This is a genomic window from Streptococcus vulneris (genome assembly GCF_019218685.1).
Classification (GTDB): Bacteria; Bacillota; Bacilli; order Lactobacillales; family Streptococcaceae; genus Streptococcus; species Streptococcus vulneris.
This window is the reverse complement of sequence record NZ_JAHUZC010000006.1, coordinates 57,672-112,630: the sequence shown is the minus strand read 5'-3', so window position 1 is coordinate 112,630 and position 54,959 is coordinate 57,672. Positions and strand designations below refer to the sequence as shown.

Here is a 54,959-nt window from a genome sequence, read left to right as displayed (position 1 = left end):
TTACACAGCGGATAAATCAGAAATCCCAGCTGTAAGTGGAGTTCAAGCGAAAGACCAAGACCGTGTTGAAACAGTTACTTACCGTAAGGATGCTCAAAAAGCTATTATCCGTTACGTAAGCACTAACGGTAACCGTGTTCTCACAACAGATGAAGTGACAGGTAAGTCAGGTGAAGCCATTGCCTACAGCACAACAAGTCAAATCACAGAATTCAAGAAACAAGGCTATAAGCTTGTTAGCGATGAATTCACAGCGGGTGGTGCGAAGGTTTATGACTACGATACAGCACGTGACCAAGTCTACACTGTAACCCTTTCAGAACGTGTTGAACGTGTAACACCGAAAGATCCTAAACCACAACCAAACACCCCAGTCAATCCAGGACAACCAAATACACCAAATTGGCCACGTACTGTCGAGAGAATGGAGAAATTGACTCAAACAATAACTCGTCGTATCAACTTCCGTTACCTTAAAAATGGAAAAGCTGCATATGGAACGATTGATCAACATATCAGCTATGAAAGAAATGCTCTTGTGAATTTGGTTTCTGGTGATATCAATTATGAACAATGGAAGATTACTGGTATTAAAAACCAAGATGTTGTAGCTCCAGTAGCATCTCAACCATCAGCTACAACTCCTACAGTAGCAAATAATAGTGTAACAAGAGTTGTAAGATCATCTAGTGTAAGACTAGCTTTAGCTCCACAAGTTACTAATTCTCAAGAGTCTCCATTAGGCTTAACTGTGACAGAAAATGGTGAGCGTTCAGTACGTCGTTCATCAAGAGGTAAACGTGCCACTGTAGCAGATCCAGATAGTTCAACTAATTCAGAAGCTGATTCATCTGTTAATGCAGTGTTCAAAGCAGTACGAACTCCTATTACACCAAAATTCTATGCTACTGTGAATAAAGTAGGAACGATGGAGGTTAACCCAAATTCTCCTCAAGATACAGAAGTTAATGTCGACTTGAAAGAAATGGGACGTATTGTAGCAGTCAATAATAAAGGACAATATATCAATGAACAAGGAGAGGTTGTACAAAACATTGAAGACGCTCTCTATAAGTACTATGATAATGATCCAAACGATGCAACAAAAGCAGCGGAAACAAAAATTCCTGCGGCTCCAAAATTCCATGTATTAAATAATACGCAACCAACTGTTTGGGGATATAATATTGTTGACAAGACAATCGAACCAAATGATGAATCTGATCCTGATCGTATCGGAAAAGATACCTTTGTAACATATAATGAAATTATTGATCCAGTATCTAAGGAAACAGAGCAAACTGTGAGCTTTACTGGTGCAGATTCTGCAACTCCTAAAGATAATGTGCAAAATGATTTTGTCTTCAAGGGATCATATAATGAAGCGACTAAAGAAACAACTTGGGAAAACAAGAACCATACCTATGGCATAGTTAAAGTCCCAGTTGTGGCAGGATATTTTGCTGATAAATCAGAAGCTGGTGCTAAGACAGTTACGCCAGATTCACCAAAAGCAACAGATACAGTTACATATAAAGCTTTGGGTAAAATCATTCCAGTAGATGCTTCTGGAAATGTGATTGTAAATGCTCCTCAACCACAATACATGAATGATGCAAATGATCCTCGTAAAGCTGGAGAAACTGCAGTACCTGAAATTGTAGGCTACAAACCAGAGCGTACAAGTGTCACACCTGAAAATCCAGGTGAAGATACAAAGGTAATTTACGTCAAGAAAGATCAAGTTGCAGTGGTTCGTTATATAGATGTTGATAATAAGGATGAGGTCGTTCATACAGACAATGTTACTGGTAAATCTGGAGAAAAGATTGCTTATACGACAGAAACTGTTTTGAAATCATTGATAGAAAAAGGGTACTTATTACAGAAAGATGGTTTCCCTACAGATGCAACTTTTGATACAGATGAAACTAAAGTTCAAGACTATACAGTTCTATTGAAACATAAGATCACTGTTAAAAAAGATGTTCCTAAAGTAGTAGAGAGAACGATCCATTATGTATTTGCAGATGGTACAAAAGCAAGTGAAGATCACCATGATCAAGTAAGTTTTTCACGTATGTTAAGTATCGATAATGTAACAGGTAAAACTACAAGTACATCTTGGGTTTCTGAAGATGGAGTAACAAGTTTTGACGAAGTGGTGTCTCCAACCATTGCAGGATACAATCCTGATCTTGCTAAGGTAGATTCGGTTCAAGGAATTACAGCAGAAACTGGAAATCAAGTTGTAACTGTAACTTATAGAAATGTTCAACCAATTCCACAAGTTACACCAACTCCGGTTCCAACGCCAGCTCCAGCTCCAAAAGAGGGAGAAAAAGACCTTCCAAAAACTGCAGGTCACTCTTCTGGTATGGCTCAAGCTCTAGGAGTGCTTGGTCTAATTGCTGGATTCAGTTTAGTTGGAAAAGCAAAACGAGATGAATAAAATCAAAACAAAACTCTAGACAACAAAATATTGGAAGTGTAGTGTTTTAGGGAGTGAGAATGTATGTCAATACAGCATCAATTCCACTCCCTTTTTTATCATAAAAAGTTAGAGAGAAAATATATGTATTCAAGAGTAAAACGGAATCAAATGAATAAGGTAAACAAGTATTCCATTAGAAAATCAAGTTTTGGTGCAGTATCTGTTGCTGTAGCTGCCTTGATGGTTTTTGGTACTTATTCAAATGTGAGTGCAGATGAACAGAAAGTAGATTCACATCGCACTGAAAAAGAAGAACAAAAAGTCTCTGAAAAACCAGAAGAGACCAAGCAAGAGAAATCTGAGGAAAAAATAGCAGAATTACCTTCAACTCTTCAAGCTCCAGTTTTGGAAAAAGAAGAATTAGATATCAATGCCCTTCTAAAGAAGGAAGCAGAGTCTAAAGTGGCAGCTGAGACAAAAAATTCTGACTCAAAAGAATTCACTTCTAAAGAAGTTAAGTCTAGTGAAGAAAAAACTACCTCACCTGCTTCAAGTGAGAAGGTAAAAGAAGAAAAATCAGTCGAAAAAACTACCTTGGAACAGGTTGTATCAGAAGCAGAAGTTTTAAATCAAGTTGCTGTTCGTTATGCTCAAGAAGCAGATCGTAAAGTTGAAGAAAAAGCCTTGGTTCAAGAAGCTGTTAAGGCAGCAACAATTCAGATTTCACAATCAAAATCCTTGTTGAAAGATTCATCTGTTAGTGCAGAAAATCTTAAGACTCAATTAAATCAACTGTATTCAGCTATTGAAACAGTATATACTGAGTTGCAACGTGCAGGACACGGCAAGAAAATTAGCGCTAATCTATCGCCAACTCAAATACAGGATGTAGCTATCGATAATGGAAATATTATTGCCAGTGGTACAATCGACATGGCCGACCGTGTAACTTCAACAGGTATTGCTGATTATCGCTTCCAATTAAAATTTAAAAATGGTACCTATCATAAGGGGGATATCTTTACAATTGGTTTGAAGGAATTGCCACAAGATAATAATCTTCCTCAAAAATTGGTTGCTGAAGGTAAAGTATTTGCAGAACGAGTGAGTCTGGTTCAGAAAAATGATAATACCAAAGCTGGAAGCCTTTCATACTGGGCTTCACGTGGAGACCGTGACGTTGCTTTGGACACAAAAGAATCATGGGATTTAGTTGACAAAGGGAGTCATATTGAAGCAACATACCGTTTTACTGACGAAATTGAACGCTTAGATGATGTTACTTTTGAACTTCAATACAGAGGTGGAATTCGTTATCCTCGAGTGAACGTGGATAAGTCTGTAACTGGTGTTATTTCAGTTAATGGTCAAAATGTAGTCACTAAGAATTACACTGTGATTAAAACAGATATAGGAGCACCTAAAGTTTATGATACACCAGCTACAGCTAACTTCACAGGTGATGTTATGTTGGATGATGATGGTAGTATCAAAACATATAACAGCACTCTTCGTATCGGAACATGGAAATCAAACTTTAGTGCAGGGACCCGTTTCACCGTTCGTATCAATGATACAGAATTCAATAAGTTTGCTACTGTCGGTGAATTTGTTGAACGTGGTGCCCACAATGTCGAAATGATAAATACTAGCCCTGATACATCAAGAACAAGGGTAAATCGCCATAATGTTATTTTGGAGGCACCTCGTGAAGAGCCTGGTCAACATGCCAAATTCAAGATTCTTAAGGCAGCAGATAATGAATTAACCTTTGAATTGGTATCTGGAAAGATGTTGGCTGGAAGAACTTATGTATTACGTACAAAAGACTTTGGAGTTGACCGTGTTCCGACAAGTCACACAGTTAATTATCTGAATGAAGCTAGAAATGGTTTTAAATCAAATGTTCCAGGGACATTGACAGTTGTTGATGCCAAAGGTAAAAATCTTACAGACCAATACGAACAAGCTGCTGATTCTGATTGGAAAATTGCCAATCCAGATATGGTAAGAACAGATGGACGCCTTGTATATGGAGATGTAGCCGTTCGCTTCGTTGATACTCAAGGGAAAATGCTTCTTCCTGCCATTGCAGCGGTGGAAAATGGAGGTATCCTTCAAGACAAATTCACTACTGTAAGACCATCTACCAAAATTGATACTAGCTATGTAGCTACTTTAGAGAGAAATACAACTGAGACAGAAGTTCAAGAAAACAAAGGAATTCAAACAACATCTATCACAGCACCTTATTTATTGCATTCACCAAATGGTAAATATTATGTCTTTAAAGAATATGCACAGAATGATCGTTTCTATAGCAATACGAAGACATCTGGTACGATTACACGAGCTCAAGCTAACGTGGTAGCTGTGTACGAAGAAGCTAAATTTGGTAAAGTTGATATTCAGTATCGTGATAAAACAAGTCAAGCTATTTTAGAAACATTCAATACACCACATGATAAGAGTTCAAATCTCATTAACTTGTTGGGAAATAACTATGATGTGACTGCTAAAGTTCCTGAACGTTTCGAAAAAGATGGTGTAGTATATGTCTTGTCACAAACACCTGCTAATAGTAAGGGATATTTGACACAGGCTGATATCCATGTTGTTTATGATTATCTTGCTCAACAAAAAGCACAGGTTAAATACCTCAATCAAACAGAAACAAGTCCTAAAGTTTTAGGAAATGTGGATAGTGTAGTTGGTCTTCCAGGTGAAACAATTGTTTATAATTCAAAAACTCGTATTAATCAGTACCTAAAACAAGGATATGAATTAGTACATGATGGTTTTGCAAATGCTAATGATAAACGTTTCGACAGTGAAAAACAAACTGATCAAGTATTCTCAGTTCAATTAATCGAAAAAGTTGTGACTGTTACAGCAGATGATCCAAAACCAATTGCTGGAAATCCATTAGTAGCAGGAGATGCATTGTCACCTGTTTGGCCTAAATCGGTTGAAAATTTAGATACACTGAGAAAAATGACCAAGCAGACGATTCACTACAAATATCAAAAAGATGGCAAACAAGCTTTCAAAGATGTAGTTCGATCTGTAGTTTTTGAAAGAGTGGCGAGAGTTAACCTCGTTACTGGTGCAGTTATTTATGATAATTGGAAAATCACAAGAATTGATGATAAACCAGTAGCGTCAGTGGATACGACTGTTCATAAACCAAATGTCACTCCACAAGGAGTAACAACTATTGCAGCAACTCCTTCTAGTCTAGGGAATGGAATTTCTATCAAACCAGTTTTGACTGTTCCGAATCCAGTTGTTGCATCATCACCAATTGTTGCAAAACCCGTCGTATCGGTAAAACCAGTAACACCGGTTAAACCAGCAGTGTCAACTCCGGCTAAGCCAGCACCTGTAGTTAAACCAAAACCGGTAGCACCATCAACACCAGTCAAACCAGTAATTTCGACACCAGTAACTCCAGCGCCTGTTGCCACACCACAACCAGTTGCTCCAGTGAAACCAGTAGCCCCTGCACCGGTAACACCTGTTAAACCAGTAGTATCTACTCCAGCTACACCAACACCAGCTGTGCAACCAAAACCGGTAGCGACTACTGATTCAAAACCTAGCTTAACTCAAGCTGAAGCCTTGGCTGCAATTAAACCAACAGATTTTTCTTCACAAACATCTGTTAATAAGAAAACAGAGACAAAACCTGTTCCTGGTGGAACGGCTACGACTACAACTACAACGACAACCACTGTTACCTCAAATGCGGCAACAGCGGGTCCAACAACACCGATTGTCACTATTACAACAAATGAAACTGAAACTCATTCAGAGGTGACAAGTGTCATTCATACTGGCACCACTAGCCACACGCATGTGGTCGGAGTTGTTACAAAACCAAACGTAGTTGTTACTCATCCAAAACCAAGTGTTCAGCCTAAACCGCATTTAACGAGACCTCATCATGGACCAGTACACCATGTTCCTTCACGTCCAGGTAAACAAGTTAAACCAATTAGAACTGGACCAGGAACTCGTGGTCATGCTAGAAGACATCGCTAAATATAAAGTGTTAATACTGATTTAACTAGTAGTATAGTATTAAATAGCACAAAAAATGAGCAACTTTAAATTTAAAGTGGCTCATTTTTATATTAAGGACTTCTTAAAATTTTCTATTTTTTATTGAATTGCTACGAACAAGTCTTGAGCTTGTTTTTCAAGTGAGTTTAGGACTGTTTCTTCAAGAACCAATTTTCCGTCTGCCCAGGCAGAGTCATTGACACGTGCAGCAGTAAAGTCACCAACGACTTGTGTACGGATGAATGGCAAAAGGTCCTTGTAAATAGCGAAGAGTTGATCGTGACCTGCATTGGCTACAGATGATACGGTAACAAACTTGTCTTGAAGGGCAGAAGCGCCACGTGTATCAGATAAGTCAAGAGCGCGAGATAGCCAGTCAAGTAAGTTTTTCACCATACCAGGGATAGAGAAGTTATAGACTGGAGAGAAAATCCAGATGGCATCCGCAGCGAGAACTGCTTCACGAGCAGCAGCTACAGCTGGATGTGTTGGAACTTCCAAATCTTGGCTGAAGAGAGGAAGGGTTGAATAATCAAGGTAGCTAACCTCTGCTTTACCAGCAAGTGCTTTCTCAGCTTCGAGAGCCATTTGGTGGTTGAAAGAACCTTGACGTAGTGATCCGACGATAAATAATACTTTTTTAGACATGATGTGTCTCCTTTTTCTTAAATTTCCGAGAAGTCTCTCGTTGTTATAAAATATATTACAACAAAACAAAAGGACTTGCAAGAAATTTGCTCAGAGTTTATTTGAAAATTATAAAATTGCTGAAACTCTAGTCAGTTGCCACTGGAAAAGTAAGAACTGTTTTTTGGATTTTAGTTTTCTTTGATTTTATAGGAGTATTCCAATATTCTCTTGTAATATAATGACATAAGTGCTAAAATAAACAAGAAAACTAGCAATAGAAACCGCAGAACAGCTATTTTCCGGTATCATTTCATAAATCATTAAAGGAACAATAATGGCATTGAAGAATGCTTCTAAAAGGGGTGGAGATCATGTAAGGCAAAGATTAACAAGTGACGGACAAAAGAAATAATAATACACTTGTTAAGGAGAAAAGATGTTAATAAGAAATTATCGGAAAAATATTGGCCTGATGGCCGGAGTTGAGTTTTTTGCATTTCTAGGGATTACCAGTTTTTGGATTCTCTTTCTCAGTCAAAACGGAATGTCTCTTTGGCAGATTGGACTTCTGGAGAGTATTTTTCATACGACCAGTCTTCTCTGTGAAATTCCATCTGGTATGTTAGCTGACCGCTATTCCTATAAGACCAACCTTTATTTAAGTCGTATAGCAGGGATTGTGTCTTCTATTCTTATGTTGGCTGGGCAGGGAAATTTTTGGATTTATGCGCTAGCTATGGCGATAAGTGCCTTGTCTTATAATTTTGATTCAGGAACAAGTGCAGCAATGGTCTATGACTCGGCTGTAGAGGCTGGGCTAAAGGAGCGCTATCTATCCATTTCAAGTTTCATGTCAGGAGTAGCAGAAGGAACTCGTTCTTTGGGGACAGTGTTGGCGGGATTTTTTGTCCATGGTCAATTGCACCTGACCTACTATATCATGATTGCCACTTCTATCATAGTTCTTGTCTTGATTTTGATGCTGAAAGAGCCCAGTGTCAAGCTAGAAAAAACTGATAGTGTGACCATGAAACAGATTATGTGGACTGTTAAGGAAGAGTTGGAGCGAAATCCCATGCTCTTCAACTGGATGATTTTGTCTCAGATTGTTGGTACACTCATGTGCATGTTTTATTTTTACTATCAAAATCAGTTACCAGATTTAAGTAGTTGGCAAATTTCAGCAGTTATGCTACTTGGAAGTCTCTTGAATATCGTCGCAGTCTATCTAGCGAGTAAGATTGGAAAGAGATATGCCGCCTTGAAGCTTTTCCCTGTCCTCGTCCTGCTGACTGGAGTTACCTACCTGCTGTCCTACTTTGGAACACCTCTAATCTATATTTTGGTTTATTTGATTAGTAATGCTCTATATGCTCTTTTTCAGCCGATTTTTGATAATGATTTGCAAGAGCGGCTCCCAAGTGAAGTAAGGGCAACCATGCTGAGTGTCTACTCTATGATGTTTAGTCTAAGTATGATTGTCTTCTTCCCACTGACAGGCTGGTTGATTGACAATTTAGGCTTTGTAGTAACATTTCTTTATCTAGGATCCTTTTTAGTCATGATTAGCCTTCTACTGACTATCTTTTTAGGAAAAATGGCTAAAAGAATAGATGATAAAATGATTCCATAGATTAAAAGAATTTCTGAAAACTTGAGTGCAAGCTCAGGTTTTTTAATACGGTGATTTCGCTTGTGTCTATGCTTTTCTCTCTCGGTTTTAAACAAGAAAAATCGGTTTACTTTGAAGGAAGAAATAAAATACAATTGTTCTTGCATTCACTTGTAATAAAGCCCAATAGATGGTAAAATAGACGAGTGAAAACAAGACAAAATAAAGCAAAAAATAATCTACTGTGGCAGTATGGTCTAGGGATGACGATTTTGTTTGTGGTTATCAGTGCTTCCTTTCTGTATCTGGTTTCTCTTAGTATGAAACCTTATCAAACAGCTAAAAGTGAAGGAGAAAAATTAGCTCAGCAGTATGCAGGATTAGAGCAGGCTGATCAGGTTGATTTATACAATGGCTTGGAATCTTATTACAGCGTTCTTGGTCGTAATAAACAGCAAGAAGCACTTGCTGTCCTGATCGGAAAAGATGACCATAAGATTTACGTTTATCAGCTAAATCAGGGTATTTCACAAGAAAAAGCAGAAGCGGTTTCTAAGGAAAAAGGAGCTGGCGAGATTGACACGATAACCTTTGGCCGTTATCAAGACAAGCCAATCTGGGAAGTCAAGTCAGGAACTAATTTTTATCTAGTAGATTTTGAAACAGGAGCATTGGTCAATAAGGAGGGCCTATGAAACTATCCAACCGTGTTTTAGAAATGGAAGAAAGTGTGACCTTGGCTGCTGGAGCCCGTGCCAAAGCACTGAAGGCTGAGGGAAGAGATATCTTGTCTCTAACCTTGGGTGAGCCAGATTTCACTACTCCAAAAAATATCCAAGATGCCGCCATTGCATCGATTCAAGAGGGGCGTGCTTCTTTTTATACAGTAACCTCAGGCCTGCCAGAGCTCAAGGCAGCAGTCAATACCTACTTTGAGCGCTTTTATGGCTATTCTGTAGCGCCAAATCAAGTGACAGTAGCTGCAGGAGCAAAATATTCTCTCTATACCTTCTTTATGGCTGTGGTCAATCCAGGTGATGAAGTTATCATCCCAACCCCCTACTGGGTCAGCTATGGAGATCAGGTTAAGATGGCAGAGGGTGTGCCAGTCTTTGTTCCTGCTAAGGAAGACAATCACTTTAAGGTGACTGTAGAGCAGTTAGAAGCAGCTCGCACAGACAAGACCAAGGTTTTGCTGCTGAATTCACCATCTAATCCGACAGGTATGATTTACACCCGTGAGGAACTCTTAGCAATCGGGAACTGGGCTGTAGAAAAGGATATTCTCATCCTAGCAGACGATATCTATGGGCGCTTGGTCTATAATGGCCATGAGTTCACACCTATTTCTAGTCTATCAGAAGCGATTCGCAAGCAAACAGTGGTTATCAATGGTGTGTCTAAAACCTATGCTATGACTGGCTGGCGTATTGGCTATGCCGTTGGAGAAGCAGACATTATCGCTGCCATGTCCAAGATTGCAGGTCAAACAACTTCAAACCCGTCAGCAGTAGCCCAGTATGCAGCAGTTGAGGCTCTATCAGGCGAGCAAGATACGGTGGAAAGCATGCGTCAGGCTTTTGAGGAACGTCTCAATACCATCTATCCCCTTCTTGCTGAGGTGCCAGGATTTGAAGTGGTCAAACCGCAAGGAGCCTTCTACCTCTTCCCAAATGTCAAAAAGGCAATGGAGATGAAAGGCTATACGGATGTGACAGAATTTACAACCGCTATCCTAGAAGAAGCTGAAGTAGCCTTGGTCACAGGAGCTGGATTTGGAGCGCCAGAAAATGTCCGCCTCAGCTATGCGACAGACCTAGACACGCTTAAAGAAGCAGTTAACCGCTTGAAAGCATTTATGGAAAAATAAAAGAAAAGGAAAAATAATGACAAAACGTGTAACGATTATCGATGTAAAAGACTATGTTGGTCAAGAAGTGACGATTGGCGCTTGGGTTGCCAACAAATCAGGAAAAGGGAAAATCGCCTTCTTGCAATTGCGTGACGGGACAGCCTTCTTCCAAGGTGTGGCCTTTAAACCAAACTTTTTAGAAAAATTTGGTGAAGAAGTGGGACTTGAGAAGTTTGATGTCATCAAACGCTTGAGCCAAGAAACGTCTGTTTATGTGACAGGTATTGTCAAAGAAGACGAACGTTCTAAGTTTGGCTATGAGTTGGATATTACAGACATCGAAGTGATTGGTGAATCTCAAGACTACCCAATCACACCAAAAGAACACGGAACAGATTTCTTGATGGATAACCGTCACTTGTGGCTCCGTTCTCGTAAGCAAGTAGCTGTTATGCAAATCCGTAACGCTATCATCTATGCAACTTATGAATTCTTTGACAAGAACGGCTTCATGAAATTTGATAGCCCAATTTTATCAGGAAATGCGGCTGAAGATTCAACTGAACTCTTTGAAACAGACTACTTCGGAACGCCAGCTTACTTGAGCCAATCAGGTCAGCTTTACCTAGAGGCAGGTGCTATGGCTCTTGGCCGTGTATTTGACTTTGGTCCAGTATTCCGTGCTGAAAAATCAAAAACACGTCGTCACTTGACTGAGTTCTGGATGATGGACGCAGAGTACTCATACTTGACACATGATGAGTCGCTTGACTTGCAAGAAGCTTATGTGAAAGCTCTTCTTCAAGGTGTTCTTGACCGTGCGCCTCAAGCCCTGGAAACCTTGGAACGTGATACAGAGCTCTTGAAACGCTACATTGCAGAGCCCTTCAAACGTATCACTTACGATCAAGCCATTGACCTCTTGCAAGAGCATGAGAATGATGAAGACGCTGACTACGAGCATCTTGAGCATGGAGATGACTTTGGTTCACCACATGAAACTTGGATTTCAAACCACTTTGGTGTACCAACATTTGTCATGAACTATCCAGCAGCCATCAAGGCGTTTTACATGAAACCAGTTCCTGGAAATCCAGAGCGCGTGCTTTGTGCAGACTTGCTTGCTCCAGAAGGCTATGGAGAAATCATTGGTGGATCTTTGCGTGAGGAAGACTACGATGCCCTTGTTGCTAAGATGGATGAACTTGGTATGGATCGTACAGAGTATGAATTCTACCTTGACCTTCGTAAATACGGTACAGTTCCACACGGTGGATTTGGTATCGGTATCGAACGTATGGTGACCTTTGCAGCAGGAACAAAACACATCCGTGAAGCTATCCCATTCCCACGTATGTTGCACCGTATTAAACCGTAAATAAAAAAGTTATTATAATAAAAAGAAGGGTAATTCCTTCTTTTTGTATTTTGGGTACAAAAATATTATACAAAAAGCGAGAATATATAGATCTTTTTGGTTGACTAGTGTTAAAAATATATGATAAAATTGAATAATGAGTATTGTGTTGTAGTTTCGTTAAAGAAGGCTTTCTTTATCAGGAGAGGCAGGGGATATGAAGGACTTCAACCGTATTCTAAATCAACATATATATAAATAAGGAGAAAACATGTATTCAAGAATGGAAAAATACCATGGTAGAAGAGCCCAGCGCTTTTCTATTCGTAAGTATAGTTTTGGTGCCGCTAGTGTTCTATTGGGAACTGCTCTTCTTTTAGGAGCAAATGCTGTTAAAGCTGATGAGACAAGTACTGCTTCTACAAAAACTCCAGAAGTTACAAATTCTGATAAACAGAAACCTGATTCAGCCATAACAACACCAGTTGTTGAGGAACTTCCAGAATTAAAGATTGATGCTGTAAAAGCAGATGAAAAACCTGAAGTAAAAGAAGAAGTTAAAACTGAAGCTAAACCTGTAGCAGAAAAAGAAGTTACCGATAAAGCTGCAACAGAAAAATCTGATAAAGAGCAAGCTGATAAAAAAGAAGTAGCTAAAGAAAAAACTAACAAAGAAACATCTGAAAAAGCTGCAACAGAAAAAGCACAAGATGAAGTGAAGACAGTTCTTACTCAATTGACTTCAGAAGCTGATGTTATGGCATCTGTAGCCTCAAACTTCTCAGATAAAGAAGTCAAAGATGAATCGGCTAAAAAAGAACTTGCGGTTAAGATTGAGGCAGTGAAACTTGAAGCAGCGAAGTCTAATGATTTGCTTTCATCCGATGCATCTAAAGATCAAATGGTAGCTCAAGTGAATCGTCTTTCTGCTGCCATTGAAGCAGTTTATACGGAAATGAAACGTGCTGGCCATGCAGGTAAAGTAGAATCGGTATTAGCTGCTACTGCATCAAAAATTACAGGTAAAGATGTTTTTAAAGATGGAGAAACAGTTAAAGCTGTAACAAACGCTTATGTTGATATGAATGCAGATAATACGGCTCCTACAGGATGGGGATTTGATACTACTATTAGTACATCAACTCTTAAAGCGGGTTCTATTACAAAAATTGAACTTACTAACTTAGCTGAGTTAGGTGCTGGTTTGGCAGTAAATACGGAAATCAGAGCGACTGATGGAACAGTAGTTGGTAAAGTTAAATCTATCGACTTTAAAACAACTACAGGAAACAACAATAATAAATCTGTACCATATTGGGCACAACGTACACAACGTGGTATGACTTATGACCAACGTGTTGCTGAGCAACCAGCGGTAGCTAACGAAACTGGAACATATACTTACAACATCGAGTGGAACGATAAAGTAAAAGACTATCCGAATGTGTCGTTTGGAGCGAGTAATTTATCGGGTGATGGATATTTAGCTCCACAAATTTCAAAAGACACTCCGTATACAGCGACTATTAAAATTGATGGGCGTACAGTTCTGGAACATACTTATACAAGAAAAGGTCAACAACCTAGCTATCAAAAACAAGGTACGAGTGCATCACTAAGTGAAAACAATGGATTGACATACCTTAACAATGAGCAAATAGGTAGAAGTGATTCAATCGTATTAAAAACTGATTCAGATGTTCGTTATGGAGTAGGATCTAAATTTACAATCAAACTTCCAAATGCAGATTTTACTGAATTTAAAGAACTTGAAGGAAATTCTAGCTTTGTAAATGGATTAAATACAGCGTCTACTATTAACCCTAATAAAGGAGATAGTATTACTTATCGCCCGCAAAACCGTTGGTCTAATGCTAGAGCTAATGAAAACAATGTATGGATTTTACAAGATGGTCGAGATACTGGTTTTACATTAACACCTAGATTAATTTCACCAACGGAATTAGAACTTACTGTTACAGAAGGAACTATTCAAGAAGATTCTATAGTCTCTATGCCTCTTCAATCTTTAGGTATTGAAAAAGTAATAAAAGACAAAACTCTAACAAGTGAATATTCTAATATTACTTATGAAAATGGATTAATTAAACAAGGTTATGTAGGAAACGATAAAACTGCAGCAACTCTTACTGTATCAGGTGGAGAATCTATTAACGGTGAGAAAGAAGATGTTATAACTACAGTGCCAAACGGTTGGAGTGTTAAAGGTGATGGTAAAGTTCAAGGTGAGCCACCAACAGGTGCTGTTGTTAGAACATTCAAAGATTTAGTGACAGGTGAAGTTATAGGTTTTGAACCAACAAGATATACGGGGAATATTCCTTTAAGTGAAGATGGTTCAAAAGATTACACTAATGTGCTTGGAAACAAATATGATGTAAGTAATGATCACGTAGACTTAGTTAAAGAAGTTAACGGAGAAGAATACATTCTTGCAGATCTTCCTCCTGAAAACGTAAAAGGAACACTAAGTGTTACGAAGACAAGAGCAAGAGATTTATATTCTGAAGAAGAATTAAAAGCTAAAGGTATAAATGGATCTGCATTTGTTACCCCAGCAGAGTATGATTATGTTAAGAAAACAAAAGTAGAAGAAGTAAACCGTACAATTAAATTTGTATACGCTGACAATGTTGCAGGCTTAGCGGGTACTGATGTATTCCCATCACAAAAACAAACTGTAAGTTACACAGGTTCAATCAAGTTAACTGCACAAGGTAAAGCGGTAATTAACTCTGAAGACAAACCAGTTTATATTAACTGGAAAGGAACTAATGGTCAAAGTACTGATCTTCCAGAACTTGCAGTACCTCAAAAAGAAGGTTACATCGCAAGTGTTGAAAAAGTACCAGTACAAGCAACAACAGCTACAGATGAAGATTACGAATATGTTGTTAAATATACAGCAATCCAAAAAGCGAAAACAACATTTGTAGACGAAAAAGGAAATGCAATTCCAGGGGTAGCTGAAATTACTGAACAAGGTGGATCAGAAACTCCATTAACAAAAGAAGCTGATGTTAAAGCTAAGATCAAAGAACTTGAAAACAAAGGATATGAATTAGTATCTAATACATACCCAGAAGGTGGTAAGTTCGATACGGATAAAGATACAGATCAAGAGTTCAAAGTAACACTTAAACAAAAAGAAGTTACAGTAACACCGGATCAACCAAAAACACCAGGAACTCCAGTAGATCCAAACAACCCAGACGGACCTAAATACCCAGCTGGCTTGGAAGAAAAAGATCTAAACAAAACAGTAACACGTACAATCACTTATGTGTACGAAGATGGAACTCCAGTATTAAATGAAGATGGAACACCAAAAACAGTAACACAAGAAGCTAAATTCACACGTGAAGCAAAAGTGAACTTGGTAACAGGAGAAGTTACATACGGAGACTGGACACCAGCACAAGACTTAGCTGAAGTTAAATCACCAGTAGTTAAAGGATACTTAGCTGACAAAGCAAGTGTTGCGGTGGTAAATGTAACAGGTGATTCTGAAGATATTAAAGAAGTAGTAACATACAAACCACTAGGATCATGGGTACCAAATATCCCGGGACAACCAACAAACCCAATCAAATATCCGAATAATCCAGATGATCCAACAAAACCAGGAACTGATAAACCGGTATTACCATACGTACCAGGTATGACTCCAAAAGATGGAAATGGACAACCACTTAAACCAGTAGATCCACAAGATCCAACTAAAGGATATGTCATTCCAGATATTCCAAACGATCCAACTCAAAGTACGCCGATTAACTACGTAAAAGATACTCAAAAAGCTAAAACAACTTTCGTAGATGAAAAAGGAAACCCAATTCCAGGAGTAGCTGAAATTACTGAAGAAGGTGACTCAGATACACCACTTACAAAAGAGGCTGATGTAAAAGCGAAAATCAAAGAACTTGAAAACAAAGGATATGAATTAGTATCTAATACATACCCAGAAGGTGGCAAGTTCGATAAAGATAAAGATACAGATCAAGAGTTCAAAGTAACGCTTAAAGCTAAAGAAGTTACAGTAACACCAGATCAACCAAAAACACCAGGAACTCCAGTAGATCCAAATAACCCAGATGGACCTAAATACCCAGCTGGCTTGGAAGAAAAAGATCTAAACAAAACTGTTACACGTACAATCACTTATGTGTACGAAGATGGAACTCCAGTATTAAATGAAGATGGAACACCAAAAACAGTAACACAAGAAGCTAAATTTACACGTGAAGCTAAGGTCAACTTAGTAACAGGTGAAGTGACTTACGGAGATTGGACTCCAGCTCAAGACTTAGCTGAAGTGAAATCACCAGTAGTTAAAGGATACTTAGCTGACAAAGCAAGTGTACCAACTACAAAAGTAACTGCGGATTCAAAAGATGCTACAGAAGTAGTAACCTACAAACCAATCGGTTCATGGATTCCAAATATTCCAGGACAACCAACAACTCCAATCAAGTATCCAAATGATCCAGCAGACCCAACAAAACCAGGGCAACCAACAGAAGTGTTACCATACGTTCCAGGATTCACTCCAGAAGATAAAGATGGCAACCCACTTAAACCAGTTGATCCAACAGATCCAACAAAAGGATACGAAGTACCAAACATCCCAACAGATCCAAGTCAAGATACAGTAATTAACTACGTAGCAAACAAAGCTAAACTAGTAGTTAAATATGTAGATGAAAAAGGAAAAGACTTAATCCCTTCAGAAACAACAGAAGGAAAAGTAGGAGATGAGTACACAACAACTGGAAAAGTTATTCCAGGACACCTACTTGTTCGTGTAGATGGAGACGCTAAAGGTAAGATTGGCACAGATGGTTCAACAGTAACATACGTTTACAAACCAATCGGATCATGGATTCCAAACATCCCAGGTCAACCAACAACTCCAATCAAGTATCCAAATGACCCACAAGATCCAACAAAACCAGGACAACCAACAGAAGTGTTACCATACGTTCCAGGATTCACTCCAGAAGATAAAGATGGCAACCCACTTAAACCAGTTGATCCAACAGATCCAACAAAAGGATACGAAGTACCAAACATCCCAACAGATCCAAGTCAAGATACAGTAATTAACTACGTAGCAAACAAAGCTAAACTAGTAGTTAAATATGTAGATGAAAAAGGAAAAGACTTAATCCCTTCAGAAACAACAGAAGGAAAAGTAGGAGATGAGTACACAACAACTGGAAAAGTTATTCCAGGACACCTACTTGTTCGTGTTGAAGGAGAAGCTAAAGGTAAGATTGGAAAAGACGGTTCAACAGTAACATACGTGTACAAACCAATCGGATCATGGATTCCAAACATCCCAGGTCAACCAACAACTCCAATCAAGTATCCAAATGACCCACAAGATCCAACAAAACCAGGACAACCAACAGAAGTGTTACCATACGTTCCAGGATTCACTCCAGAAGATAAAGATGGCAACCCACTTAAACCAGTTGATCCGAAAGATCCATCAAAAGGATATGTAGTACCAAACATCCCAACAGATCCAAGTCAAGATACAGTAATTAACTACGTAGCAAACAAAGCAAACTTGGTAGTTAAATATGTAGATGAAAAAGGCAAAGACTTAATCCCTTCAGAAACAACAGAAGGAAAAGTGGGAGATGAGTACTCTACAAGTGGAAAAGTTATTCCAGGACACCTACTAGTTCGTGTTGAAGGAGAAGCTAAAGGTAAGATTGGAAAAGATGGTTCAACAGTAACATACGTTTACAAACCAATCGGATCATGGATTCCAAACATCCCAGGACAACCAACAAGCCCAATCAAGTATCCAAACGATCCAGCAGATCCAACAAAACCAGGACAACCAACAGAAGTGTTACCATACGTTCCAGGATTCACTCCAGAAGATAAAGATGGCAACCCACTTAAACCAGTTGATCCGAAAGATCCAACAAAAGGATATGTAGTACCAAACATCCCAACAGATCCAAGTCAAGATACAGTAATTAACTATGTTCCAAATCCTAGGGAAGTAGAAAAACCTGCTAAACCAGCTCAACCTTCTAAACCTTCTAAACAAGAAACACCTAAATATGTTGAAGGTCAAAAAGAGTTGCCTAACACAGGTACAGAAGCTAGCGCTAGTCTAGCATCGCTCGGACTTCTTGGAGCACTAGGAGGGTTTGGACTTCTTGCTCGTAAGAAAAAAGAAGATTAAATCTAATTAGATTTTCTAATAAGAATAAGGAGTTGGATGGAATATCCGCTCCTTTTTCTTATAGTTTGAAACTATAGGATTGCCTAGGAAAGAAGTGTTAGAGGGGACTAACAGTTTTTGGTATAATGGAAGATATTTGAAAGAAAAGAGAAGTGATATGACACAGATTATTGATGGGAAGGCTCTAGCAGCTAAGTTACAAGGACAGCTGGCTGAAAAGACTGCAAGATTAAAGGAAGAAACAGGTTTAGTACCTGGTTTGGTGGTGATTTTGGTTGGGGACAACCCTGCCAGCCAAGTCTACGTTCGAAATAAGGAACGTTCTGCCCTTGCAGCTGGTTTTCGTAGTGAAGTAGTCCGAGTTCCAGAAACCATTACCCAAGAGGAATTGTTAAACTTGATTGCCAAATACAATCAAGATTCAGAATGGCACGGGATATTGGTCCAGTTACCATTGCCAAAACATATTGATGAAGAGGCGGTTTTATTAGCCATTGACCCAGAAAAAGATGTGGATGGTTTTCATCCGCTAAACATGGGGCGTCTTTGGTCAGGTCATCCAGTCATGATTCCTTCGACACCTGCAGGGATTATGGAAATGTTTCATGAATATGGGATTGACTTGGAAGGTAAAAATGCGGTCGTCATCGGTCGTTCCAATATCGTCGGAAAACCCATGACCCAGCTTCTTTTGGCAAAGAATGCTACAGTGACTTTGACTCACTCACGGACTCATAATCTTGCCAAGGTGGCTGCTAAAGCAGATATTCTGGTGGTTGCAATCGGTCGTGCCAAGTTTGTGACTGCTGACTTTGTTAAACCTGGAGCAGTTGTCATTGATGTTGGGATGAATCGCGATGAAAATGGGAAGCTATGTGGTGATGTTGATTATGAGGCAGTTGCCCCACTTGCTAGCCACATCACACCAGTTCCTGGAGGTGTAGGTCCTATGACCATTACCATGCTGATGGAGCAAACTTATCAAGCAGCACTTCGGACATTGGATAGAAAATAGGAAAAAAGAAGGTAGAATAATGTTTTACCTTCTTTTTATATAATGCAGTCTAAAATGATATGAGTCCATAAACTATAAATTTGAAGTATGAAAATGCTATTAATAGAATGAAATTTGTATTGGAAAGAGTCTAGAATAGAAAGCTACTTTCATTGCACTTATTTCTTTTGAATGAACTTATCTTGCATACCATTTTATTAGGTTAAATTGATGGAAAATGATTGCAATTTTAGGTGTGTTTTGATATATTTAATATATAAAATATATTATCGAACTTGGTACGTGTTTGTGTATTCAGAAGGAGGTCGTTTTTTAAAATAAAGTAAGCGCTTACTTTGTATCAAGAAAAAGAAATGAGGATTTTAATGAACAAAAGACTTTTTGATAAACGTTGTCATTATAGCATTCGTAAATTTGCAATAGGTGCGGCATCTGTAATGATTGGGGCTAGTATATTTGGCATTTCAGCTGTACAAGCTGAGGAAGTGGCTTCATCCAATACTCAAACAGGAGAAACAACTGTTCATCAAGCTCAGCCTTTAGATAAGCTTCCCGATGATGTGGCAGCTGCTATCGCAAAGGCTGATGAGAATGGTGGGCGTGAGTTTGTAAAACCCAAAGCTGAGTCGACAGAAGATAAAGTGACTAAGGATACAGAAACTACTAGACCTGCTAACGATGGTAGTCATGAATTTGCTAGTCCTAAAGTGGAAACTCCAAATAAAGTAGAAGAAGGAACCAAGGCTGAGGACAAACAGAAATCTGAAGAGGCAAATCCAAAGCCTGTTGAATCTGCATCAACATCTGGAACAGAACTGAAAGAGGATTCTAAAAAAACTTCTGAAAAGGACCAAGTGAAAGCAGACACAGAGATCAAACCTTCTTCTGAAAAATCGCAAGTACTATCTGGAGAGTCAAACAAAGCTGAAGTTGAAAAGGAAAAACAACTATTATCGGATCGAAAACAAGATTTTAATAAAGATTGGTATTTTAAACTAAATGCCCAAGGCGATTTTTCAAAAAAAGATGTGGATGTTCATGATTGGTCTAAATTGAATCTTCCACATGATTGGAGTATTTATTTTGACTTTGATCACAAGTCTCCCGCGCGTAATGAAGGTGGCCAGTTAAATGGTGGAACAGCCTGGTATCGTAAGACTTTCACATTAAATGAAGCAGACAAGAATAAGGATGTTCGTATTAATTTTGATGGGGTTTACATGGATTCAAAGGTCTATGTAAATGGTAAATTTGTAGGACATTATCCAAGTGGCTATAATCATTTTTCATATGATATCACAGAATTTTTAAACAAGGATGGTAGTGAAAATTCAATTACTGTTCAAGTGACCAATAAGCAACCAAGTAGTCGTTGGTATTCAGGAAGTGGAATTTATCGTGATGTAACTCTTAGTTATCGTGATAAAGTCCATGTTGCCGAAAATGGTAATCATATCACTACTCCAAAACTTGCTGAGCAAAAAGAAGGGAATGTTGAAACACAGGTTCAAAGTAAGATTAAAAATACGGATAAGAAGGCTGCTAAAGTCTTTGTGGAACAACAAATTTTTACTAAGGAAGGTAAGGTTGTTTCAGAATTAGTGCGCTCTGAAACGAAGAATTTAGCAGAAAATGAAGTTGCAGATTTCAGACAAACAATCCTAGTTAATAAACCAACTCTTTGGACGACAAAAAGTTATCATCCTCAACTGTATGTGCTGAAAACAAAGGTTTATAAAGAAGGTCAACTAGTTGATGTAACAGAAGATACATTTGGTTACCGTTATTTCAATTGGACTGCTAAGGATGGTTTCTCTCTGAATGGCGAACGCATGAAATTCCACGGAGTAAGTATTCACCATGACAATGGAGCCTTGGGTGCAGAAGAGAATTATAAGGCTACCTATCGTAAATTAAAACTCTTGAAAGATATGGGGGTAAACTCTATTCGAACAACCCACAATCCAGCTAGTCCTCAGTTGCTTGATGCTGCAGCTAGTTTAGGTCTTTTGGTGCAAGAGGAAGCTTTTGATACCTGGTATGGTGGCAAAAAGACTTACGACTATGGACGGTTCTTTGATCAAGATGCAACTCATCCTGAAGCTAAGAAGGGGGAGAAGTGGTCTGATTTTGATCTTAGAACAATGGTAGAACGTGATAAGAACAATCCGTCTATCGTCATGTGGTCTCTTGGAAATGAGGTAGAAGAGGCAAATGGTAGTCCTCGCTCTATCGAAACTGCTAAACGTCTGAAGGCTATTATCAAGGCGATTGATACTGAGCGTTATGTCACCATGGGTGAAAATAAATTTAGTCGTGCAGCAACAGGTGATTTTTTGAAACTCGCAGAAATCATGGATGCTGTCGGTATGAACTATGGTGAACGTTTTTATGATGCGGTTCGTAGAGCGCATCCAGATTGGCTCATTTATGGTTCTGAAACCTCTTCAGCTACTAGAACGCGTGATTCTTATTACAATCCTGCTCAAATCCTTGGACACGATAACCGTCCAAATCGTCACTATGAACAATCTGATTATGGTAACGACCGTGTTGGGTGGGGAAGAACAGCTACTGAGTCATGGACTTTTGACCGTGATCGCGCTGGCTATGCCGGACAATTTATCTGGACTGGGTTTGATTATATTGGTGAACCAACTCCATGGCATAACCAAGATAATACACCTGTAAAAAGCTCTTACTTTGGTATCATCGATACGGCTGGTTTACCAAAAAATGATTTCTACCTTTATCGCAGTGAGTGGTATAGTGCTAAAGAAAAGCCAACTGTACGCATTTTACCACATTGGAACTGGACTGAAGAGACACTTAAGGATCGCAAGATGCTAGTCGATGGAAAGGTTCCAGTTCGTACCTTCTCAAATGCTGCAAGTGTAGAATTGTTCTTAAATGGACAGTCGCTTGGTAAAAAGGAATATACGAAGAAAAGGACAGAAGATGGACGTCCTTATCATGAAGGGGCTAAACCAAGTGAATTGTATCTTGAGTGGCTTGTGAAATACCAACCCGGCACACTGACTGCGATTGCTAGAGATGAAAATGGCAAAGAAATTGCGCGTGATAGTGTGACAACTGCAGGGGAACCAGCAAGAGTTCGTCTGACTAAAGAAGAGCATGTTATCACTGCAGATGGGAAAGACCTATCCTACATCCATTACGAAATTGTTGATGGCGATGGGAATGTGGTTCCGACAGCGAATAATCTTGTTCATTTCAATCTTCATGGTCAAGGACAAATTGTTGGGGTCGATAATGGAGAACAAGCTAGCCGTGAGCGTTACAAAGCTCAAGCAGATGGAACATGGCAAAGACGTGCTTTCAATGGTAAAGGAGTTGTCATTGTAAAATCAACAGAAAAAGAAGGTAAATTTACTCTTTATGCAGATTCTGCTGGTTTAACTTCTGATAGCGCAACGGTCGCAACTGTGTCTGGTAAGAAAGAAAACCGTCACTTTGTAGCCTTTGCTCCTGTAAAAGCAACAACTGACGTGACAACAAATCCTGAATTGCCTCAAACAGTAACAGCTATTTATAGCGACGGTAGTGTTGAGGAAAAGACTGTAACATGGGACGTGCCATCTGACTTGCTTACAAGTGCAGGTGAGAAAAAAGTATCTGGACGTGTAGAAGGTTTTGAAGCCAAAGCTGAGGCACTTGTAAAAGTGATTGCCTTAGATAAATGGTTACCAAAAGTTGCTACAGTACCAGTTGGTACAACTGCAGCTGATTTGGATAAAACAGTCACAGCTGTTCTGACAGATGGTAGCTTGATTGATACTGATGTTGTTTCTTGGACCTTGAAAGATCCTGCTGCTTTGACCAAGGAAGGGGGACGTACGGAAGCTACTGGTAAATTGGTAGATGATGGCCATGAAGTTACGGCAACCTTTATCGCAAGCAGTAAGGAAACAACAAGTAGCATTACAGGACTTACTGTTGGGGATAAAGCTCTTGAGAACTTCGAGTCTGGCAAGACTTATTACCGTGTATCCCTTCCTTACACCGGAACAATTCCAAGTGTTGGGGCTCAGACTACTGGTTATCAAGTAACTGTTCAGCAAGCTTCTGCTGATAATGGTTATCAGGCTTCTGTCTTCTTGAGTGACCAAAAGGGTGACTTGGTTCAAACTTACCTAATTCAGTTTGTGAAGGAAGCTCCTGCCTTGAAACGTTTGGAAGTAGTTGTGGAAGGAAAAGAAACTGCTACTGAAGATCAGGTTTTAACTTATCGTGTCATTGGTAGTTATGAGGATGGTTCTCAAACAGAATTTTCAGCTTCAGATATTCACCTAGAAGCTAAATCATCTGATGGTGGGCATCTTGAGGTAAATGGTCAGAATCTATTGCTCTATACTAAGGGAAGAGTGACTTTGACACCTCGAATCGATAATCAAACAGAGGAAACAGAATCTGTAACTACTGAAGTAGTGATTAAAGAGAATAAAGTCAGCAAGAAGATTGTGAAACTTCATCCTGTATCTATTTCTACAGATATTAATCAGCAACCGAATCTACCTAAAGAAGTTGGGGCAGAATTTGATAAGGGCTTGCCACGCAAAGTATCTGTAACTTGGGACAAGGTAGATAAAAAAGAATTGGGTCGCTATCATAGCTTTACCCTTAAAGGACATGTAGAAGGAACAGACATTGAAGCTCAAGCAACGGTGACAGTTGAAGGCTTACAAGTTGCAGAGGAAGTCAGCCTCACAGTACCTAAGGGTGAGACAGTTCAATTGCCAGCTAATGTTCGTGCTTACCATTCTAATGGAACAACTATCTATAAAGATGTAGTTTGGGATCAGGTTCCAGCCAACTTTAGTCAAACTGAAGGAGTCTATGAAATCAATGGTCGTTTAGTAGGTAGCAATCTTACAACTAAAGCTCATGTTCGAGTGTCTAGTCAAGTGGTTGCTGGAAATAATATCTCTAAACAATGGACAGGTTCACAATTACCAGCTGCCATTGTATCCAATACAGGAGGAGATGACACGGCCAATACCTTGAACGACTTGACTGTATCAAGAACGCCATCAGATGCTAAAAATAGATGGACAACTTGGAGAACAAATACTGATAATGACTGGGCTTCTATCTTGTTTGGTAATTCAGGAGACTTGACGAAACGTTTTGTCAACAATTTGTCGGTTGATTTCTATACTGATGGAGCAATTGGTCTTCCAAAAGAATATGTAGTTGAATATTATGTAGGTAAAGAAATTCCAGATTTACCAAGTGATGTCAGTCATGCTCAGCGTGATACTAATCATCCATTTAATAATCCAGACAATTGGAAAGCAGTTGAAAACCTACATGCTCCAAGTCAGCTGTCTGCAACTCAAACCAATCACTTCACATTTGACAAGGTCGAAACCTACGCTGTGCGTATTCGTATGAAGAAGGCTGATGGAACATCAGGTGTTGGTCTGACAGAGCTAACTGTGCTTGGAAACAAGGTCTTAAGTGAAACAAGTTCAGAGATTTCTATCAAGGTAGATGGCAAGGATCTTGAACACTTTAATCCATCGAAAACAGATTATTATATTCCTCAATCTAGCAAGGAAATTACTGCAACAGCTAGCAACAATGGTTTGGTTACTCTTGTTCCAGCAACAAGTCCAAAAGGTGCGACACGTCTTATTTTGAAGGCTGAAGATGGTACTATTTTAAAAGAATATCGGATCTACCGTAATGATGAAAAAGATACAAGTCTACCTTTAGCAGCTGAAAATGGTGCAACTACTTTGAAGCTCGGAGATACCCTTCAACTTCCATCAGAAGTCACTGTTTATTATCCAACTTCAAATACTTGGACTACAGATAAACTGGCAGTGAAATGGGATGCTATTCCTCAACATGCGACAGAGCATGAGGGAAGATTCCAAGTAACTGGTCATGTCATCGGTACAAATCTAACAACTACCATGCAAGTAACAGTTGTAGCTAAAGGAAATCAAGTCATCTCAGAAAATCCAAGCAACAATGAAACGGACTCTAAAGCCTTTGCTTCAACAACGAACGATACACAAGCAGCTTCACATGATAGAATTTTCTATATCAATGATGGAAAATACAATGAAGATGGACGTTGGACAAACTGGTCTCGTACTCCGAAAAATCAAGAAACTTCTGTTGGATTACTCTTTAAGAAGGATGGAAAAATTACTTCTCAATCTATCGGAAAAGTAGCCCTTCAGTTCTTTAAAGATAGTGGCACAGATGCTCCTGAGAAAATGGTTCTAGAAAGATATATTGGTCCAGAATTTACAGAACCAAGTACGATTTCTCGTTATGAAGAAAATGCCGATCATCCATTCAATAAGGCAGAAAATTGGGCACCAATTCCTTACAAAGCTTCTGGAGAATTAGTAGCTGGTAAACCAATCGAGTTTAACTTTGATCCGGTTCAAACGACAGCTATTCGTGCTCGCATGACTCGTAAGGCTACTACCAATGGTCTTGCACTTGTAGAATTTACAGCCTATTCTGCAGGCAAGGGAGCAGAAGTGGAAACACCATCAGCGACTATTTCGATCGATGGAAAAGCATTGGAAAACTTTGATCCAAATGTGACAGAGTACACCCTAACAACAATGGGAACTAAACCAAAAGTCACTGCGACAACTAGTGGACATGGAGTAGTCACGGTAGTGGATCATGGAAATACAAATCTTCCAACACTCGTTCGTCTTGTTTCCAAAGATGGAAATCTGGTGAAAGAATATCGTTTACACTTTAAGTCTACCTTCCAAACAACACCGACAGAAGGCGTTAAGAACTTAGTTGCAGAAGTACCAAGTTTGGAAATTGAAAAGACTTCACTTCCGTTTAAAGAAGTTATTCGTGAAAATCCTGAACTTGCTCAAGGTCAACGTCGTATTGTTTCTGAAGGTCAGGATGGAGAAAAAGTTGACTATATTCAAGTTTTGGGTACTACTAGAAGTCTTGTTCATTCTGAAGAAAGAAAGGCTCAGGATCGCATTGTTGAAGTTGGACTGAAAACAACTATTTCAAGTAGTAAAGGCGAGGAGCCAGCTCCAGTCAATGAAGTTCCAGAATTCAAAGGCGGTGCTAACTTTGTAGAAGCGGTAGTAAACGAAGTTCCAGAATTCAAAGGTGGTGCTAACTTTGTAGAAGCAGCAGTCAATGAAGTTCCAGAATACACAGGAATTCTAGCCACAGTAGGAGATCAAGCAGTACCAAGTGTTGAGAAACCTGAATTTAAGGGTGGCGTTAATGCTGTAATGGCTCTAGAACATAAACTTCCAGAGTACCGTGGTATTCTAGCTACAGTAGGTAATCAACCAGCACCGACAGTAGAAAAACCAGAGTTTAAACTAAGTTCGTTAGAAAAATCTCAGACTCCAGAAGCACTAGTTCAAGTTGCCAAGGAAGACAAGAGATTGCCAGAAACTGGTGAAAAACAGTCAGAAACAGCTATTTTCTTGGCAGGTGTTACCTTGGCCTTGTCAGCAGCTTTATTAACTGCAAAACGCAAAGAGGACTAGTCTGTGCGCCTAATACCATTCTAGTTGTATAGATTGGTAGAAGATAAAAAATGAATCGATAAATGAGTCGAATAGATGGAGAGGGCCAATTAGTCCTCCCCGTCTTTACTAGTGAAAATGGAATCGTTTACTTTCGTGTTTGGACGAAAGGAGAGTAGAGGGGCTTTGTCCCCTCTTTTTCTATATGAACGAAGAGATTTATATTTAAGATGCAAGGTGGATAGACTTTATAGTATAATGAATAGAGAGGAAAAAACAATGAAAGTGATTGAGCAAGCATTATTAGAAAAAGTCATTATTGAACGTTCTCGTACCAGTCATAAAGGAGACTATGGCCGTCTACTGTTGCTTGGTGGGACTTATCCTTATGGTGGTGCTATCATCATGGCTGCTTTGGCGGCTGTTAAAAGTGGAGCTGGTTTGGTGACTGTTGGAACAGATAGGGAAAATATCCCAGCTTTGCACAGTCATTTACCTGAGGCTATGGCCTTTTCTCTTCAAGACCAGCAACTGTTAAAAGAGCAGTTGGAGAAGGCAGAAGTGGTCTTAGTGGGACCTGGTTTACGAGACGATGCTTTTGGAGAAAATCTAGTCAAACAGGTCTTTGCTAATTTAAGCCAAAATCAAATTTTGATTGTAGACGGAGGGGCCTTAACCATCCTTGCTAGGACAAGTTTGTCGTTTCCATCTAACCAGCTTATCTTAACTCCCCACCAAAAAGAATGGGAAAAGCTGTCTGGTATTGCTATTGAAAAGCAAAAGGAAGCTGCAACGGCTAGTGCCCTGACTTCTTTTCCTCAAGGAACAATTTTGGTGGAGAAAGGTCCAGCTACTCGTATTTGGCAAGTTGGCCAATCTGATTATTACCAGTTACAGGTTGGTGGTCCCTATCAGGCGACTGGGGGAATGGGAGATACACTTGCTGGGATGATTGCAGGATTTGCAGGTCAGTTTAAACAAGCCAATCTCTATGAACGTGTGGCAGTAGCGAGCCATCTTCATTCAGCCATAGCACAAGAATTATCTCAAGAACATTATGTGGTTTTGCCGACGGAAATCAGCTCTTATCTGCCTAAAATAATGAAAAAAATATCTCAAAAAGGCACCTGATGGTTTCAGGCGCCTTTATATCTTTTAGAAAAATCCTTTAATCTTTCCAACGAGGCCATCTAGACCTTCAGAACCAGAAATCAACTGTTGAGCTTGAGAGAAGTATTCTCCAAGCTGTTCTTGATTTTCTGCAACAAATGTTTTTGCAGCTTCGAAATCTTTTGTTTCGATTAGCTCTTTTACTTGGTTAAACAAATCTAATGGGTTCATCTTATGTCTCCTTTTCTGTATAATACTATTCAAACATTTTATAAAAATTTTTTCAAGCAAAGAGATTTTTCTATCGAAGTTAAGGGGTGTCAAACAGGGCTTTTTTTGATATAATTTTTAATGATGAATTCGAGAAATGATCGGTATGTGGTTGTTGATTTAGAGGCCACTAGCACCGGAAGCAAGGCAAAAATTATTCAAGTGGGTATTGTGGTGATTGAAAATGGCGAAATCGTCGATCAGTATGGGACTGACGTCAATCCCCATGAGCCCTTGGATTCTCATATAAAAGAATTGACAGGGTTGACTGATCAACGGTTGGCAGTTGCTCCAGAGTTTTCACAGGTAGCTGGAAGGATTTTTGAACTGGTCAAGGATGGTGTTTTTGTCGCGCACAATGTACAGTTTGATGCAAATCTTCTGGCAGAGTACCTATTCTTTGAAGGTTATGAATTGAGAACTCCTCGTGTGGATACAGTTGAGCTGGCACAGGTTTTATACCCTCAGTTTGAAAAGTACAATCTCGGCATTCTCTGTCAAGAATTAGGGATTAAGTTAGACCACGCCCACACCGCTCTCTCTGATGCACAAGCAACAGCAGAGCTTTTGCTTTTTATGCGTCAAAAACTTTTTCAGTTACCAAAAGGACTTTTAGAAACGTTGTTAAATCTTGCGGATAATCTCCTTTATGAAACTTACTTAGTGATTGAAGAAGTGTATCAGCGCCAGTCCCTCCTTTCTTCTCACGATTTGATGGAGCTCCATGGTCTTTTTCTAAGAAAGCAAAGTAAGTCTCTAAAGCCACGTAAGCTATCTAAGGATTTTACTAAAAATATGTCCTTGTTAGGCTTGGATGAACGTCCTCAGCAAGTTGAATTTGCAGAAAAAGTTGAGGAGTTATTAAAGGAACAGAAAATTGCGTTTATTCAAGCCCAAACGGGACTTGGAAAGACTTATGGTTACCTACTACCAGCTTTGAACATGGAAAGTGAAGGGGGCATCCTTGTAAGTGTTCCCACCAAAATCCTTCAAAATCAAATCATGCAAGAAGAAGGAAGTCGATTAAAAGATACTTTTCATATTGATATTCATAGTCTCAAGGGACCTCAAAATTATTTGAAACTCGATAATTTTTATAAAGTACTTCATAGGCCAGAGTCTAACCGCCTATTCACACGCTTTAAAATGCAAGTCTTGATTTGGTTAACAGAGACAGAGACGGGGGATTTAGATGAAATTGGGCAGCTGTATCGTTATCAGCATTTTCTAGCTGAACTTGTCCATGATGGAAAACTTTCACAAAAAAGTTTATTTATTACTGAGGACTTCTGGCAACGCAGTCAAGATAGGGCTAAATCGAGTCACATTTTGTTAACCAATCACGCTTATTTGGTAACACGTTTAGAAGATAATCCAGAATTTGTCAACAATCGATTGGTAATCATAGATGAAGCTCAAAAAATGCTGCTTGCCCTTGAAAACCTAGCGCAAGAGTCTTATCTCCTCGAAGATTTAGTAACACAAGTTGAAAAGTCCTTGGAAACAGAAAAAGATGTTATTCAGAGACGGTTGCTTGAGAGTATCGGGTTTGAATGTCGCTATTTGATAGATCAGTTTTACTCTGGACTTAAGAATGACAAGTGGTTAGATTCTCTTGAAAATTTACGCCAGCATTTTTCTGAGTTAAATCTTCCCGAGTACAGAGATATGATACGCTTTTTTACTTCAGACCGTGAATTTTGGCTGGCAACAGCTGAGAAGTCAAGTAAGGATGTCTTAATCTGCTCAAGTAAAAAAGGTCGCTTTCTACTAGCAGATTTATTGCCAAAAGATTGCAGAGTACTTGGCGTATCTGCCACTCTTGAAATCAGTAATAGAGTTTCTTTAGCGGATTTATTAGGATTTACTGAAGCTCCACTTATTACAGTTGAATCTTTACAACAGAAGCAACAAGAAGTTCTATTAGTAACTGATTTTCCTTTAGTAACTGAACATTCTCCTTTAGATTATGCAGAAGAGGTTACATCAGTTATCCATTCCTTACAGGCGTTTCAAGAGCCTTTGCTTGTTCTATTTACGTCTAAAGAATTGCTGTTAGCAGTGTCAGATTTACTAGACTATCCTCATCTAGCCCAATATAAAAACGGGGAGCCTAGTCAGCTGAAGAAACGTTTTGAAAAAGGAGAGCGACAAATCTTACTTGGAACAGGAAGTTTTTGGGAGGGAGTGGATTTTTCTACCCATCCTTGCGTTATTCAAGTAATTCCTCGATTACCTTTCCAAAATCCCCAAGAACCTTTAACACGAAAATTAAATCATGAATTGCGTCAAGAAGGGAAGAATCCTTTCTATGATTATCAGTTGCCAATGGCCATTATTCGTCTCAAACAGGCTTTGGGTAGAACAATTAGAAAAGAGGAACAAATTTCCATTGCTGTGATACTGGATAGTCGAGTTGTTCATAAACGATATGGTAAACAGATTAGACAAGCTCTAGCTAAGGAAAGAACTATCAAAGAGGTGAATAGAAACCAGATTACCTCTGCTGTTATTGATTTCCTCCAAAACAACAAAAATGAAAAATCTAAGAAAGAGAAAAGGTGAATATATGAAACGTTCTCTCGACTCTAGAGTCGATTATAGTTTGCTCCTGCCAGTATTTTTCCTACTAGTTATCGGTGTGGTGGCTATTTATATAGCTGTTAGTCATGATTATCCAAATAATATTTTGCCAATTTTAGGGCAACAGGTTGCCTGGATTGCCTTGGGGCTTGTGATTGGTTTTGTGGTCATGCTTTTCAATACAGAATTTCTTTGGAAGGTGACACCCTTTCTATATATTTTAGGCTTGGGACTTATGGTCTTACCTATCGTCTTTTATAATCCAAGTTTAGTTGCATCAACGGGTGCCAAAAACTGGGTATCGGTAAATGGTGTTACCTTGTTCCAGCCGTCAGAATTTATGAAGATATCCTATATCCTCATGTTGGCTCGTGTGATTGTCCAGTTTACCAAAAAACATAAGGAGTGGAGACGCACAGTTCCGCTGGACTTTTTGTTGATTTTTTGGATGATTGTCTTTACCATTCCAGTCCTAGTTCTTTTGGCACTTCAAAGTGACTTAGGGACGGCTTTGGTTTTTGTAGCCATTTTCTCAGGAATCGTTTTATTATCGGGGGTTTCTTGGAAAATTATTATCCCAGTATTTGTGACTGCTGTAACTGGAATTGCTGGTTTCTTAGCTATTTTTATCAGCAAGGACGGTCGGGCTTTTCTCCATCAACTGGGAATGCCGACCTACCAAATCAACCGTATTTTGGCTTGGCTCAATCCATTTGACTTTGCTCAAACAACGACCTATCAGCAGGCTCAAGGACAGATTGCCATTGGAAGCGGTGGCTTGTTTGGACAGGGTTTTAATGCTTCTAATCTGCTTATTCCAGTTCGAGAGTCGGATATGATTTTCACGGTTATAGCAGAAGATTTTGGCTTTATTGGCTCTGTCCTTGTTATCGCCCTTTATCTTATGCTGATTTATCGTATGTTGAAGATTACTCTTAAATCAAATAACCAGTTCTATACCTATATTTCCACAGGTTTGATTATGATGTTACTCTTCCATATCTTTGAGAATATCGGTGCTGTGACGGGCTTGCTTCCCTTGACGGGGATTCCCTTGCCTTTCATTTCTCAAGGAGGATCGGCTATTATCAGTAATCTGATTGGTGTGGGCTTACTTTTATCGATGAGTTACCAGACCAATCTAGCTGAAGAAAAGAGCGGAAAAGTTCCATTCAAGCGGAAAAAGGTTGTTTTAAAACAAATCAAATAAGGAGAAAATCATGGTAAAAGTAGCAGTTATGTTAGCTCAGGGCTTTGAAGAAATTGAAGCTTTGACAGTTGTGGATGTTTTGCGTCGTGCAAATATCACTTGTGATATGGTTGGTTTTGAAGAGCAAGTGATGGGTTCGCATGCAATCCAAGTAAGAGCAGATCGTGTCTTTGATGGTGATTTATCAGACTATGATATGGTTGTCCTTCCTGGTGGCATGCCTGGTTCTGCACATTTGCGGGACAATCAGGCCTTGGTTCAAGAGTTGCAAAGCTTTGAGCAAGAAGGGAAGAAACTGGCAGCCATTTGTGCTGCACCAATTGCTCTCAATCAAGCAGGGGTATTGAAAAACAAGCAGTACACTTGTTATGATGGCGTCCAAGAGAAAATCCTTGATGGTCACTACGTCAAGGAAACAGTAGTGGTAGATGGTCAATTGACAACCAGTCGAGGCCCTTCAACAGCCCTTGCCTTTGCCTACGAGTTGGTGGAGCAATTAGGAGGAGACGCAGAGAGTTTACGAACAGGAATGCTCTATCGAGATGTCTTTGGTAAAAATCAGTAAAACGGATCCGTAATCTCTATAGTTTGATAAATACTAAAATATTAATCACTCTCTATAGAGTTATATTTTTTGAGAAGATGATTCGTCATCTTCTTTTTATATTTCGGTGTTTTTACTTGCGTAAAAAAATGTTTTCTAGTATAATAGTTTATTGTGAGCGAACCTCACTTACCCCTTGCAAAGTCTTGGGGTCATTAGACCAAAAGGAGGAACATATCAATGGCTAAATACGAAATTCTTTATATCATTCGTCCAAACATTGAAGAAGAAGCTAAAAACGCTTTGGTAGCACGTTTTGACTCTATTTTGACTGACAACGGTGCAACTGTTGTTGAATCAAAATCTTGGGAAAAACGCCGTCTTGCATACGAAATCAAAGATTTCCGTGAAGGACTTTACCACATCGTTAACGTTGAAGCAAACGACGATGCAGCTCTTAAAGAGTTTGACCGTCTTTCAAAAATCAACGCTGACATTCTTCGTCACATGATCGTCAAAACTGACGCGTAAGAAGGTAAACTATGATTAACAATGTTGTACTTGTAGGGCGTATGACACGTGACGCTGAGTTGCGTTATACCCCATCAAATGTAGCAGTTGCGACTTTTACTCTTGCAGTAAACCGTACATTTAAGAGTCAAAATGGCGAACGTGAGACTGATTTTATCAATGTCGTTATGTGGCGCCAACAGGCTGAAAACCTTGCTAACTGGGCTAAAAAAGGCTCACTTATCGGGGTGACAGGTCGTATCCAGACTCGTAGTTACGATAACCAGCAAGGACAACGTGTCTACGTGACAGAGGTCGTGGCTGAGAATTTCCAAATGTTGGAAAGACGTAGTGTGCGTGAGGGTCACACAGGTGGAGCTTATTCTGCACCAAGTTCAAACTATTCAGCACCTACAAATTCAGTACCAGACTTTTCACGTGATGAAAATCCATTTGGAGCAACAAATCCATTGGATATTTCAGATGATGATTTACCATTCTAATGGACAACTAAAATTATAAAGGAGAAAAAACATGGCTCAACAACGTCGTGGCGGATTCAAACGCCGTAAAAAAGTTGATTACATCGCAGCAAACAAAATTGAATATGTTGATTACAAAGATACTGAGCTTCTTAGCCGTTTCGTTTCAGAACGTGGGAAAATCCTTCCTCGTCGTGTAACAGGAACTTCAGCTAAAAACCAACGTAAAGTAACAACAGCTATCAAACGCGCTCGCGTAATGGCTTTGATGCCTTTCGTAAACGAAGATTAAAAAAGAGGTCCGGGCGGACCTCTTTTTCAGACCCCAACGGGTCTTTTTTTCACGAGCCTTGAAATGAGAGAGCGAGTTTGGGTCCGGGCGGACCTCTTTTTCACGATCCTTGAAATGAGAATGCGAGTTGGGTCCGAGTGGACCTCTTTTTCATGAGCTCGGAAAAAAGAAAGCGAATTAAAGCCCGGTTGGTTTTTTTCACGAGATAGTTTTTTTCTGACCTTGGCGTGCTATAATGGTAATAGAAAGAGTAAAGGTGGGTAAGTCAAAGATGAATTGTACGATTAGAAATATGATTAAGTCTGATATTGAATCCTTATCTCATGGATTTATGAATCAAGGTTGGCCTGGTAGAGAGGAAATTTTGGCTAGATATTTTCTGGAACAGGAAAGTGGGGAGAGAGAAGTCTTAGTTGCAGAGATTGATGGTGCTGTAGCGGGCTACGTTACCATTTTGCCCTCTGCTAAACATGGTCCTTTTGCAGAAGTCTATCCAGAATTATCAGATTTTAATGTGTTTGAGCCTTTTCGAAATCAAGGGATTGGGAATCAACTGCTAGAAGAAGCAGAAAAACGAGTCAAGTTTGTTTCGAGCCAGGTCACTCTTGGTGTAGGTTTGCACTTAGGCTATGGCCCTGCCCAGAGATTGTATATCAGACGGGGCTACATTCCAGATGGGACAGGTGTCTGGTATCGAAATCAACCCTTGGAAATGAATGCAACTTGCCAAAATAATGATGATTTGGTTCTGTATCTAGTAAAGGAATTCGAATAAGAGACAAGGATTTTATTGGGGAGATGTGGGATTTCTCTACTTTATGGTATAATGGAAAGAGTTAGATTGAAAGAGGTAGTGAGATGGATGCCAAATTAAGATACAAGGCAAAAAAGATTAAGATTGTCTTTTTTGATATTGATGATACCTTGCGAAATTCTAAGACTGGTTTTATTCCGACTTCAATCCCAACTGTTTTTAAGCAATTACGTGAGAAAGGAATTTTGACAGGTATTGCTTCTGGACGAGGGATTTTTGGTGTTGTTCCAGAGATTCGTGATCTCAAGCCTGACTTTTTTGTAACCTTAAATGGGGCCTATATCGAAGATAAAAAAGGTCAGGTTATTTATCAACATCAGATTGAGAAGTCAGATGTTGAGGAGTATATCTCTTGGGCTAAGCAAGAAGGAATTGAGTATGGTTTGGTTGGGAGTCATGATGCCAAGTTGTCGACTCGCACCGATATGATTAGTGAAGCCATCAATCCAATTTATCCTGATTTAGATGTAGATCCTGATTTTCATGAAAAAGAAGATATCTATCAGATGTGGACTTTTGAAGATAAGGGAGATGACTTGCACTTGCCTGACAGTCTCTCAGACAAACTTCGCATGGTTCGTTGGCATGAGCATTCGTCTGATATTGTGCCGATTTCAGGCTCCAAAGCGACGGGTGTGGAAAAGGTTGTGGAATACCTAGGTTTGAAACCAGAGAACGTCATGGTTTTTGGAGATGGGCTGAATGACTTGGAACTCTTTGATTATGCTGGAATTAGCGTTGCAATGGGAATTTCTCATGATAACATCAAAGAAAAAGCAGATTATATTACAAAAACATTAGAAGAAGATGGCATTTTTGATGCCTTAGAAGGATTTGGTATGGTAGAAAAAGAATTGCATTTCCCACAAGTAGATATTGAAACAGTAGAAGGTCCTATCGCGACTATTAAGACCAATCACGGAGACTTGCGTATTAAGCTCTTCCCTGAACATGCTCCTAAGACTGTGGCGAACTTTGTTGCACTTTCAAAAGATGGCTACTATGATGGTGTCATTTTCCACCGTATTATCAAGGATTTTATGATTCAAGGTGGAGACCCAACTGGAACTGGTATGGGTGGCGAGTCAATCTACGGCGAATCATTTGAGGATGAATTCTCAGAAGAACTTTACAATATCCGTGGTGCCCTTTCCATGGCTAATGCTGGTCCAAATACCAACGGCAGCCAGTTCTTTATCGTGCAAAATAAACATTTGCCTTATTCTAAGAAAGAAATTGCTCGTGGTGGTTGGCCAGAACCGATTGCGGAAATCTATGCCAACCAAGGTGGAACTCCTCATCTAGACCGCCGTCACACGGTTTTTGGTCAGTTAGCTGATGAAGGATCTTACGCAGTCTTGGATGCCATTGCTGCTGTTGAGACAGGAGCTATGGATAAGCCAGTTGAAGATGTTGTGATTGAAACAATTGAAATCGAGGACTAAGATGAAAATCGGTGATAAGCTAAAGGGCCGTATTACAGGGATTCAGCCCTACGGTGCCTTTGTTGAGCTAGAGACGGGTGATACGGGGCTGATTCACATTTCAGAGATTCGGACAGGCTTTATTGAAAATATTCAAGAAGCCTTGAAAGTCGATGAAGAGGTTCAGGTTCAGGTAGTGGATTTAGATGAATTTACAGGGAAAGCTAGTCTTTCTATCCGTACTTTGGAGGAAGAAAAGCACCAGTTTCCGAGACGGAGACGCTTTTCAAGCGACCGTTTTAACTACGGCTTTGCGCCTCTTAAACGAATGATGCCAATTTGGACCAAGGAAGCCCTTCAACATTTGAAGAATCAGAAGCACTAGTTAGAAACCTCTATCTTTTGTAATGTTAATATAAATTTGCTATAATAAGACCATGGAAGAAGAACAATTATTAAAATCAGGAGAGCGCATTAACCAGCTCTTTTCGACAGATATCAAAATCATTCAAAATAGAGAGGTTTTTAGCTATTCAGTGGATAGTGTTCTCTTGTCACGTTTTCCACGTTTCCCTAAGAAGGGCTTGATTGTGGATTTCTGTGCTGGGAATGGAGCAGTGGGTCTTTTTGCTAGCACTCGTACTCAGGCACAGATTTTGGCTGTTGAGATTCAGGAGCGTTTGGCAGATATGGCTGAGCGCTCTGTCCGTTTGAATGGATTAGAGGAGCAGATGGAGGTCATCTGTGATGATTTGAAAAATATGCCTTCTCTTATACAGGGAAGTAAGGTGGATATGATTTTGTGTAATCCACCCTATTTCAAGGTGGATCCTCATTCTAATTTGAATGAAAGTGAACATTATCTCTTGGCTCGCCACGAAATCACGACCAATTTGCAGGAAATCTGTCGTAGTGCCCAGAGTATTCTTAAATCTAATGGGCGCTTGGCTATGGTTCATCGTCCTGATCGACTTCTGGATATTTTGGATACGTTACAACGGCATAATCTAGCCCCTAAGCGCCTGCAGTTTGTTTATCCAAAAAGGGAAAAGGAAGCCAATATGCTTTTGATTGAGGCTATCAAGGATGGTTCAACAAGTGGCTTTAAGGTCTTGCCACCTCTCATTGTTCACAATGATGATGGCTCTTATACGCCTGAACTTGAAGAGATTTATTATGGATCATAAGGCTTATATGTATGTGCTGGAGTGTCGTGACGGATCCTACTATACAGGCTATACGACTGATGTGAGAAGACGTCTCGCTATGCATAATAGTGGGAAGGGAGCCAAATACACACGAGCACGCTTGCCAGTCAAACTTATCTATGCTCAAGGTTTTGCCAGTAAGGAAGAAGCCATGTCGGCAGAAGCCCTTCTCAAGCGTAAGAAGAGGTCACAGAAGGAAAGATTATTATCTGAAAATCAAGATAGAAATTTACTCAGTTATTTTGAAGAATCGTGAGGAGTCCTTTGACTCCTCTTACTTTTGTCAAAAAGCGAAAAAAATGCTACAATAAAGAGAATAAACAAAATGAGGTATTATCATGTCTAAGATTCTAGTATTTGGTCACCAAAATCCAGACTCAGATGCCATCGGGTCATCTGTAGCCTTTGCCTATCTTGCAAAAGAAGCTTACGGTTTGGATACGGAAGCTGTTGCCCTTGGAACTCCAAATGAAGAAACAGCCTTTGTCTTGAACTATTTCGGTGTGGAAGCACCGCGTGTCATCACTTCTGCCAAAGCAGAAGGTGCAGAGCAAGTTATCCTAACTGACCACAATGAATTCCAACAATCTGTATCAGATATCGCTGAAGTAGAAGTTTATGGTGTTGTAGACCACCATCGTGTGGCTAACTTTGAAACTGCAAGCCCACTTTACATGCGTTTGGAGCCAGTTGGATCAGCGTCTTCAATCGTTTACCGTATGTTTAAAGAACATGGTGTAGCTGTTCCTAAAGAGATTGCTGGCTTGATGCTTTCAGGTTTGATTTCAGATACCCTTCTTTTGAAATCACCAACAACACATCCAACAGATATAGTTATTGCTCCAGAATTGGCTGAATTGGCTGGTGTTAACTTGGAAGAGTATGGTTTGGCTATGTTGAAAGCTGGTACAAACTTGGCCAGCAAATCTGCTGAAGAATTGATTGACATCGATGCTAAGACTTTTGAATTGAACGGAAATAATGTCCGTGTTGCCCAAGTAAACACAGTTGACATCGCTGAAGTTTTAGAACGTCAAGCAGAAATTGAAGCTGCAATGCAAGCCGCCAACGCAACAAATGGTTATTCTGACTTTGTATTGATGATTACAGATATCGTCAACTCAAACTCAGAAATCCTAGCACTTGGTGCTAACATGGACAAGGTCGAAGCGGCTTTCAACTTCAAACTTGAAGACAACCACGCCTTCCTTGCTGGTGCTGTTTCACGTAAGAAACAAGTGGTACCTCAATTGACTGAAAGCTTCAATGCTTAATATTTTGAGTGTCAATTCAAATTAGGAAATTCTAATTTGACTTATATCGAAAGGAGTTTTGGCTCCTTTTTTTTCTAGGAGTGAAGCATGTTAGAAAATGGCGATTTGATTTTTGTGAGAGATGAGTCAGATATGGGGCAGGGCATCCAGACTTCCACAGGCAACTATAATCATGTTGCCATTTGTTTGGATGGGATGATTTACCACGCTAGTGGACAGGCTGGTGTGGTTTGTCAAGAACCAGCAGACTTCTTTGAGTCCAATCATTTGTACGACCTCTATGTTTACCCAGAAATGGATATCCAGTTTGTGAAGGAAAAAGCTTGCAAACATCTAGGAGCACCCTACAATGCTTCTTTCTATCCAGATGGAGAAGGTTTTTACTGTTCCCAGTATATGGCAGAAATCCTCCCCATTTTTGAAATCATTCCCATGAAATTTGGGGATGGGGAGCAGGAGATTAGTGACTTTTGGAGAGAGTATTACAGAGAACTAGGCTTGCCTGTTCCTCTGAACCAAGCTGGGACCAATCCTAGTCAGTTGGCAGCATCGCCTCTGTTAGAATGTAAAGAAAGGAATCTTCATGATTCAGATTTTTAATCCATCTCGTTTGACGAGACAGTCATTTTTTGGAGAATTAATCCGCTATCTGGACCAGCATGATGATGTTATTTTGAGAGAAATTAAGGCTCAATTTCCAGATGTGGCAGTTGATAAACTCATGGAAGAGTATATAAAGGCTGGTTTGATTCGTCGGGAAAATAAGCGTTATTACCTTAATCTTCCTATGCTTGAATCACTCGATAGTCTCGAACTGGATCAAGAGATTTTTGTTAGCGAAGATAGTCCGGTCTATCAAGCCTTGTTAGAGCAGAGGTTTGAGACGGAATTACGAAATCAAACCAATGAATCTATTTTAGTTGAAAAGACGGACTTTGCGCGGACTAAAATGACCCTGTCCAATTATTTCTACAAGGTCAAACATCAGTATCCTTTGACAGAAAAACAGCAGGTACTCTATGCTATTTTGGGAGATGTCAATCCTGAGTATGCTCTCAAATATATGACGACTTTTTTGCTAAAATTTCTCAAAAAAGATCAACTGATGCAGAAACGACGTGATATCTTTGTGGACAGTTTAGTAGTCTTGGGCTATATTGTCCAAAATGAAGATGGAAAGTATGAATTGGCCGTCTATTTTGATAAGGAAAGATTAGCTTTCTACTTGGCCTGATTTCTTTTTTGTGAGCACATTGTTTGACTTTCCTTAGTATTCGGTATAAACTATATGTAACCGGTAACACATATCGGAATAAAACTAAAGGAGACAATCATATGTCACTTGAAAACAAATTGGAACAAGCAACAGGCGCTATCAAAGAAGGATTTGGTAAAGTTACTGGAGATGGTAAGACTGAAGCAGAAGGCGCTGTAGAAAAGACAGTTGCTAAGGCAAAAGAAGTAGTTGAAGATGCTAAAGATGCTGTAGAAGGTGCCGTTGAAGGTTTGAAAAACGCTTTTAAATAAAGATAAAAAAATCAAGGGTTTCATTTCCCTTGATTTTTTACTATCTTATAAATAATTTTCTGCGACGGCTGCATCTCCTGGATAGGCTTCTTTCTTACCTTGGACGATTTGGTAGCAATCGGCTCCCTTACCAGCGATAATCACAGCATCTAATTCTTGACTTGTGATAGCCATCGCTGCCTTGATGGCTTCTTGGCGATCGGCAATCTTTTCAACAGGATGGCTGATATAGCTACTGATTTCATCCGCAATGGCCATTGGGTCTTCATAGTTGGGGTCATCAGCAGTCAGAAAAACTTGAATCTCAGGGTGTTGATTAAGGAGGAGGCCAAAGTCCTTACGACGGCTTTCTCCCTTGTTTCCTGTCGAACCGAGAACCAGAGCAATCTTTCCAGTTTGATGAGTTTCTACAACATTGATTAGTTTTTTGAGACTGTCACCATTGTGTGCATAGTCGATAAAGACCTTGGCGCCATTTTTCTGAGTGAGGACTTCCATACGACCAGGAACTCGGGTTGCTGCGATTCCTTTTTTGATGTCCTCAAGACTAGCTCCGAGACGGAGACAGGCAAGTCCAGCAGCAACTGCATTTTCTTGGTTGAAGTGTCCAATGAGTTGGATATCATAATCTCCAGCGAGTTTACCCGTAGCTGAAAAACTAAAGGCTTTGGAATTCTCGATTTGGTTGCTCGACTGGCTACCGTAGAAATCATGGTCTTGATCTTCTACCTGTTCTTTTAGTACAGAGAAGTGGTCCATGTCACTGTTAATGATGACTGCTCGGCTATTTTCCATCAAGAGACGTTTGTGGTAGAAGTAGTCTTCAAAGCTAGGGTGTTCAATCGGGCCGATATGGTCGGGGCTGATATTGAGGAAAACTCCCACATCAAAGGTTAGACCATAGACACGTTTGACCAGATAGGCTTGACTGGAGACTTCCATGATGAGGTGGGTACGATCATTTTGCACAGCCTGATCCATCATATCAAAGAGGTCAATGCTCTCAGGAGTTGTCAATGCAGACTTAAAGAAAGTCTTGCCATCTAGAGTTGTGTTCATGGTCGACAACATAGCAGGTCGATGCCCTTGAGATAAAATGTTATAGGCGAAGTAGGCTGCTGTTGTTTTACCTTTGGTTCCAGTGAAGGCGAGGAGTTTGAGTTTTTCCTGTGGATTGCCATAAAATTCCATGGCAATCAAACTCATGGCTTTCTTGATATCACTGACGATAATGGCAGGAATACCAACCTCATAGTCTTCTTCAGCCACATACCAACCGAGACCTTGTGAGATGGCTGAAAGCAAAAATTCCTTCTTAAAGGCAGTACCCTTGACGAAAAAGAGGCTCTTCTCTTTGGCATTGCGGCTATCATAGCAGATGGTGTCAAATACGACATAACTGTAGTTGTAGTGATAATGTCCTTGGTCGATAATCTCACGGAAGAGACCATCTTTCTTTAAAATATCTAATACGGTTTCAATCTTTATCATACTTTCTATTGTAAACCGAAAGTCGTAAATTTACAAGTGACAAGGAAAAGTTTATAATGGAAGATGAGGAATTTTTCCTAGTGATTAAAATTAAATGAGGAATCTATGTCTAACGAAAACAATCACCAGCAGGCCCAGATGTTACGGGGGACTGCTTGGCTAACGGCTAGTAACTTTATCAGTCGTCTACTCGGTGCCATTTATATCATCCCTTGGTATATCTGGATGGGGTCTTATGCGGCTACAGCAAATGGTCTCTTTACCATGGGCTACAATATCTATGCTTGGTTCTTGCTAGTTTCAACAGCGGGTATTCCAGTTGCGGTTGCCAAGCAAGTGGCCAAGTATAATACCATGCGAGAAGAAGAGCATAGCTTTGCCCTGATTCGGAGCTTTTTAGGATTTATGACAGGACTAGGTCTGGTTTTTGCTTTAGTCTTGTATCTCTTTGCTCCATGGCTAGCAGACTTGTCGGGTGTAGGGAAAGACCTGATCCCAATCATGCAGAGTTTGGCTTGGGCGGTCTTGATTTTCCCATCTATGAGTGTTATCCGAGGCTTCTTCCAAGGGATGAATAACCTGAAACCTTATGCCATGAGCCAAATCGCTGAGCAGGTCATTCGTGTTATCTGGATGCTCTTGGCTACCTTTATGATTATGAAAATGGGCTCAGGAGATTATCTAGCAGCGGTTACCCAATCCACCTTTGCTGCCTTTGTCGGCATGGTAGCCAGTTTTGCAGTTTTGATCTATTTCCTTGCCAAGGAAGGATTACTTAAAAGAGTCCTTGAAACAGGAGATAAGATTAATAGCAAGCGTCTCTTGGTCGATACCATAAAGGAAGCCATTCCTTTTATCCTGACAGGGTCTGCTATCCAGCTTTTCCAGATTTTGGATCAGATGACCTTTATCAATAGTATGAGCTGGTTTACCAACTATAGTAATGAAGACTTGGTTGTCATGTTTTCTTATTTCTCAGCCAATCCTAATAAAATCACTATGATTTTGATTTCCTTAGGAGTTTCGATTGGTGGTGTAGGCTTGCCACTTTTGACCGAAAACTATGTGAAAGGTGATTTGAGGTCTGCCTCTAAATTGATTCAAGATAATCTAACGATGCTTCTATTGTTTCTTTTTCCTGCAACTGTGGGAGTGGTCATGGTCGGTGAACCTATTTATACCATATTTTACGGGAAGCCAGATGGTTTGGCATTAGGTTTGTTTATCTTTGCAGTCTTACAGTCAACCATTTTGGGTGTATATATGGTTTTGTCACCAATGCTTCAGGCTATGTTCCATAACCGTAAAGCGATCCGTTACTTTTTCTATGGTTCGGTTGCTAAGCTAGTCTTGCAATTACCAACAATTTATCTTTTTCACAGTTACGGTCCTTTGATTTCAACATCAATCGCTCTTATCATCCCCATTATATTCATTTATCGTGAACTATGTAGGGTAACAGGAATGAGAGGTAATGTGGTATTTAGGAGAACGATTTTAATCAGTTTGTTGACTTTTGTTATGTTCATCGGTGTCGGTGCTATCCAGTGGATACTGGGATTTGTCTTCCAACCAAGTGGGCGTTTGTGGAGTTTTCTATATGTAACTCTTGTCGGTGCCATGGGTGGAGGAGTTTATGGAATTATGAGCCTCCGTACCCGTTTATTGGATAAGGTTATTGGAAAAGCTCAAGCAGATCGCTTACGAATCAAATTAAAGTTAACTTAAAAAATATTTATAAATAAAAGGGATAAATTGAACATTTCTATCATAAAATGTTCAATTTATTCTCTTTTTTATTAATTTGTAGAATAATAGCTAAAGTTTGTAGATGGTAATTTAATTTTTCTTAAATTTTACTTAAAAATCTATTGACTAAATAAAACTCAAGTTGTATAATAAGACAAATATTTAAATCAGGAGGTTCTGAAGATGAAAAAGTCTAAAGCCAAGTATGCAACGCTTGCAGGTGTCGTATTAAGTGCAGGTATTTTATTAAGCGCGTGTGGAAATTCCAGCACAGCGTCAAAAACATATAACTATGTTTATGTTAGTGATCCGTCTAGTTTGAATTATCTAGCAGAAAACCGTGCAACAACTAATGATATCGTGGTTAATTTGGTAGATGGACTCATGGAAAATGACCAGTATGGAAACTATATTCCATCCTTGGCAGAGGATTGGAGTGTTTCTAAGGACGGTTTGACCTATACCTACAAACTACGTAAAGATGCTAAATGGTATACTGCAGATGGAGATGAATATGCTCCTGTAACTGCCCAAGATTTTGTAACTGGTTTGAAATATGCAGCTGATAAAAAATCAGAAGCCTTGTACTTGGTGCAAGAATCCGTTGCTGGTTTAGATGACTATATCACTGGTAAAACAACAGACTTTTCAACTGTCGGAGTCAAGGCTCTTGATGACCAAACGGTTCAATATACCTTGACACGACCAGAATCTTACTGGAACTCAAAAACAACTTCAACCATTCTCTTCCCAGTCAATGCGGATTTCTTGAAATCAAAAGGGGATGATTTTGGAAAGGTAGACCCATCTAGCATTTTGTACAATGGACCTTTCTTGATGAAATCCTTTGTTTCAAAATCTGTCATTGAATTCAAGAAAAATCCTAACTACTGGGATGCTAAAAATGTCTTTGTAGATGATGTGAAATTGGCCTATTATGATGGTAGTGACCAAGATGCACTGGCTCGTAACTTTGTAGAGGGTGCTTATAGCTACGCTCGCCTTTATCCAAATAGTTCAAGTTTTGAAGGAATTAAAGAAAAGAATAAGGACAATATCATCTATAGTTTACAGGATGCTACTTCTTACTTCTTAAACTTTAACCTAGATAGAAAATCTTATAAATTCACTTCAAAAACAAGTGATGCTGAAAAGAAATCGACTCAAGAAGCGGTTCTTAACAAGAACTTCCGTCAAGCCATTAATTTTGCCTATGACCGTACAGCTTACGGGGCTCAATCTCAGGGAGAAGATGGAGCAACTAAGATTTTGCGTAACTTGGTTGTTCCTCCAAACTTCGTAAGTATCAACGGAAAAGACTTTGGTGAAGTAGTAGCCTCTAAGATGGTGAATTATGGTAAGGAATGGCAAGGAATCAACTTTGCGGATGCTCAGGATCCATACTACAATGCTGAAAAAGCCAAGGCTAAATTTGCAGAGGCTAAGAAAGAACTCCAAGCTAAAGGAGTCCAATTCCCTATCCACTTGGACATGACAGTTGACCAAGCTGATAAAAAGGGTGTCCAAGAGGCAAATTCTATGAAGCAATCTATTGAAGCAGCCTTAGGTGCAGAGAACGTTGTAATTGATATTCAACAACTTTCTACTGAAGACTTTGATAATACAAGCTATTTGGCTCAGACTGCAGCTCAGAAGGATTACGATCTATACAACGGTGGTTGGAGTGCAGACTATCAAGATCCTTCAACCTATCTTGATGTCTTTAACGTTAATTCTGGTGGTTTGATGCAAAATCTAGGTATAGAGCCGGGTGAAGCCAATGACAAGGCCAAGGCTGTTGGGCTGGATGTCTATACTCAAATGTTGGAAGAAGCTAATGAGGAACAAGATATTGCAAAACGCTATGAAAAGTATGCTGAAATCCAAGCTTGGTTGGTAGATAGTGCTTTAGCAATTCCAAATGTTTCTAAGGGTGGAACACCAACATTGAGAAAAACAGTTCCTTTCTCATCACCATATTCATTAGCTGGTAATAAAGGTATCGAATCATATAAATACCTCAAAGTACAAGATAAAACAGTCACAAAAGATGAATATGAAAAAGCCAAAGAAAAATGGTTGAAAGAAAAAGAAGAATCTAATAAAAAAGCCCAAGAAGAATTGGCAAAACATGTCAAATAAGGATTTTTCAAGAAAAACGATGGTTTCGAATGAAGCTGTCGTTTTTATATAGAATGATGGAAAATTTGGAAGAAAAGTGCTTATATTTTCTCTTAGTTAATTGAGTTTATGCTATAATAAATATAAGAAACTACGTTCGAAAATTTACCCAATGTTGATTGAAGTATGCACATGCTAGGGTAATGTTATAGGAGGGATGTCGTCTACTGTAAAAGTAAGATAAAATACAACAAATGATAAGTTCTTCTTTATATGAAGAGTTCTTATCTGCCTATTTACTAATCGTTATGGAGGTAAAATCATGGGTGCTATTATGGAGTTTGCAACAGAAAAACAGATTGAATCATTTCTTTCAACTTGTCATATCGAGGGACAAAGGAATTTTCTGATGGCTTTCAAGAAAAAGACATGGTTGAAATCTTTTATTGATTTCTTCACTGTAGGAGGAAGTTACTATGTTCAGTCGAGCGTGAAGCCTAAGATTCTGGCATTCACACCTAAGGGGATCTACTTGATGGATATCAGTGATGTAACTGAAAATCGTTCTAATCAAGTCGTAGAGATGCCTTGGAATCAAGTTCAAGATTTTACTTATAAGCCAGTCTTGAATACAGTTAGGCTGAACTGGAACTATCAAAATGAAGTCTATATCTTTTCCGTGGATGTCGGTCAGATTAGTCAGCATGTGGGCCAGTATCAATTTAATAAAGAGCATTATGACAATTTAGCCCAACAGGATTTCTTTCGGTTAAAGTAAACCCTAGCAATCATTTTCACAAAAGAATCTGGAAGTTTTTCTGGATTCTTTTTAGCTTTACTCGATAAGTCTATAGTTTGAAACTATAACTAGCTCTTGAAAAGAAGAAAATGAGTTGATGAAAATAAGTGGTACAATAGTTACTATAGATTTGGAGGTATTGTATGAGCAAGGAATTACACATTAACACAATTTTGGCCCAGGCGGGTATCAAGTCAGACGAAGCAACAGGAGCTTTAGTGACACCGATTCATTTTTCGACGACTTATCAGCACCCAGAGTTTGGTCAGTCTACTGGATTTGACTATACGCGCACCAAAAACCCAACTCGCAGTAAGGCGGAAGAAGTCTTGGCGGCTATTGAGTCCGCAGACTATGCCCTAGCGACTAGCTCAGGTATGTCAGCTATTGTACTGGCCTTTAGCGTCTTTCCAGTAGGAAGTAAGGTCTTGGCTGTCCGTGACCTTTATGGTGGTTCTTTCCGCTGGTTCAACCAAGTGGAGCAGGAAGGCCGTTTCCATTTTACCTATGCCAATACAGAAGAAGAGTTGATTGCCGAGTTAGAAAAGGACGTGGATGTTCTCTATATCGAAACCCCAACCAATCCCTTGATGTTGGAATTTGATATCGAAAAACTAGCCAAATTGGCTCATGCTAAGGGTGCCAAAGTGGTGGTAGACAATACCTTCTACAGCCCTATCTACCAACGTCCGATTGAAGATGGAGCAGATATCGTTCTCCATTCAGCAACCAAGTATCTAGCAGGTCACAATGATGTTTTGGCTGGAGTGGTTGTGACCAATAGTTTAGAACTATACGAGAAACTCTTTTACAATCTCAATACGACAGGGGCAGTCTTGTCTCCATTTGACAGTTATCAATTGATTCGTGGTCTCAAGACCTTATCTCTTCGTATGGAGCGCTCAACATCCAATGCCCAAGAAGTGGTTGCCTTTTTGAAGGATTCTCCAGCAGTTAAGGAAGTTCTCTACACTGGTCGTGGAGGTATGATTTCCTTTAAAGTGGCGGATGAAACACGCATTCCACATATCTTGAATAGCCTCAAGGTTTTCTCTTTTGCCGAAAGTTTGGGTGGGGTAGAAAGTCTCATTACTTATCCAACGACGCAAACTCATGCTGATATTCCAGCAGAAGTGCGCCATTCTTATGGTTTGACAGATGACCTATTGCGTTTGTCGATTGGGATTGAGGATGCTAGAGATTTGATTGCAGATTTGCGCCAAGCCTTAGAAGGATAAGATAAAGATGGGAAAATATGATTTTACAAGCCTGCCCAACCGTTTAGGGCACCATACCTATAAATGGAAAGAAGCAGAAACGGATAGTGAAATCCTACCAGCTTGGATAGCGGATATGGACTTTGTAGTCTTGCCTGAAATCCGCCAAGCTGTGCAAACTTACGCTGATCAACTGGTTTATGGCTATACCTATGCCAGTGAAGAGTTAATTAAGGAAGTTCAAAAGTGGGAAGCTACACAACACGGTTACCACTTTGACAAAGAGGCTCTTGTCTTCATCGAGGGTGTGGTACCAGCCATCTCAACAGCTATTCAAGCCTTTACGAAAGAAGGCGAGGCAGTTTTGATTAACACACCTGTCTATCCACCCTTTGCACGCAGTGTCAAGTTGAACAATCGCAGATTGATTACCAATTCTTTGGTGGAAAAGGATGGTTTGTTTGAGATTGACTTTGACCAACTGGAGAAGGATTTGGTGAAAGAGAATGTTAAACTCTATATTCTCTGCAATCCTCACAATCCTGGTGGACGTGTTTGGGAAAAAGAAGTGTTGGAGAAGATTGGTCAACTCTGTCAAAAACACGGTGTTTTCTTGGTTTCGGATGAGATTCACCAAGATTTGGCCCTCTTTGGTCACAAGCATCATTCCTTCAATACTGTCAACCCTGACTTTAAAGAATTTGCTATCGTCTTGAGCAGTGCCACTAAAACCTTTAATATTGCTGGGACAAAAAATTCCTATGCAGTCATTGAAAATCCTAAGTTGCGAGTGGCTTACCAGAAACGCCAGTTGGCCAATAACCAGCATGAAATTTCAGGCTTGGGTTATTTGGCGACAGAAGCTGCCTATCGATACGGTAAAGATTGGTTAGAGGAACTCAAGCAAGTCTTTGAAGACCATATTAATTATGTGGTGGATCTATTTGGAAAAGAGACTAAAATCAAGGTCATGAAACCGCAAGGAACCTACTTGATTTGGCTTGATTTTTCAGCCTATGACCTGACTGATGAAAAATTACAAGAGCTTTTGAGAAATGAAGCCAAGGTTATCCTCAATCGTGGTTTGGATTTTGGAGAGGAAGGGAGTCTCCATGCCCGTCTCAATGTAGCTATGCCTAAATCTCTGCTGCAAGAAGTGTGTCAGCGAATTGTGACGACTTTTGCTAAACTTTAAAAATCCAGCCTTCTAGGAGAAAAGTCATCCTAGAAGGCTATTTTCATAGGCGAAAATATGGTATAATAAAAAGATAAGGTAAAGGTGAAAATATGGCTAAATTGATTCCGGGCAAAGTCCGTATCGAAGGCGTTGTCCTTTATGAAACTGGTAAGGTTGACATCATCAAGGAAAAAAACAATCGGCTCTACGCTCGCGTTGCAGAAGAAGAACTGCGCTATAGTTTAGAGGATGATTTGGTTTTTTGTGCCTGCGATTTTTTCCAAAAGAGAGGCTACTGTGTACATTTGGCAGCGCTGGAGCATTTTTTGAAAAATGATGAGCGTGGTCAGGAAATCTTGCAGAGTCTGGAAGAAGGTCATGAAGAAAAAGAGGCCGTTGAAACCAAGGTGACCTTGGGAGGCAAGTTTTTGGATCGAATTTTATCTCCAAAAACAGACCGAGCCTATGAGTTGTCGGCTGTGGGTCAGGTGGAAGCAGGAACTAATCATATCTTGTGGACGCTGAGAATCGGCCAAATTAATAGTCAAAAATACTATGTCATTCGGGATATTCCACTCTTTTTAAAAGTCGTCGAGAAGAGAAAACCTTATATGATTGGTAAAATCTATGAGGAATCCTTGTCTTGGGAATCCTTTGATGAGGCCAGCCAAGAACTTCTGACTTTCTTGCGGGGACTAGTGGAGGAAGGACAGGCTCCAGACCTCTTTTTCCAAAACCAAGGTCGGCACCTCTTTTTCCCTCTGACCTTTTTTGAGCAGGGTGTAAATTTACTGATGACCTTACCCCATTTTCAATTTGATCACCAAGTGGATAGCTACCAGACCCTACTTTTTCAGGATATGCATGCTGATGCTAATCTATTTGCCTTTACAGTAACAGAATACTCGGACTATTTTGAAATGGAAATCAGTGATAGTCCGAGGGTAAATGTCTTTTATCAGGGAGCTGTACTTTTCCATAAAGGACAGGTTTATTTTCTAAGAGACCAGCAGATGCGTCTTCTCAAGGAGATCAAAGCGCTGCCTTTGGATAAACATGGAAAAAAACACCTGCAATTTGATAGCAGTGACCGAGATAAGTTGGCTTCCTGTCTGACTCTTTTTAGCCAGATGGGGACTGTCTCAGCTCCAGAACGGTTACAAATCAAAACGTTTTCGCCCTCTTTTTACTTTGACAGGGAAGAGGATAATCGGATTCGTCTGGAAATCCAGTTTGATTATGGGGATAGACAGGTATCTAGCCGACAAGAGCTAGAAGAATTACCCTTTTCGAGTGATGCTGACTTAGAAGAAAGAGTTTTCCAAGTCTGTTTGGCAGCGGGCTTTGAAGCAGATTTTCAATCTTGGCGTCAGGCCTTAAAAGCAGAGTCTGTCTATCATTTCTTCCATGACATCATTCCAGTCTTTGAAAAACTCGGGGATGTTGCCCTATCAGATAAGTTAGAAGAACTCTATAACCTAGCTAGCCCTCAAGTGCAGATTGCTTCCAAGGGAGGTCTCTTGGAAATCCAGTTTGATTTTCAAGATATCTCCCGAGAGGAAATAGACCAAGCCATGCAGGCCTTGGTTGCCAATCAAGATTTTTACATTGGTGCGTCCAATCAAGTCTACTTTTTCGATGAAGAAACCAAGAAAATTCGCCAAAATCTACAGGAACTGGGGCAGTTTGAATTAAAAGATGGGGCCTTGCAGGCTCGAAAATCTTTGGCTTATAGTTTAGCCCATCTCTTTGAAGGACGAGATCGTATTTCTTTTTCACAAGAATTCCAGAATCTGGCCCAGGATTTGACGCATCCAGAGGACTTTCCTTTGCAAGCAACTCAGGTTCAGGCTGATTTACGAGATTATCAGGAAAAGGGAATTCGTTGGTTGCAAATGCTCCATCATTATGGTTTTGGTGGGATTTTAGCTGATGATATGGGACTTGGTAAAACCCTGCAGACCATTGCATTTTTGACCAGCCAAGTGACAAAAGAAAGTCGAGTCTTGATTCTCGCTCCGTCGGGTTTGATTTACAACTGGGCAGATGAATTTCAGAAATTTGCTCCACAGTTGGATGTGGTTGTTGTTCATGGTTTGAAAGCTAGTCGTGAGGAGATTCTTGCCGAGAGCCATCAAATCTATGTGACGAGCTATGCTACCTTCCGTCAGGATAGTGATCTTTATCAGGGGATGGCCTTTGACTTCCTTTTCTTAGATGAAGCTCAGGTCATGAAAAATTCCCAAACTAAGATTGCCCAGACCTTGAGACAATTTGTGGTGCCGTCAGTCTTTGCCTTGTCAGGAACTCCTATTGAAAACCATCTGGGTGAGTTGTGGTCTATTTTCCAAATCGTCATGCCAGGACTTTTGCCAAGCAAGAAAGAATTTATGAAATTACCAGCTGAGCGAGTAGCTCAGTTTATCAAGCCTTTCGTGATGCGGCGCAAGAAAGAAGAAGTTCTGACTGAATTGCCAGACTTGATTGAAGTGGTTTATAAAAATGAACTGGAAGATCAGCAAAAGGCTATTTACCTAGCCCAGCTACAACAGATGCGTGACCGTCTGGCTCAAGTGTCAGATCAGGAATTTCAGCGAAGTCGGGTGGAAATCTTGTCTGGTCTGATGCGCTTGCGCCAAATCTGTGACACCCCTGCCCTCTTTATGGAGGATTATCAGGGTGCCAGTGGTAAACTGGATAGTCTCCGAGACCTGCTGGTACAGGTGGCAGACGGCGGACACCGTGTCTTGATTTTCTCACAGTTCAAGGGAATGTTGGAGAAAATTGAACAAGAAATGCCAGACTTGGGCTTGACTTCCTTTAAAATTACCGGTTCGACCCCAGCCAAGGAAAGACAAGACATGACCAAGGCCTTTAACCAAGGAGAAAGAGATGCCTTTCTGATTTCCCTTAAGGCTGGTGGTGTCGGTCTGAATCTGACAGGTGCTGATACGGTTATTTTGGTTGACCTTTGGTGGAATCCTGCGGTGGAAGCGCAAGCCATTGGCCGTGCCCATCGGATGGGTCAGGAAGAAACGGTTGAGGTTTATCGCTTGGTGACCAAGGGAACCATTGAAGAAAAAATTCAGGAACTCCAAGAACAAAAGAAACATCTGGTGTCACAAGTATTGGATGGCACAGAGTCACGTGGCAGTCTGACCCTAGCAGAAATTAGAGAAATTTTAGGAATTTCTGAAGCCAGCACTTGAAAAATCAAGACAATACGCTATAATGAAGTGTTGAAAGGAAATAGAAAATGAGAGAAGAACGATTTCCATTAGTGTCAGATGATGAGGTCATGCTTACTGAGATGCCGGTTATGGACCTCTATGATGAGTCTGACTTTATCAGTAATATCAAGGGAGAATACCGTGATAAGAATTATCTGGAGTGGGCCCCTATTACTGAAGAAAGACCAGAAAAAACGATTGAAAAGCCAGTAGAGAAACCTAAGAAGGCTAGCTTAGGAGTAAAAAAAGAAGGAAAGAGCTATGCGGAGGTGGCGCGTGAAGAAGCGCGTGCGGACTTGAAAAAGAAACGCTCAGCAAGTTATCTGACTAAGGATATTACTCCTACAAGACGCCATTCTCAGCCAAGTCTAGTTAGACAGGGCAATCAACCTACAGCTCCTTTCCAAAAGGAAAATCCTGGTGAATTTGTCAAATATAGCCAAAAATTGACCCAGTCTCATTATATCTTGGCGGAAGAAGTGAACAATATTTCGACTCAAGCTGAGCCAAAAGAAACTTCAAGTCCAAAGAAAAACAACTATGATTTTCTGAAGAAGAGCCAAATCTACAATAAAAAGAATCAACAAAAAGAACAAGAACGTCAGGTGGCCCAAGAGTTGAATCTGACAAGAATTACGGAATAGGGGAGAAAACATGTCAAAGACATATCATTTTATCGGAATTAAAGGATCAGGGATGAGTGCCTTGGCCTTGATGTTGCACCAAATGGGGCATAAGGTACAGGGATCAGATGTTGAAAAGTACTACTTTACTCAACGTGGTCTTGAGCAGGCAGGGATTACTATTCTTCCTTTTGATGAAAAGAATCTAGACGGTGATATGGAAATTATCGCTGGAAATGCCTTTCGTCCAGATAACAATGTCGAAATTGCCTATGCAGACCAAAATGGCATTAGCTACAAACGCTACCATGAGTTCCTAGGTAGCTTTATGCGCGACTTTGTTAGCATGGGAGTAGCTGGAGCACATGGAAAAACTTCAACTACAGGTATGTTGTCTCATGTCTTGTCTCATATCACAGATACTAGCTTCTTGATTGGAGATGGGACCGGTCGTGGTTCAGCCAATGCCAAATATTTTGTCTTTGAATCTGACGAATACGAGCGTCACTTTATGCCTTATCACCCAGAATACTCTATTATCACCAACATTGACTTTGACCATCCAGACTATTTCACAAGTCTAGAGGATGTTTTCAATGCCTTTAACGACTATGCTAAACAAATTACCAAAGGTTTGTTTATCTACGGTGAAGATGCTGAATTGCGTAAGATTACGTCTGATGCACCAATTTATTATTATGGTTTTGAAGCAGAAGTCAATGATTTTGTAGCTAGCGATCTTCTTCGTTCAACAACTGGTTCAACCTTCACAGTTCATTTCCGTGGTCAAGAATTAGGGCAATTCCATATTCCAACCTTTGGTCGTCACAATATCATGAATGCGACAGCCGTTATTGGATTGCTTTACACAGCAGGATTTGATTTGAACTTGGTGCGTGAACACTTGAAAACATTTGCCGGTGTTAAGCGTCGTTTCACTGAGAAAATTGTCAATGACACGGTGATTATCGATGACTTTGCCCACCATCCAACAGAAATTATTGCGACCTTGGATGCGGCTCGTCAGAAATACCCAAGCAAGGAAATTGTTGCAGTCTTCCAACCGCATACTTTTACAAGAACCATTGCCTTGTTGGACGAATTTGCCCACGCTTTGAACCAAGCGGATGCTGTTTATCTAGCCCAAATTTATGGATCTGCTCGTGAAGTAGACCATGGTGATGTTAAGGTAGAAGACCTAGCCAATAAAATCAATAAGAAACACCAAGTTATCACTGTTGAAAATGTTTCTCCACTCCTAGACCATGACAATGCTGTCTATGTCTTTATGGGAGCAGGAGATATTCAAACCTATGAATACTCATTTGAACGTCTCTTGTCTAATTTGACAAGTAATGTTCAATAGGATGTTCCCATGGAAATTCCAATTAAGATCATTCAGGCAAGTAAGTCTGATTTGGCTGAGATAGAGACACTTCAGTCTTCATCTTTTCCAGCTGAAAATCAGCAACCTTCCCATATTTTAGAAGAAAGTATCCGTAAGTGTGCGGATACCTTTCTTCTAGCTAGGGATGAAAATCAGCTTCTGGGCTATGTTCTAGGCGATCCTCAGCCACATAATCCGCAATGTCTAGAAATGCATTCTTTAGTCATTGACTCTGGCCATCAGAGACAGGGCTTGGGCACGCTTCTTCTTGCGGCCTTGAAAGAGGTGGCGGTTGAGCTGGATTACAAAGCTATTCGTTTGAAGAGTCCTGATGAGTTGCTATCCTATTTTGAAATGAACGGTTTTATTGATGAAGAAACTTCCCTTTATGCAGCTAGTCAAGGTTTTAGTATGATTTGGTTTAATCCCTTTTATCTGGAGGCACAATGAAAATCAGGAAAGCAAGATTAGAAGATTTAGATCGTATCGTTGAGATTGAACTAGAAAATTTCTCACTTGAAGAAGCCATTCCTCGCTCGGTTTTTGAAGCTCATTTGCGAAAAATTCAGACCTCGTTTCTGGTTGCAGAAAAAGAAGGCAGAATCATGGGGTATATAGAAGGGCCAGTTGGACCATACCGCCATCTGCAAGATCAGTCTTTTACAGAAGAGATAGAAGATTATAGTCATGAGCCGAGTGGTTATATCTCTGTGACCTGTCTTTCTATTGCCAAGGAAGCACAGGGCCTTGGACTTGGTCAAAAATTATTAACAGCCTTGAAAGAGTTGGCTCTTGAACACGAAAGAGAAGGTATTAACCTAACCTGTCATGACTATCTCATCGCCTACTACGAAAAACATGGATTTGTCAATGAAGGCCGGTCTCAGTCAACCTTTGCAGGGGAAACCTGGTATGATATGGTCTGGGAAGCTAAAAAATAAGCGAGAAAAGCATGCTAGGTTGCTTTTCTTTCGTTTTTAAGATATAATATTATGGATTGTCAACGAGGAGGATAAACTTTTGAGTGAAAAAACAAGAGAAGACGAAAAATTAAGCTTTAAAGAGCAAATTTTACGTGATTTAGAGAGAGTAAAAAAACAAGATAGAAGTGAGCAAGAAAACGAGATTACAAGTTTTGAAACTCCTTTATCTCAAGAAGATTCAGTAGATCCTTCAACTCAGGAACATGAACCTTCAGCAGAAGAGTTGATGGCTAAT

39 protein-coding genes (1 of these 39 only partly in view) are annotated in these 54,959 nt (G+C 39.8%); 36 read left to right on the top strand and 3 right to left on the bottom strand.

The window, feature by feature from the left end:
* Both KUA57_RS05665 and KUA57_RS05660 read left to right on the top strand, forming a co-directional pair.
* The coding region (locus tag KUA57_RS05665; protein WP_431830573.1) for a mucin-binding protein at positions 1 to 2,452 on the top strand (2,452 nt) is incomplete at its 5' end.
* A gap of 150 nt (positions 2,453 to 2,602) precedes the next feature.
* Positions 2,603 to 6,478, top strand: a complete 3,876-nt coding sequence (locus KUA57_RS05660; RefSeq protein ID WP_218493827.1) for a mucin-binding protein — start codon at positions 2,603 to 2,605, stop codon at positions 6,476 to 6,478.
* 120 nt (positions 6,479 to 6,598) lie between these two features.
* Here KUA57_RS05660 and KUA57_RS05655 read toward each other — a convergent pair whose 3' ends face one another.
* Entirely contained in the window at positions 6,599 to 7,147 is a 549-nt protein-coding gene (locus KUA57_RS05655; protein WP_120718607.1) for an NADPH-dependent FMN reductase, read from the bottom strand.
* A gap of 418 nt (positions 7,148 to 7,565) precedes the next feature.
* On the opposite strand from KUA57_RS05655, the gene KUA57_RS05650 reads away from it, so the two are divergent.
* The 8 genes from KUA57_RS05650 to KUA57_RS05615 all read left to right on the top strand — a co-directional run bounded on the left by KUA57_RS05650 (position 7,566) and on the right by KUA57_RS05615 (position 27,830).
* The gene (locus KUA57_RS05650) at positions 7,566 to 8,762 is read left to right on the top strand and encodes an MFS transporter (protein WP_218493826.1); all 1,197 of its coding nucleotides are present in this window, start codon (positions 7,566 to 7,568) and stop codon (positions 8,760 to 8,762) included.
* A 185-nt stretch (positions 8,763 to 8,947) separates the two neighbouring features.
* On the top strand, positions 8,948 to 9,436 hold the full coding sequence (locus KUA57_RS05645) for a cell wall elongation regulator TseB-like domain-containing protein (RefSeq protein ID WP_181897263.1): 489 nt from the start codon (positions 8,948 to 8,950) through the stop codon (positions 9,434 to 9,436).
* Positions 9,433 to 10,611, top strand: a complete 1,179-nt coding sequence (locus tag KUA57_RS05640; protein WP_218493825.1) for a pyridoxal phosphate-dependent aminotransferase — start codon at positions 9,433 to 9,435, stop codon at positions 10,609 to 10,611. Before KUA57_RS05645 ends, KUA57_RS05640 begins: the two co-directional genes overlap by 4 nt.
* A gap of 16 nt (positions 10,612 to 10,627) precedes the next feature.
* Entirely contained in the window at positions 10,628 to 11,971 is a 1,344-nt protein-coding gene (gene asnS, locus KUA57_RS05635; protein ID WP_250646322.1) for an asparagine--tRNA ligase, read from the top strand.
* Between the two features lie 250 nt (positions 11,972 to 12,221).
* A complete protein-coding gene (locus KUA57_RS05630; RefSeq protein ID WP_218493824.1) occupies positions 12,222 to 18,179 on the top strand; it encodes a mucin-binding protein in 5,958 nt (1,985 codons plus the stop codon).
* 157 nt (positions 18,180 to 18,336) lie between these two features.
* The gene (locus tag KUA57_RS05625; protein ID WP_061590332.1) at positions 18,337 to 19,194 is read left to right on the top strand and encodes a bifunctional methylenetetrahydrofolate dehydrogenase/methenyltetrahydrofolate cyclohydrolase; all 858 of its coding nucleotides are present in this window, start codon (positions 18,337 to 18,339) and stop codon (positions 19,192 to 19,194) included.
* Positions 19,195 to 19,559: 365 nt separating this feature from the next.
* Positions 19,560 to 26,720 (top strand): SIALI-17 repeat-containing surface protein, encoded by a 7,161-nt coding sequence (locus tag KUA57_RS05620; RefSeq protein ID WP_218493823.1) that lies wholly within the window; start codon positions 19,560 to 19,562, stop codon positions 26,718 to 26,720.
* Positions 26,721 to 26,978: 258 nt separating this feature from the next.
* Positions 26,979 to 27,830 (top strand): NAD(P)H-hydrate dehydratase, encoded by an 852-nt coding sequence (locus tag KUA57_RS05615; RefSeq protein ID WP_218493822.1) that lies wholly within the window; start codon positions 26,979 to 26,981, stop codon positions 27,828 to 27,830.
* Between the two features lie 24 nt (positions 27,831 to 27,854).
* Here KUA57_RS05615 and KUA57_RS05610 read toward each other — a convergent pair whose 3' ends face one another.
* The gene (locus KUA57_RS05610) at positions 27,855 to 28,040 is read right to left on the bottom strand and encodes a hypothetical protein (RefSeq protein ID WP_001068558.1); all 186 of its coding nucleotides are present in this window, start codon (positions 28,038 to 28,040) and stop codon (positions 27,855 to 27,857) included.
* A gap of 123 nt (positions 28,041 to 28,163) precedes the next feature.
* Here KUA57_RS05610 and KUA57_RS05605 point away from each other — a divergent pair, with 123 nt between their 5' ends.
* From KUA57_RS05605 to KUA57_RS05535, 15 genes are all read left to right on the top strand, one after another.
* The gene (locus KUA57_RS05605) at positions 28,164 to 30,644 is read left to right on the top strand and encodes a bifunctional DnaQ family exonuclease/ATP-dependent helicase (protein WP_218493829.1); all 2,481 of its coding nucleotides are present in this window, start codon (positions 28,164 to 28,166) and stop codon (positions 30,642 to 30,644) included.
* 4 nt (positions 30,645 to 30,648) lie between these two features.
* On the top strand, positions 30,649 to 31,872 hold the full coding sequence (locus KUA57_RS05600) for an FtsW/RodA/SpoVE family cell cycle protein (protein ID WP_061590331.1): 1,224 nt from the start codon (positions 30,649 to 30,651) through the stop codon (positions 31,870 to 31,872).
* Positions 31,873 to 31,882: 10 nt separating this feature from the next.
* The gene (locus KUA57_RS05595; protein ID WP_061864379.1) at positions 31,883 to 32,437 is read left to right on the top strand and encodes a DJ-1 family glyoxalase III; all 555 of its coding nucleotides are present in this window, start codon (positions 31,883 to 31,885) and stop codon (positions 32,435 to 32,437) included.
* Positions 32,438 to 32,656: 219 nt separating this feature from the next.
* Positions 32,657 to 32,947 carry a 30S ribosomal protein S6 gene (gene rpsF / locus KUA57_RS05590; RefSeq protein WP_001151778.1) on the top strand — a complete coding sequence of 97 codons (291 nt, stop codon included), beginning with the start codon at positions 32,657 to 32,659 and terminating at the stop codon, positions 32,945 to 32,947.
* Positions 32,948 to 32,958: 11 nt separating this feature from the next.
* Positions 32,959 to 33,429 carry a single-stranded DNA-binding protein SsbA gene (gene ssbA, locus KUA57_RS05585; RefSeq protein ID WP_218493821.1) on the top strand — a complete coding sequence of 157 codons (471 nt, stop codon included), beginning with the start codon at positions 32,959 to 32,961 and terminating at the stop codon, positions 33,427 to 33,429.
* Positions 33,430 to 33,460: 31 nt separating this feature from the next.
* Positions 33,461 to 33,700, top strand: coding sequence for a 30S ribosomal protein S18 (rpsR, locus tag KUA57_RS05580; RefSeq protein ID WP_000068664.1), 240 nt, complete (start codon positions 33,461 to 33,463; stop codon positions 33,698 to 33,700).
* 271 nt (positions 33,701 to 33,971) lie between these two features.
* The gene (locus KUA57_RS05575) at positions 33,972 to 34,475 is read left to right on the top strand and encodes a GNAT family N-acetyltransferase (RefSeq protein ID WP_125443716.1); all 504 of its coding nucleotides are present in this window, start codon (positions 33,972 to 33,974) and stop codon (positions 34,473 to 34,475) included.
* An 83-nt stretch (positions 34,476 to 34,558) separates the two neighbouring features.
* Positions 34,559 to 35,959, top strand: coding sequence for a bifunctional Cof-type HAD-IIB family hydrolase/peptidylprolyl isomerase (locus tag KUA57_RS05570; RefSeq protein WP_218493820.1), 1,401 nt, complete (start codon positions 34,559 to 34,561; stop codon positions 35,957 to 35,959).
* Position 35,960: 1 nt separating this feature from the next.
* On the top strand, positions 35,961 to 36,323 hold the full coding sequence (locus tag KUA57_RS05565) for a S1 RNA-binding domain-containing protein (RefSeq protein WP_000689605.1): 363 nt from the start codon (positions 35,961 to 35,963) through the stop codon (positions 36,321 to 36,323).
* A 52-nt stretch (positions 36,324 to 36,375) separates the two neighbouring features.
* A complete protein-coding gene (locus KUA57_RS05560) occupies positions 36,376 to 37,125 on the top strand; it encodes a tRNA1(Val) (adenine(37)-N6)-methyltransferase (protein WP_218493819.1) in 750 nt (249 codons plus the stop codon).
* Complete coding sequence (locus KUA57_RS05555) at positions 37,115 to 37,402, top strand: GIY-YIG nuclease family protein (RefSeq protein WP_218493818.1); 288 nt, start codon at positions 37,115 to 37,117, stop codon at positions 37,400 to 37,402. The genes KUA57_RS05560 and KUA57_RS05555 overlap by 11 nt, the downstream gene beginning before the upstream one ends.
* An 82-nt stretch (positions 37,403 to 37,484) precedes the next feature.
* Positions 37,485 to 38,420 carry a manganese-dependent inorganic pyrophosphatase gene (locus KUA57_RS05550; protein WP_218493817.1) on the top strand — a complete coding sequence of 312 codons (936 nt, stop codon included), beginning with the start codon at positions 37,485 to 37,487 and terminating at the stop codon, positions 38,418 to 38,420.
* An 87-nt stretch (positions 38,421 to 38,507) separates the two neighbouring features.
* Positions 38,508 to 39,020 (top strand): YiiX/YebB-like N1pC/P60 family cysteine hydrolase, encoded by a 513-nt coding sequence (locus KUA57_RS05545; protein ID WP_218493816.1) that lies wholly within the window; start codon positions 38,508 to 38,510, stop codon positions 39,018 to 39,020.
* On the top strand, positions 39,004 to 39,654 hold the full coding sequence (locus KUA57_RS05540; RefSeq protein WP_125409492.1) for a DUF1803 domain-containing protein: 651 nt from the start codon (positions 39,004 to 39,006) through the stop codon (positions 39,652 to 39,654). Before KUA57_RS05545 ends, KUA57_RS05540 begins: the two co-directional genes overlap by 17 nt.
* A gap of 101 nt (positions 39,655 to 39,755) precedes the next feature.
* The gene (locus KUA57_RS05535) at positions 39,756 to 39,947 is read left to right on the top strand and encodes a CsbD family protein (protein WP_049488510.1); all 192 of its coding nucleotides are present in this window, start codon (positions 39,756 to 39,758) and stop codon (positions 39,945 to 39,947) included.
* Positions 39,948 to 39,992: 45 nt separating this feature from the next.
* On the opposite strand, the gene KUA57_RS05530 is transcribed toward KUA57_RS05535, so the two are convergent.
* Positions 39,993 to 41,438 carry a UDP-N-acetylmuramoyl-L-alanyl-D-glutamate--L-lysine ligase gene (locus KUA57_RS05530; RefSeq protein ID WP_218493815.1) on the bottom strand — a complete coding sequence of 482 codons (1,446 nt, stop codon included), beginning with the start codon at positions 41,436 to 41,438 and terminating at the stop codon, positions 39,993 to 39,995.
* A gap of 105 nt (positions 41,439 to 41,543) precedes the next feature.
* On the opposite strand from KUA57_RS05530, the gene KUA57_RS05525 reads away from it, so the two are divergent.
* The 11 genes from KUA57_RS05525 to mltG all read left to right on the top strand — a co-directional run.
* Positions 41,544 to 43,166 (top strand): putative polysaccharide biosynthesis protein, encoded by a 1,623-nt coding sequence (locus KUA57_RS05525; RefSeq protein WP_218493814.1) that lies wholly within the window; start codon positions 41,544 to 41,546, stop codon positions 43,164 to 43,166.
* Between the two features lie 204 nt (positions 43,167 to 43,370).
* Positions 43,371 to 45,329, top strand: a complete 1,959-nt coding sequence (locus KUA57_RS05520; RefSeq protein WP_218493813.1) for a peptide ABC transporter substrate-binding protein — start codon at positions 43,371 to 43,373, stop codon at positions 45,327 to 45,329.
* A gap of 301 nt (positions 45,330 to 45,630) precedes the next feature.
* Positions 45,631 to 46,086: a hypothetical protein gene (locus KUA57_RS05515; protein ID WP_218493812.1), complete on the top strand. Its 456-nt coding sequence runs from the start codon at positions 45,631 to 45,633 to the stop codon at positions 46,084 to 46,086.
* 164 nt (positions 46,087 to 46,250) lie between these two features.
* Positions 46,251 to 47,345, top strand: a complete 1,095-nt coding sequence (locus tag KUA57_RS05510) for a cystathionine gamma-synthase (protein ID WP_004269779.1) — start codon at positions 46,251 to 46,253, stop codon at positions 47,343 to 47,345.
* A 7-nt stretch (positions 47,346 to 47,352) separates the two neighbouring features.
* Positions 47,353 to 48,519 (top strand): MalY/PatB family protein, encoded by a 1,167-nt coding sequence (locus tag KUA57_RS05505; RefSeq protein WP_218493811.1) that lies wholly within the window; start codon positions 47,353 to 47,355, stop codon positions 48,517 to 48,519.
* Positions 48,520 to 48,611: 92 nt separating this feature from the next.
* The gene (locus KUA57_RS05500; RefSeq protein WP_218493810.1) at positions 48,612 to 51,710 is read left to right on the top strand and encodes a pilus expression-regulating Snf2 family helicase; all 3,099 of its coding nucleotides are present in this window, start codon (positions 48,612 to 48,614) and stop codon (positions 51,708 to 51,710) included.
* A 47-nt stretch (positions 51,711 to 51,757) separates the two neighbouring features.
* Entirely contained in the window at positions 51,758 to 52,375 is a 618-nt protein-coding gene (gene zapJ / locus KUA57_RS05495) for a divisome accessory protein ZapJ (protein WP_125416852.1), read from the top strand.
* A 10-nt stretch (positions 52,376 to 52,385) separates the two neighbouring features.
* The gene (murC, locus tag KUA57_RS05490) at positions 52,386 to 53,720 is read left to right on the top strand and encodes a UDP-N-acetylmuramate--L-alanine ligase (RefSeq protein ID WP_218493809.1); all 1,335 of its coding nucleotides are present in this window, start codon (positions 52,386 to 52,388) and stop codon (positions 53,718 to 53,720) included.
* Positions 53,721 to 53,729: 9 nt separating this feature from the next.
* A complete protein-coding gene (locus KUA57_RS05485) occupies positions 53,730 to 54,191 on the top strand; it encodes a GNAT family N-acetyltransferase (protein ID WP_218493808.1) in 462 nt (153 codons plus the stop codon).
* Positions 54,188 to 54,682 carry a GNAT family N-acetyltransferase gene (locus KUA57_RS05480; RefSeq protein WP_020902221.1) on the top strand — a complete coding sequence of 165 codons (495 nt, stop codon included), beginning with the start codon at positions 54,188 to 54,190 and terminating at the stop codon, positions 54,680 to 54,682. Before KUA57_RS05485 ends, KUA57_RS05480 begins: the two co-directional genes overlap by 4 nt.
* A gap of 79 nt (positions 54,683 to 54,761) precedes the next feature.
* Positions 54,762 to 54,959 carry the 5' portion of an endolytic transglycosylase MltG gene (gene mltG, locus KUA57_RS05475; protein ID WP_218493807.1) on the top strand. The gene runs 1,497 nt beyond the window's last position, so 198 of the gene's 1,695 nt are visible here — the first part of the coding sequence; its start codon is at positions 54,762 to 54,764; its stop codon lies beyond the right edge, outside the window.

Bases quoted from the DNA above. Each gene is read 5' to 3' on its own strand.
- KUA57_RS05660 (WP_218493827.1), top strand. From the start codon at position 2,603: ATGAATAAGGTAAACAAGTATTCCATTAGAAAATCAAGTTTTGGTGCA.
- KUA57_RS05655 (WP_120718607.1), bottom strand. From the start codon at position 7,147: ATGTCTAAAAAAGTATTATTTATCGTCGGATCACTACGTCAAGGTTCT.
- KUA57_RS05650 (WP_218493826.1), top strand. From the start codon at position 7,566: ATGTTAATAAGAAATTATCGGAAAAATATTGGCCTGATGGCCGGAGTT.
- KUA57_RS05640 (WP_218493825.1), top strand. From the start codon at position 9,433: ATGAAACTATCCAACCGTGTTTTAGAAATGGAAGAAAGTGTGACCTTG.
- asnS (WP_250646322.1), top strand. From the start codon at position 10,628: ATGACAAAACGTGTAACGATTATCGATGTAAAAGACTATGTTGGTCAA.
- KUA57_RS05630 (WP_218493824.1), top strand. From the start codon at position 12,222: ATGTATTCAAGAATGGAAAAATACCATGGTAGAAGAGCCCAGCGCTTT.
- KUA57_RS05625 (WP_061590332.1), top strand. From the start codon at position 18,337: ATGACACAGATTATTGATGGGAAGGCTCTAGCAGCTAAGTTACAAGGA.
- KUA57_RS05620 (WP_218493823.1), top strand. From the start codon at position 19,560: ATGAACAAAAGACTTTTTGATAAACGTTGTCATTATAGCATTCGTAAA.
- KUA57_RS05615 (WP_218493822.1), top strand. From the start codon at position 26,979: ATGAAAGTGATTGAGCAAGCATTATTAGAAAAAGTCATTATTGAACGT.
- KUA57_RS05610 (WP_001068558.1), bottom strand. From the start codon at position 28,040: ATGAACCCATTAGATTTGTTTAACCAAGTAAAAGAGCTAATCGAAACA.
- KUA57_RS05605 (WP_218493829.1), top strand. From the start codon at position 28,164: ATGAATTCGAGAAATGATCGGTATGTGGTTGTTGATTTAGAGGCCACT.
- KUA57_RS05600 (WP_061590331.1), top strand. From the start codon at position 30,649: ATGAAACGTTCTCTCGACTCTAGAGTCGATTATAGTTTGCTCCTGCCA.
- KUA57_RS05595 (WP_061864379.1), top strand. From the start codon at position 31,883: ATGGTAAAAGTAGCAGTTATGTTAGCTCAGGGCTTTGAAGAAATTGAA.
- rpsF (WP_001151778.1), top strand. From the start codon at position 32,657: ATGGCTAAATACGAAATTCTTTATATCATTCGTCCAAACATTGAAGAA.
- ssbA (WP_218493821.1), top strand. From the start codon at position 32,959: ATGATTAACAATGTTGTACTTGTAGGGCGTATGACACGTGACGCTGAG.
- rpsR (WP_000068664.1), top strand. From the start codon at position 33,461: ATGGCTCAACAACGTCGTGGCGGATTCAAACGCCGTAAAAAAGTTGAT.
- KUA57_RS05575 (WP_125443716.1), top strand. From the start codon at position 33,972: ATGAATTGTACGATTAGAAATATGATTAAGTCTGATATTGAATCCTTA.
- KUA57_RS05570 (WP_218493820.1), top strand. From the start codon at position 34,559: ATGGATGCCAAATTAAGATACAAGGCAAAAAAGATTAAGATTGTCTTT.
- KUA57_RS05565 (WP_000689605.1), top strand. From the start codon at position 35,961: ATGAAAATCGGTGATAAGCTAAAGGGCCGTATTACAGGGATTCAGCCC.
- KUA57_RS05560 (WP_218493819.1), top strand. From the start codon at position 36,376: ATGGAAGAAGAACAATTATTAAAATCAGGAGAGCGCATTAACCAGCTC.
- KUA57_RS05555 (WP_218493818.1), top strand. From the start codon at position 37,115: ATGGATCATAAGGCTTATATGTATGTGCTGGAGTGTCGTGACGGATCC.
- KUA57_RS05550 (WP_218493817.1), top strand. From the start codon at position 37,485: ATGTCTAAGATTCTAGTATTTGGTCACCAAAATCCAGACTCAGATGCC.
- KUA57_RS05545 (WP_218493816.1), top strand. From the start codon at position 38,508: ATGTTAGAAAATGGCGATTTGATTTTTGTGAGAGATGAGTCAGATATG.
- KUA57_RS05540 (WP_125409492.1), top strand. From the start codon at position 39,004: ATGATTCAGATTTTTAATCCATCTCGTTTGACGAGACAGTCATTTTTT.
- KUA57_RS05535 (WP_049488510.1), top strand. From the start codon at position 39,756: ATGTCACTTGAAAACAAATTGGAACAAGCAACAGGCGCTATCAAAGAA.
- KUA57_RS05530 (WP_218493815.1), bottom strand. From the start codon at position 41,438: ATGATAAAGATTGAAACCGTATTAGATATTTTAAAGAAAGATGGTCTC.
- KUA57_RS05525 (WP_218493814.1), top strand. From the start codon at position 41,544: ATGTCTAACGAAAACAATCACCAGCAGGCCCAGATGTTACGGGGGACT.
- KUA57_RS05520 (WP_218493813.1), top strand. From the start codon at position 43,371: ATGAAAAAGTCTAAAGCCAAGTATGCAACGCTTGCAGGTGTCGTATTA.
- KUA57_RS05515 (WP_218493812.1), top strand. From the start codon at position 45,631: ATGGGTGCTATTATGGAGTTTGCAACAGAAAAACAGATTGAATCATTT.
- KUA57_RS05510 (WP_004269779.1), top strand. From the start codon at position 46,251: ATGAGCAAGGAATTACACATTAACACAATTTTGGCCCAGGCGGGTATC.
- KUA57_RS05505 (WP_218493811.1), top strand. From the start codon at position 47,353: ATGGGAAAATATGATTTTACAAGCCTGCCCAACCGTTTAGGGCACCAT.
- KUA57_RS05500 (WP_218493810.1), top strand. From the start codon at position 48,612: ATGGCTAAATTGATTCCGGGCAAAGTCCGTATCGAAGGCGTTGTCCTT.
- zapJ (WP_125416852.1), top strand. From the start codon at position 51,758: ATGAGAGAAGAACGATTTCCATTAGTGTCAGATGATGAGGTCATGCTT.
- murC (WP_218493809.1), top strand. From the start codon at position 52,386: ATGTCAAAGACATATCATTTTATCGGAATTAAAGGATCAGGGATGAGT.
- KUA57_RS05485 (WP_218493808.1), top strand. From the start codon at position 53,730: ATGGAAATTCCAATTAAGATCATTCAGGCAAGTAAGTCTGATTTGGCT.
- KUA57_RS05480 (WP_020902221.1), top strand. From the start codon at position 54,188: ATGAAAATCAGGAAAGCAAGATTAGAAGATTTAGATCGTATCGTTGAG.